At 72.7% G+C, this 55,828-nt stretch carries 54 protein-coding genes and 1 riboswitch (2 of these 55 running past the window's edge); of the genes, 26 read left to right on the forward strand and 28 right to left on the reverse strand.

The annotated features are described in order from the left end of the window. Positions 1-1,826: the 3' portion of an HAD-IC family P-type ATPase gene (locus tag ACH41F_RS18815; RefSeq protein WP_391234157.1), read on the forward strand. Its footprint begins 571 nt before the window's first position; the window shows 1,826 of its 2,397 coding nt (coding positions 572-2,397); the start codon falls outside the window, past its left edge; the stop codon is at positions 1,824-1,826. 120 nt (positions 1,827-1,946) lie between these two features. Here the strand turns inward: ACH41F_RS18815 and ACH41F_RS18820 are convergent, their stop codons facing one another. From ACH41F_RS18820 to ACH41F_RS18840, 5 genes are all read right to left on the reverse strand, one after another. Further along, a complete protein-coding gene (locus tag ACH41F_RS18820) occupies positions 1,947-2,750 on the reverse strand; it encodes a hypothetical protein (protein WP_398836630.1) in 804 nt (267 codons plus the stop codon). 195 nt (positions 2,751-2,945) lie between these two features. Beyond that, the gene (locus ACH41F_RS18825; protein ID WP_391234155.1) at positions 2,946-3,869 is read right to left on the reverse strand and encodes a hypothetical protein; all 924 of its coding nucleotides are present in this window, start codon (positions 3,867-3,869) and stop codon (positions 2,946-2,948) included. 83 nt (positions 3,870-3,952) lie between these two features. Next, positions 3,953-4,711: a calcium-binding protein gene (locus ACH41F_RS18830; RefSeq protein ID WP_391234154.1), complete on the reverse strand. Its 759-nt coding sequence runs from the start codon at positions 4,709-4,711 to the stop codon at positions 3,953-3,955. Between the two features lie 184 nt (positions 4,712-4,895). Continuing rightward, the gene (locus tag ACH41F_RS18835) at positions 4,896-8,003 is read right to left on the reverse strand and encodes a sacsin N-terminal ATP-binding-like domain-containing protein (protein WP_398836632.1); all 3,108 of its coding nucleotides are present in this window, start codon (positions 8,001-8,003) and stop codon (positions 4,896-4,898) included. Between the two features lie 213 nt (positions 8,004-8,216). Beyond that, positions 8,217-9,143: a DUF3027 domain-containing protein gene (locus ACH41F_RS18840; protein ID WP_391234152.1), complete on the reverse strand. Its 927-nt coding sequence runs from the start codon at positions 9,141-9,143 to the stop codon at positions 8,217-8,219. Positions 9,144-9,444: 301 nt separating this feature from the next. Between ACH41F_RS18840 and ACH41F_RS18845 the strand changes: the two genes are divergently transcribed. The 4 genes from ACH41F_RS18845 to ACH41F_RS18860 are packed head-to-tail and all read left to right on the forward strand — an operon-like array spanning position 9,445 to position 12,931. After that, the gene (locus ACH41F_RS18845) at positions 9,445-10,878 is read left to right on the forward strand and encodes an MFS transporter (RefSeq protein ID WP_391234151.1); all 1,434 of its coding nucleotides are present in this window, start codon (positions 9,445-9,447) and stop codon (positions 10,876-10,878) included. Between the two features lie 60 nt (positions 10,879-10,938). Next, positions 10,939-11,442, forward strand: a complete 504-nt coding sequence (locus ACH41F_RS18850) for a hypothetical protein (RefSeq protein WP_398836634.1) — start codon at positions 10,939-10,941, stop codon at positions 11,440-11,442. A 14-nt stretch (positions 11,443-11,456) separates the two neighbouring features. Then, entirely contained in the window at positions 11,457-12,095 is a 639-nt protein-coding gene (locus tag ACH41F_RS18855; protein ID WP_391234149.1) for a futalosine hydrolase, read from the forward strand. After that, entirely contained in the window at positions 12,092-12,931 is an 840-nt protein-coding gene (locus tag ACH41F_RS18860; protein ID WP_398836636.1) for a 1,4-dihydroxy-6-naphthoate synthase, read from the forward strand. Before ACH41F_RS18855 ends, ACH41F_RS18860 begins: the two co-directional genes overlap by 4 nt. Positions 12,932-12,957: 26 nt before the next feature. Here the strand turns inward: ACH41F_RS18860 and ACH41F_RS18865 are convergent, their stop codons facing one another. Then, positions 12,958-13,341, reverse strand: coding sequence for a cold-shock protein (locus ACH41F_RS18865; protein ID WP_361518438.1), 384 nt, complete (start codon positions 13,339-13,341; stop codon positions 12,958-12,960). Between the two features lie 164 nt (positions 13,342-13,505). Here ACH41F_RS18865 and ACH41F_RS18870 point away from each other — a divergent pair, with 164 nt between their 5' ends. After that, on the forward strand, positions 13,506-13,754 hold the full coding sequence (locus ACH41F_RS18870) for a hypothetical protein (protein ID WP_391234147.1): 249 nt from the start codon (positions 13,506-13,508) through the stop codon (positions 13,752-13,754). Here the strand turns inward: ACH41F_RS18870 and ACH41F_RS18875 are convergent. Both ACH41F_RS18875 and ACH41F_RS18880 read right to left on the reverse strand, forming a co-directional pair. Next, positions 13,733-14,368, reverse strand: a complete 636-nt coding sequence (locus tag ACH41F_RS18875; RefSeq protein WP_398836638.1) for an HAD family hydrolase — start codon at positions 14,366-14,368, stop codon at positions 13,733-13,735. The two genes, ACH41F_RS18870 and ACH41F_RS18875, sit on opposite strands and share 22 nt — an antisense overlap. Positions 14,369-14,400: 32 nt before the next feature. Further along, entirely contained in the window at positions 14,401-15,387 is a 987-nt protein-coding gene (locus tag ACH41F_RS18880; protein WP_398836640.1) for a hypothetical protein, read from the reverse strand. Between the two features lie 198 nt (positions 15,388-15,585). Between ACH41F_RS18880 and ACH41F_RS18885 the strand changes: the two genes are divergently transcribed. Continuing rightward, complete coding sequence (locus ACH41F_RS18885) at positions 15,586-18,123, forward strand: helicase-associated domain-containing protein (RefSeq protein ID WP_391234144.1); 2,538 nt, start codon at positions 15,586-15,588, stop codon at positions 18,121-18,123. A 6-nt stretch (positions 18,124-18,129) separates the two neighbouring features. Here the strand turns inward: ACH41F_RS18885 and ACH41F_RS18890 are convergent, their stop codons facing one another. After that, positions 18,130-18,687: a hypothetical protein gene (locus ACH41F_RS18890; protein ID WP_398836642.1), complete on the reverse strand. Its 558-nt coding sequence runs from the start codon at positions 18,685-18,687 to the stop codon at positions 18,130-18,132. 140 nt (positions 18,688-18,827) lie between these two features. Here ACH41F_RS18890 and ACH41F_RS18895 point away from each other — a divergent pair, with 140 nt between their 5' ends. Next, positions 18,828-20,471, forward strand: a complete 1,644-nt coding sequence (locus tag ACH41F_RS18895) for a DNA repair helicase XPB (protein ID WP_391234142.1) — start codon at positions 18,828-18,830, stop codon at positions 20,469-20,471. Between the two features lie 77 nt (positions 20,472-20,548). Here ACH41F_RS18895 and ACH41F_RS18900 read toward each other — a convergent pair whose 3' ends face one another. Then, positions 20,549-20,731, reverse strand: coding sequence for a hypothetical protein (locus ACH41F_RS18900; protein ID WP_398836644.1), 183 nt, complete (start codon positions 20,729-20,731; stop codon positions 20,549-20,551). A gap of 376 nt (positions 20,732-21,107) precedes the next feature. Between ACH41F_RS18900 and ACH41F_RS18905 the strand changes: the two genes are divergently transcribed. Then, complete coding sequence (locus ACH41F_RS18905; RefSeq protein ID WP_398836737.1) at positions 21,108-23,072, forward strand: HelD family protein; 1,965 nt, start codon at positions 21,108-21,110, stop codon at positions 23,070-23,072. A 178-nt stretch (positions 23,073-23,250) separates the two neighbouring features. On the opposite strand, the gene ACH41F_RS18910 is transcribed toward ACH41F_RS18905, so the two are convergent. After that, positions 23,251-23,943, reverse strand: coding sequence for a copper homeostasis protein CutC (locus tag ACH41F_RS18910; RefSeq protein ID WP_391234139.1), 693 nt, complete (start codon positions 23,941-23,943; stop codon positions 23,251-23,253). A gap of 118 nt (positions 23,944-24,061) precedes the next feature. Here ACH41F_RS18910 and ACH41F_RS18915 point away from each other — a divergent pair, with 118 nt between their 5' ends. Together ACH41F_RS18915 and ACH41F_RS18920 are read left to right on the forward strand one after the other, a co-directional pair. Further along, positions 24,062-24,703 (forward strand): hypothetical protein, encoded by a 642-nt coding sequence (locus ACH41F_RS18915; protein ID WP_391234138.1) that lies wholly within the window; start codon positions 24,062-24,064, stop codon positions 24,701-24,703. A 26-nt stretch (positions 24,704-24,729) separates the two neighbouring features. Beyond that, complete coding sequence (locus ACH41F_RS18920; protein WP_398836646.1) at positions 24,730-25,797, forward strand: GNAT family N-acetyltransferase; 1,068 nt, start codon at positions 24,730-24,732, stop codon at positions 25,795-25,797. On the opposite strand, the gene ACH41F_RS18925 is transcribed toward ACH41F_RS18920, so the two are convergent. Beyond that, positions 25,779-26,057 (reverse strand): DUF4031 domain-containing protein, encoded by a 279-nt coding sequence (locus ACH41F_RS18925; protein ID WP_391234136.1) that lies wholly within the window; start codon positions 26,055-26,057, stop codon positions 25,779-25,781. The two genes, ACH41F_RS18920 and ACH41F_RS18925, sit on opposite strands and share 19 nt — an antisense overlap. Beyond that, on the reverse strand, positions 26,054-26,449 hold the full coding sequence (locus ACH41F_RS18930) for a hypothetical protein (RefSeq protein ID WP_391234135.1): 396 nt from the start codon (positions 26,447-26,449) through the stop codon (positions 26,054-26,056). The genes ACH41F_RS18925 and ACH41F_RS18930 overlap by 4 nt, the downstream gene beginning before the upstream one ends. A 55-nt stretch (positions 26,450-26,504) precedes the next feature. Here ACH41F_RS18930 and ACH41F_RS18935 point away from each other — a divergent pair, with 55 nt between their 5' ends. The 3 genes from ACH41F_RS18935 to ACH41F_RS18945 all read left to right on the forward strand — a co-directional run bounded on the left by ACH41F_RS18935 (position 26,505) and on the right by ACH41F_RS18945 (position 29,905). Next, positions 26,505-27,440, forward strand: coding sequence for an SIS domain-containing protein (locus ACH41F_RS18935; RefSeq protein ID WP_391234134.1), 936 nt, complete (start codon positions 26,505-26,507; stop codon positions 27,438-27,440). Positions 27,441-27,590: 150 nt separating this feature from the next. Next, entirely contained in the window at positions 27,591-28,526 is a 936-nt protein-coding gene (murQ, locus tag ACH41F_RS18940) for an N-acetylmuramic acid 6-phosphate etherase (RefSeq protein WP_391234133.1), read from the forward strand. A gap of 17 nt (positions 28,527-28,543) precedes the next feature. Next, entirely contained in the window at positions 28,544-29,905 is a 1,362-nt protein-coding gene (locus ACH41F_RS18945; protein ID WP_398836648.1) for a PTS transporter subunit EIIC, read from the forward strand. A 12-nt stretch (positions 29,906-29,917) separates the two neighbouring features. Here the strand turns inward: ACH41F_RS18945 and ACH41F_RS18950 are convergent, their stop codons facing one another. Continuing rightward, positions 29,918-30,310, reverse strand: coding sequence for a hypothetical protein (locus tag ACH41F_RS18950; RefSeq protein WP_391234131.1), 393 nt, complete (start codon positions 30,308-30,310; stop codon positions 29,918-29,920). 116 nt (positions 30,311-30,426) lie between these two features. On the opposite strand from ACH41F_RS18950, the gene ACH41F_RS18955 reads away from it, so the two are divergent. The 4 genes from ACH41F_RS18955 to ACH41F_RS18970 all read left to right on the forward strand — a co-directional run bounded on the left by ACH41F_RS18955 (position 30,427) and on the right by ACH41F_RS18970 (position 33,080). Then, complete coding sequence (locus ACH41F_RS18955; RefSeq protein ID WP_398836650.1) at positions 30,427-31,266, forward strand: Scr1 family TA system antitoxin-like transcriptional regulator; 840 nt, start codon at positions 30,427-30,429, stop codon at positions 31,264-31,266. Further along, positions 31,250-31,438 (forward strand): DUF397 domain-containing protein, encoded by a 189-nt coding sequence (locus ACH41F_RS18960; protein WP_398836652.1) that lies wholly within the window; start codon positions 31,250-31,252, stop codon positions 31,436-31,438. Before ACH41F_RS18955 ends, ACH41F_RS18960 begins: the two co-directional genes overlap by 17 nt. Before the next feature lie 10 nt (positions 31,439-31,448). Then, a complete protein-coding gene (locus tag ACH41F_RS18965; RefSeq protein ID WP_391234128.1) occupies positions 31,449-32,420 on the forward strand; it encodes an ankyrin repeat domain-containing protein in 972 nt (323 codons plus the stop codon). A 93-nt stretch (positions 32,421-32,513) separates the two neighbouring features. After that, positions 32,514-33,080, forward strand: a complete 567-nt coding sequence (locus ACH41F_RS18970) for a hypothetical protein (RefSeq protein WP_391234127.1) — start codon at positions 32,514-32,516, stop codon at positions 33,078-33,080. Positions 33,081-33,134: 54 nt separating this feature from the next. On the opposite strand, the gene ACH41F_RS18975 is transcribed toward ACH41F_RS18970, so the two are convergent. The 7 genes from ACH41F_RS18975 to thrC all read right to left on the reverse strand — a co-directional run bounded on the left by ACH41F_RS18975 (position 33,135) and on the right by thrC (position 41,284). Further along, entirely contained in the window at positions 33,135-34,583 is a 1,449-nt protein-coding gene (locus ACH41F_RS18975; RefSeq protein WP_391234126.1) for an MFS transporter, read from the reverse strand. A gap of 112 nt (positions 34,584-34,695) precedes the next feature. Then, the gene (locus ACH41F_RS18980) at positions 34,696-35,559 is read right to left on the reverse strand and encodes a metallophosphoesterase (RefSeq protein WP_398836654.1); all 864 of its coding nucleotides are present in this window, start codon (positions 35,557-35,559) and stop codon (positions 34,696-34,698) included. A gap of 126 nt (positions 35,560-35,685) precedes the next feature. Continuing rightward, positions 35,686-36,867 carry an NADH:flavin oxidoreductase gene (locus ACH41F_RS18985; protein WP_391234124.1) on the reverse strand — a complete coding sequence of 394 codons (1,182 nt, stop codon included), beginning with the start codon at positions 36,865-36,867 and terminating at the stop codon, positions 35,686-35,688. 161 nt (positions 36,868-37,028) lie between these two features. Continuing rightward, the gene (gene groL / locus ACH41F_RS18990) at positions 37,029-38,651 is read right to left on the reverse strand and encodes a chaperonin GroEL (RefSeq protein WP_391234123.1); all 1,623 of its coding nucleotides are present in this window, start codon (positions 38,649-38,651) and stop codon (positions 37,029-37,031) included. 338 nt (positions 38,652-38,989) lie between these two features. Continuing rightward, positions 38,990-39,196, reverse strand: a complete 207-nt coding sequence (locus ACH41F_RS18995; protein WP_007493268.1) for a cold-shock protein — start codon at positions 39,194-39,196, stop codon at positions 38,990-38,992. 441 nt (positions 39,197-39,637) lie between these two features. Then, positions 39,638-39,913, reverse strand: a complete 276-nt coding sequence (locus ACH41F_RS19000) for a MoaD/ThiS family protein (RefSeq protein WP_391234122.1) — start codon at positions 39,911-39,913, stop codon at positions 39,638-39,640. Between the two features lie 87 nt (positions 39,914-40,000). After that, the gene (thrC, locus tag ACH41F_RS19005) at positions 40,001-41,284 is read right to left on the reverse strand and encodes a threonine synthase (protein ID WP_391234121.1); all 1,284 of its coding nucleotides are present in this window, start codon (positions 41,282-41,284) and stop codon (positions 40,001-40,003) included. Positions 41,285-41,301: 17 nt separating this feature from the next. Next, positions 41,302-41,457: riboswitch (SAM riboswitch) on the reverse strand. A 140-nt stretch (positions 41,458-41,597) separates the two neighbouring features. On the opposite strand from thrC, the gene ACH41F_RS19010 reads away from it, so the two are divergent. Next, positions 41,598-42,542 carry a glucosyl-3-phosphoglycerate synthase gene (locus ACH41F_RS19010; RefSeq protein ID WP_391234120.1) on the forward strand — a complete coding sequence of 315 codons (945 nt, stop codon included), beginning with the start codon at positions 41,598-41,600 and terminating at the stop codon, positions 42,540-42,542. A gap of 85 nt (positions 42,543-42,627) precedes the next feature. Beyond that, positions 42,628-44,037, forward strand: a complete 1,410-nt coding sequence (locus tag ACH41F_RS19015) for a trehalose-6-phosphate synthase (RefSeq protein WP_398836655.1) — start codon at positions 42,628-42,630, stop codon at positions 44,035-44,037. Here the strand turns inward: ACH41F_RS19015 and otsB are convergent. The 3 genes from otsB to ACH41F_RS19030 form a co-directional block, all read right to left on the reverse strand. Continuing rightward, positions 44,025-44,891 carry a trehalose-phosphatase gene (gene otsB / locus ACH41F_RS19020; RefSeq protein ID WP_391234118.1) on the reverse strand — a complete coding sequence of 289 codons (867 nt, stop codon included), beginning with the start codon at positions 44,889-44,891 and terminating at the stop codon, positions 44,025-44,027. The two genes, ACH41F_RS19015 and otsB, sit on opposite strands and share 13 nt — an antisense overlap. Before the next feature lie 99 nt (positions 44,892-44,990). After that, positions 44,991-45,227, reverse strand: a complete 237-nt coding sequence (locus ACH41F_RS19025; protein WP_391234117.1) for a DUF3263 domain-containing protein — start codon at positions 45,225-45,227, stop codon at positions 44,991-44,993. A gap of 46 nt (positions 45,228-45,273) precedes the next feature. Next, the gene (locus ACH41F_RS19030) at positions 45,274-46,500 is read right to left on the reverse strand and encodes an extracellular solute-binding protein (protein WP_398836739.1); all 1,227 of its coding nucleotides are present in this window, start codon (positions 46,498-46,500) and stop codon (positions 45,274-45,276) included. A gap of 152 nt (positions 46,501-46,652) precedes the next feature. Here ACH41F_RS19030 and ACH41F_RS19035 point away from each other — a divergent pair, with 152 nt between their 5' ends. The 3 genes from ACH41F_RS19035 (at position 46,653) to ACH41F_RS19045 (ending at position 49,819) form a co-directional block, all read left to right on the forward strand. Continuing rightward, positions 46,653-47,597 carry an ROK family protein gene (locus ACH41F_RS19035; RefSeq protein ID WP_398836657.1) on the forward strand — a complete coding sequence of 315 codons (945 nt, stop codon included), beginning with the start codon at positions 46,653-46,655 and terminating at the stop codon, positions 47,595-47,597. After that, positions 47,597-48,808: an N-acetylglucosamine-6-phosphate deacetylase gene (gene nagA, locus ACH41F_RS19040; protein WP_398836658.1), complete on the forward strand. Its 1,212-nt coding sequence runs from the start codon at positions 47,597-47,599 to the stop codon at positions 48,806-48,808. Before ACH41F_RS19035 ends, nagA begins: the two co-directional genes overlap by 1 nt. Positions 48,809-48,889: 81 nt before the next feature. Then, entirely contained in the window at positions 48,890-49,819 is a 930-nt protein-coding gene (locus ACH41F_RS19045; protein ID WP_398836659.1) for a 1-phosphofructokinase family hexose kinase, read from the forward strand. Here ACH41F_RS19045 and ACH41F_RS19050 read toward each other — a convergent pair whose 3' ends face one another. Beyond that, entirely contained in the window at positions 49,820-50,758 is a 939-nt protein-coding gene (locus ACH41F_RS19050; RefSeq protein WP_398836661.1) for a CBM35 domain-containing protein, read from the reverse strand. Positions 50,759-50,878: 120 nt separating this feature from the next. Then, on the reverse strand, positions 50,879-52,531 hold the full coding sequence (cdgB, locus tag ACH41F_RS19055; RefSeq protein ID WP_391234112.1) for a diguanylate cyclase CdgB: 1,653 nt from the start codon (positions 52,529-52,531) through the stop codon (positions 50,879-50,881). Positions 52,532-52,900: 369 nt separating this feature from the next. Between cdgB and ACH41F_RS19060 the strand changes: the two genes are divergently transcribed. Continuing rightward, positions 52,901-53,410 (forward strand): flavin reductase, encoded by a 510-nt coding sequence (locus ACH41F_RS19060; protein ID WP_391234415.1) that lies wholly within the window; start codon positions 52,901-52,903, stop codon positions 53,408-53,410. Between the two features lie 22 nt (positions 53,411-53,432). Further along, positions 53,433-53,891 (forward strand): GNAT family N-acetyltransferase, encoded by a 459-nt coding sequence (locus ACH41F_RS19065; RefSeq protein WP_391234111.1) that lies wholly within the window; start codon positions 53,433-53,435, stop codon positions 53,889-53,891. Positions 53,892-53,934: 43 nt separating this feature from the next. On the opposite strand, the gene ACH41F_RS19070 is transcribed toward ACH41F_RS19065, so the two are convergent. Both ACH41F_RS19070 and arfB read right to left on the reverse strand, forming a co-directional pair. Beyond that, complete coding sequence (locus tag ACH41F_RS19070; protein ID WP_391234110.1) at positions 53,935-54,774, reverse strand: sigma-70 family RNA polymerase sigma factor; 840 nt, start codon at positions 54,772-54,774, stop codon at positions 53,935-53,937. 102 nt (positions 54,775-54,876) lie between these two features. Further along, entirely contained in the window at positions 54,877-55,314 is a 438-nt protein-coding gene (arfB, locus tag ACH41F_RS19075; protein WP_391234109.1) for an alternative ribosome rescue aminoacyl-tRNA hydrolase ArfB, read from the reverse strand. A 189-nt stretch (positions 55,315-55,503) separates the two neighbouring features. On the opposite strand from arfB, the gene ACH41F_RS19080 reads away from it, so the two are divergent. Beyond that, positions 55,504-55,828, forward strand: partial view of a TerD family protein gene (locus ACH41F_RS19080; protein WP_391234108.1) — the 5' portion only. The gene runs 251 nt beyond the window's last position; 325 of the gene's 576 nt are visible here — the first part of the coding sequence; the start codon lies at positions 55,504-55,506; its stop codon lies beyond the right edge, outside the window.

Genomic DNA, 55,828 nt, shown 5'->3' on the forward strand with positions numbered 1-55,828 from the left:
GCGGCGGCGCGTTCCGGGCCACCAAGGTGGGGCGCGAGGCCTACGCCGCCCAGCTCGCCGAGGAGGCCTCCCGCTTCACCCTCGTCCACTCCGAGCTGCGCTCCGGCATCTCCACGATCCTCAAGTACGTGACCTGGATGATGGTCCCGGCCGCGATCGGCCTGGTGATCACCCAGCTCGTGGTCAAGAGCAACGACCTCAAGGAGTCCATCGCCCGCACGGTCGGCGGCATCGTCCCGATGGTCCCCGAGGGCCTGGTCCTCCTCACCTCCGTCGCCTTCGCGATAGGGGTCATCCGGCTTGGCCGAAAACAGTGCCTGGTCCAGGAGCTGCCCGCCATCGAGGGCCTCGCCCGCGTCGACACGGTCTGCCTCGACAAGACGGGCACCCTCACCGAGGGCGGCATGGACGTCACCGAGCTACGGCCACTGAACGGCGCCGACGAGACGTACGTCCGCACGGTGCTCGGCGCCCTCGGCGAGTCCGACCCGCGCCCCAACGCCTCCCTGAGGGCCGTCATCGACGCCTACCCGGACGCCGAGGACTGGCGCTGCACCGAGTCGCTGCCCTTTTCCTCCGCCCGCAAGTACAGCGGCGCCTCCTTCAGCGAGGGCAACGGCGAGTCCAGCACCTGGCTGCTGGGGGCGCCGGACGTGCTGCTCGCCGCGGACGACCCGGCGCTCGCCGAGACCGGGCGGCTGAACGAACAGGGCCTGCGGGTCCTGCTGCTGGCCCGGACCGCGCGGGACCTGGACGACCCCGAGGTGGCCGGCGCGGTCGATCCCACGGCCCTGGTGGTGCTGGAGCAGCGGCTGCGGCCCGACGCGGCCGACACCCTGCGGTACTTCGCCGAGCAGGACGTCCGCGCCAAGGTCATCTCCGGCGACAACGCGGTGTCGGTGGGCGCGGTGGCCGCCCAGCTCGGGCTCGACGGGGCGACGGTCGACGCGCGCACCCTGCCCGCCGAGCAGGAGGACATGGCGAAGGCCCTGGACGAGGGCACGGTGTTCGGGCGGGTCACCCCGCAGCAGAAGCGGGACATGGTCGGCGCCCTCCAGTCCCGCGGGCACACGGTCGCGATGACCGGCGACGGGGTGAACGACGTCCTCGCGCTCAAGGACGCCGACATCGGGGTGTCGATGGGCTCGGGGTCGGAGGCGACCCGGGCGGTGGCGCAGATCGTGCTGCTCGACAACAGCTTCGCGACCCTGCCCTCGGTGGTCGCCGAGGGGCGCCGGGTCATCGGGAACATCACGCGGGTGGCGACGCTGTTCCTGGTCAAGACCGTGTACTCGGTGCTGCTGGCGCTGCTGGTGGTGTGCTGGCAGGTGGAGTACCCGTTCCTGCCGAGGCATCTGACCCTGCTGTCCACCCTGACGATCGGCGTCCCGGCGTTCTTCCTCGCCCTCGCCCCCAACACCGAGCGGGCCCAGCCCCACTTCGTGCGCCGGGTCATGCGGTACGCCATCCCCGGCGGACTGCTGGCCGGGATCGCGACCTTCGTGACCTATCTGATCGCCCGTCACCACTACACCGGCGCGGGCGCGTTGGACGCCGAGACGAGCGTCGCCACGCTCACCCTGTTCCTGATCTCGATGTGGGTGCTCGCCATCATCGCCCGCCCGTACACCTGGTGGCGGGTGGCACTGGTGGCGTCGATGGGCGCGGGCTTCCTGCTGGTGCTGGTCGTGCCGTGGCTCCAGGACTTCTTCGCGCTGAAGCTGGTGGGCGTGACGATGCCGTGGATCGCGGTGGGCATCTCGGTGGTGGCGGCGGCCGCCCTGGAGTTGACCTGGAAGTGGGTCGACCGCCGCGTGCCCGCTTAGCGCGGGGCTTCAGCCGAAGAGGCTTGTGCCGGGTCTCGTCCGCGACTCCGTCGTGGCTGGTCGCGCCCGCGCGGCGGTAGCCGCACATGAATACAGCCCCGCGCCCCTTTGGGGGCGCTTTTACTGGACGTCTATGTAGTCGCCCGTCGCGCTCACCGCGGGGGTGGTCGTGGTGCCCGCGAAGCTGTAGCGGTAGTAGCCGTCCGCCGAGGCGGTGACCGTGGTGCTCAGGGTGCCCGTCGAGCTGGTCCTGACGGTCTTGACCGTGGTGTAGGTGGTCGTGCCCGCCTTGCGGAACTGGAGGTTGACGGGCTGGCTCGCGTAGCCCGCGTACTTGTTGGTCTCCCAGTTGGCGCGGGAGAGCTTGCCGGTGACCGTGAGGGTCTTGCCCTTCTTCACCGGCTCCGGCGAGGCGTTGACGGTGAGCGTGGCCTTGCGCTGGAGCTTGGTGGTGCCGAAGCCCGCCTGCCAGGTGAGCCCGCCGTCCTTGGCTGCGGCGAGGGCCCCCAGCTTCCAGCTGCCCGCCTGGGAGTTGACCAGGCCGTCGGCGGAGGAGTCCGGGCGGAACTGGATCTTCGCCGTGCACTTCAGGACCGTCGAGGAGGACGCCGTGCAGGTGCCGGGGTCGTCGCCGAGGATCATGTCGTCGGAGTCCAGACCGAGCGTGGTGCCGCGGTAGAGCACCGGCCCGCTCTCGAAGGAGCTCGCGGCCAGGCTCGCGGGCTTGGTCACGGTGTACGTCGCGGTGACGGTGACCTGGGTCGTGGTGCCGACCACGATGTTCTTGCCGCTGTTCACCTTGAGCGCGGAGAAGGTGACGGCGGGCCCGGCGGTGGCGGCCTCGGCGGCCGGCACGGCGAGGGCGGTGAGCGCCAGGGCGCCGGTCACGGCGGAGACGGCGGCCACGATGGTTCTGCTGCGCATGTGCGTTCCCCAGGGGGAGAAGTGAGCTAGGAGTCTGTTGACTCGTGGGATGAGATCACCGGACCCCGAGGAGAGTTGTACGGGTGGGACCGGATTTTGTCGTCACCTGCACAACGCTTTGCCAAGATCGACGCTTTGCCCAGCACGAGGGCCGGCCCCGGATGGATTCCGGAGCCGGCCCCTGGGAGGTGCTGCTTACTTCACGTCGACGAAGTCACCCGCGGCGCTGACCGCCGGGGTGGTCGAGGTACCCGCGAAGGAGTACCGGAAGTAGCCGTCGGCCGAGGCCTTGACGGTGGTGCTCAGGTTGCCGGTCGAGTTGGTCTTGATGGTCTTGACCGTGGTGTAGGTGCTGGCGCTCTTCTTGCGGAACTGGAGCTTGACCGGCTGGGCCGCGTAGCCCGCGTACTTGTCGGTGTCCCAGTTGGCGCGCGAGAGCTTGCCGGTGACCGTGATGGTCTTGCCCTTCTTCACCGGCTCCGGCGAGGCGTTGACCGTCAGCTTCGACAGGCGCTGGACCTTGGGGGCGGCGGCCTTGTCGGTCACGGCGACACCGACGTTGTCCAGGTTCGGGCTCTCCGGGTCCTCACCGTTGAACGCGACGGCGTAGCCGGCCGCCTTCCAGGAGCCGGCGTCCGAGTTGATGAGACCCCAGTCCTCGTTGCCCGGAGCCGGGTCGACGGCGATGGTGGCCGTGCAGGAGGCGACGGTCGCGGACGTGTCCGTGCAGGTCGCGTCGGAGCTGTCGTACCAGAAGTCGGTCGTGAAGAAGTCCGTGCCCTTGTACAGCTCGACACCGGCGTAGAAGTCCCCGGCGTGGATGTCGACGTCCGCGGCGTGGGTCAGCGTGAACGAGACCGGGACCTTCACCACGCTGGTGGTGCCGACGACGATGTTCTTGCCCTTGTTGACCTTGACGTTCGAGAAGGAGGCGTCGAGGGGGTAGGGGGTGGGCTCCTCGGCGGTGGCGAACGCGGCCTTGCCGGAGGCGGCCTGGGCGGCGGCGTGGACGTCGGAGGCGTCGAAGGTCCGCGAGGTGTCGGCCTGCGCGGCCGGGACGGCCAGGGCGGACAGGGCCAGGGCGCCGGAGACGGCGGCCACGGTGGCGCGAATACGCATGTGTTTCCTCAGGGAAGAAAGGGATGGGAGCACCGGGCCCCGGACGCGCCGGGCCCCGGTGGAGAGATGTCGACCGCTGTCGCTTACTGCACGTCGATGAGGTCACCGGTGGCGTTGACCGCCGCGGTGGTCGTCGTGCCCGCGAAGACATAGCGGTAGTAGCCGTCGACCGACGCGGTGACCGTGGTGCTCAGGTTGCCCGTCGAGTTCGACTTGATGGTCTTGACCGTGGTGTACGTGCTGGCGCTCTTCTTGCGGAACTGGAGCTTGACGGACTGGCCGGAGTAGCCCGCGTACGCCAGCGACTCCCAGTTGGCGCGGGAGAGCTTGCCGGTGACCGTGATGGTCTTGCCCTTCTTCACCGGCTCCGGCGAGGCGTTCGCCGTCAGCTTGGCGGCCCGCTGGAACTTGAAGGAGCCGGCCTTCTCCGTCCAGATGTAGTCGTCGTCCTTGGCGTCGATCCACGCGTCCACGTACCACGTGCCGGCGCTGGCGTTGCTGAGGTAGTCCGTCCTCGGGTCCACCTTCACCGACGCGGTGCAGGTGGAGGTGGTGGCGCTGGAGGCCGTGCAGGTCGGCTTGCCGGTGGTGAGGAAGCCGTAGCCCGGGCCCGTCAGGGAGAACTCCTGGGCGCCGGCGATCCCGGAGTCGTCCTTGGCCGTGACGCTGACCTTGATGGTCTTCGCGTCCGAGATGCCGACGGACGCCTTGTTGTCGCCGTCGACGACGACCTTGGTGATCGTGGTGTCGCCCAGGCTGCCGTCCGCCTGCGCGGCGGGTACGGCCAGAGCGGAAAGGGCCAGGGCGCCGATGGTGGCCGCCCCGATGGCTCGAATACGCATGCGATCCCCGTGTGGAGAAAGGGCCCCGACGGTCGTCGTCCCCCACGGCGAGCGCCCACACGCCGGGACCCAAGTGATCAAGGAGTCTGTTGACTCACGTGATCAGATTCATGACGCGAGTGAATGGTTGTACGGGTGGTGAGAAATTTGTGCGAGAAATTTCAAGATCCCGGAAGCCGTCCGGTCAGTCGAACCACCGGTCCCGCGCCAGCTCCTCCGTCCGCGACGGATCCTCCAGCAGCGCCGCCACCTCGAACCGCCGCGGCCACTGCCCCGCCGCCCAGGCCAGCCCCGCGGCCACGCCTTCGAGCGTCGAGGCGTGCAGCACGGCGTCGCTGGTCAGCCGCCAGTCCAACTCCACCCCGTCCACGAGGAGTTCCTCGTGCTCGACGTAGGTCGACGGCGTCCGCGGTCCGAGCAGCACCCGTACGGACTCCGGTACGTCGTGCTCGACGCCCTCGGAGTCCACCGACCCGGTGACCGACTCGCTCAGCCGCCGCACCTGGAACAGCTCCGCCAACTCGGCGGCCCGCGCGGGCCGTACGGGCAGCAGCGGCACCCCCGCGGTGAAGGGCAGCAGATCGGGCGAGTCGACGACCACGGCGTCGGCCGCGTCCACCACCTCCACCCGCCCGTCCACGACGGCCCGCACCTCGTCGGGCAGGGTGACCTGCTCAGGATCCAGCTCGGCCAACGCGCCGTACAGGGCGTGCAGTTGAGCCCCGGTCACCACCCGCGAGGGGTCGGCCAGGCGGTCCAGCAGCTCCGCCGCCCCACCCGGCTCGTCCAGCAGCGCCGCCACCGACGTGCGGACCCCGAGCGCCCGCAGGACCTGCTCGTCGTCGAAGCCGGTCGCGTCGGCCTCGTCGTACAGGCCCCGCAGCAGCGGGTCTCCCCCGGCGGCCAGCAGACCGGCCGGGCGGCGGCCGTCGAGCACCGGGTGCCCGCGCAACCACCAGGCCGTGTAGGGCCGTACGAGCTCATGCGTGCCGTCCGGCAGCAGGATCCGCACCTGCTGGGTGAGCGCGTCCCGCAGCGGCGGCCGGGCCAGCATCGCGAGCGCCTGCGGCCAGCACTCCTCGTCCACCAGGTCCAGATCGCGCACCGCGACCAGCTCGGTGGCGACCGGCGGCACCGGCGAGTCGGGGAAGCGGTCCAGGACGTCCTCGCTCCACACGTCCACGGCGTCCAGCAGCCCGGCGTCGTCGGGCTCGGCGAAGTCCCCGTCGCGCGGCTCCAGTTCGTCCGGGTCGAGGACCACGTCGGTGGCGCGGACGAGCGCGAAGTCGGCGAGCACACCGCAGGCCGCCAGCGGCTGCTCCCCCCAGCGCTCCGCCAGTTCGGCGTCCACGGCCGCCAGTTCACCCTCGCGGATCACCTGCGCGAACGGGCTGCCGGGAAGGACCAGTTCACCCGCGGGCGCCAACTCGCCGTCCTCGTCGGGCAACGCGAGCGCACCGAGCCAGGGCTCGTCACCGGGCTCCAGCCCCGCGTCCCGGACGAGCGCGAGGACGGTGTCGGCCAGCTCCTCCGCGTCCAGGGTGTCCTCGTCCCACGCCCCGCCGTCGTCGTCCAGCGACGCGGCGACCGCGGCTCGCACCTGCGGGGTGGTCAGCACCGCGCGCGGCGAGGCGGGCAGCGCGCCCAGCTTCTCCAGCAGCGGATGCGCGGCGTCCGGGTGGGCGACCTTCAGGCCGAGCCGGGCGAGCAGCTCCGGCTCGACGGCGGCGCCGTCGGCGGTGGGCAGCAGGACCTGCCGGGGCCCGATGGTCGTACGGCCGTCCGCCAGCGGCACGGGCAGCCCGGACAGCCGGTCCGGGTCGACCCCGGCGAGGCTGTCGTACAGCCGCTGCCACCAGCCCGGCTCCTTCTCCAGCCCGGCCAGCCGGTCGACGGCGTCGGTGAGCGGGATACGGGCGACGCCCAGGGTGCGCAGTTCCACCCGGCGCTCCAGACCGGCGGGCAGCAGGGTGGGCAGCACCTCGGCGAGGACGCGCACGGTGTCGGCGCCGGCGCCCTCCACCACCTCCGCCTCCCTCGGGCGCAGCGCCTCGGGCAGGTCGTCGTCCTCGCCTGGCGCCAGGGCCGGCGGCAGGAACGCGGTCCTCGGCAGCCGCTCCAGGATCGCCTGCCGCAGCGCCCCGTCCAGCTCGCCCTTGCCGAGCGGGCCGGGCACCAGGTCGATGGCGCCGGTGGTCACCGGCCGCCAAGCGCCCAGCAGTTCGGTGTAGGCGTCGGCGGCGCGCTGCACCAGGAAGTCGGTCAGCGGACCGGGCGCCGCGTGCCGGCGGGTGGGGTCCAGCGGGAAGGAGGCGATGAGCAGCGCGGGCACCCCGAGCGGCTCGTCGCTGGGCGTGGGGGCGTGCACGACCGGGCTGGTGCGGGGGCGCACGGGGGTGCCGTCGGCGTCGGCGGGCACGGCCCAGGTGACCGACCAGTGCGGCCGCTGCCGCTCCTCGACGGGACGGTCGGCGAGGAGGTCGGGCGTCAGCGGACCGTGCGAGGCGGCCACCCGCCACCGGGTCACACCCGCCCGGGAGTCCTCCACCACGGTGAAGGCGCCGTCGGTGCCCCGGCGCAGGGTCCGGGTGGTGTCGGTCTCGATCACCACCTCCTCCAGCCCGGGCAGGGCGAGGAGCAGGGCGTCGTCCACGGCGTCCAGGAGCCGCTCGGCGAGGTCCGCGGCGGCCGGGTCGCGCAGCGGCAGGATGACGGCGGTGTCGTACGGGTCGGGGGCGCTGCCCTCGGCGGCGAACGGCAGCCGCAGCAGCGGCACGTGACCGTCGCGGCGCCGGACCTCGTCCCCGAGCCCCGGGCTGTGCCGGGCGACGTCGGCGGCCAGCTCCCGGGCCTCGGCCAGGGACCAGCGCACGCCTCCGTGCCGGCCGACGACCGCCGGCTCGTCGGTGACGGCGAGCACGGCGGCGAACCCGACGCCGAAGCGGCCGATGGAGGGGGTGTCCCGCTTGGCGGAGGCGCGCAGCGTGGACAGCGACTCGACACCGGCCGCGTCCAGCGGGGCGCCGGTGTTGGCGGCGACGAGCACACCCTCGCGGAGGGTGAGCCGGAGCCGTCCGGGCACGTTCGCCCTGGCGGCGGCGTCGGCCGCGTTCTGGGCGAGCTCCACGACCAGCCGGTCCCGGTACCCGCCGAGGACGAGGTCCTCCTCGGCGTTGGCGTCCTCCCGGAACCGGGCGGGGCTGGTCGCCCAGGCGTCCAGCACACCCCGCCTCAGACGGGCGGTCCCGAACGGGTCGGCACCCTCGGCAGCGGGCCGCGCGAACTTGCTCACGTTCAACACTCTCCTCGTCGGCGTGGGGTCGAAGGTACCGCGAGGAAAGGGGGTCGCAGATCGGGGAAGCCCTGTCCGGCCCGGGCGACCGCGGACCCACGGCGGTGCCGCCGCCGCACGCGGTCTCGCCCCCGCCGCCCCTGCCCCACAGGGGGACCCCCGGCCCTGGACGGGCCTCGCCCTCAAGCGCCCGAACGGGCGGAGGAACAGGCCCTAGGAGTGGCCCAGCTCCGCCGACTCCTCGTCCGAGAGCGCCGGGACCGAGCCCGAGTCCGGGGCCGGGCGCAGCGGGAAGGGGTCCACCTTCGTCTCGTCGATCACCGGCGCCGCCGGACGCGGCGGCTTCGGCATCACCGCGGCCTCGGAGTGGCCGCCGCAGCCGTACGCCAGCGACACCACCCGGCCGTCCGCGGGAGCGAACTCGTTGGCGCAGACACCGAAGGCCTGGCCGAGGGAACCGCCGATCGGCTGGAGGAAGCCGCAGCTGACGCAGGTCGCGGGGGCCGCCTGGGCCATGGGCGTCTTGGCGCCGTAGGCCTCCTCCCAGCGGTCGGCGGCGATGTGCAGCCCGTAGCGGGACAGGACCCGGGCACGGCGCATGCCCAGCTCCTCCGCGACCGCGGCGATCGAACCCCGCGCGGGCACCACGGGCAGGTGCGCCGGGGAGCCCGCCGTGACCTCCGCGTCCTCGGCCTCCACCAGCTCGGCCATCTCCTCGGAGACGGCGGCGCTCGGCACCGGGTCGTCCCCACCGGAGTAACCGGGCTCCAGACGGAGGTCCTCGGCGTCGGTGGGCAGCAGATCCCCCGGCCCCATGTCCCCGGGGCGCAGCCGCTCGCTCCACGGCACCCACTCGGGGGCGAGCAGCGCGTCGGGGCCGGGCAGCAGCACGACCTCGTCGAGCGTCACGATCTTCGCCCGGGAGGCCCGCGCCACGGTGACCGCCCAGCGCCAGCCCCGGTAGCCGAGCTCCTTGCACTCGAAGAAGTGCGTGACGACCCGGTCGCCCTCGGACTCCAGGCCCGCGTGCTCACCGACGACGCCGGGCGCCGCCGCCTCCTCTGCTGCGGTGCGGGCGAGGTCGACGGCCTCGGCGCACAGGCGGTCGGGGGTGCGGCTTCGCGTGGTCGCTGCGCTCACAGGTATCGCTTCTCTCCTACGCCGTCACTGTGGTGCGTACGCCGGTGGCGAGGGGGCGGACGGAGCGGACCGGGGGACCGCGTCGACGTCCACGCCCGCTCGCGCTCGGGCGCACCTGTGCCACCCATTGTGCGGGATGGCTGAGATACGCACGCTACCTGTTCGCGTGCGCTCGGCCTACACCGACGGGACGTTTGCCACCCGCCCACCGGTCTCGGTATGGCCACGGCACGTCCGCGAACGCGCGGCCATACGCGCGGTAACGGCACTACAAACCCCTCAGTCGGGGCACTATGACGTCGTGGCAACCGCGAAGACACCCCAAGGAGCCACCGGGACCGGTGGGGCCAAAGGGCTCAAGGCAAGCAGCCGACGCACCGGCACGGGCCGGGCGCGCGGCTCCTTCCGCTCGGTCGGCCGCGCCCTGCACCTGCCGTTCACCGGCCCCGCCCGCGGCATCCGCAAGGCCACCCACGCGCACGGAGCCGGCGAGTCCGGCCTCGGCAAGCTGATCGAACTGCACGGTGTGAACGGCGCCGGCGATGTGATGATCACGGTCGCCCTCGCCTCCACGGTCTTCTTCTCCGTCCCCACCGACGAGGCACGCGGGCGTGTCGCGCTCTACCTCGCCATCACCATGGCCCCCTTCACCGTGCTCGCCCCGGTGATCGGCCCGCTCCTGGACCGCCTGCCGCACGGTCGCCGGGCCGCCATGGCGGGCGCCATGCTGGCCCGGGCGCTGCTCGCGCTGGTGCTGGCCGGGGCGGTGGCCACCGGCAGCATCGAGATGTACCCGGCGGCCCTGGGCGTCCTGGTCTCCTCCAAGGCGTACGGCGTGGTCAGAAGCGCGGTCGTGCCCCGCCTCCTGCCACCCCGCTTCTCCCTGGTGAAGGCCAATTCCCGGGTCACCCTCGGCGGACTCCTCGCCACCGCGATCGCCGCGCCGATCGCCGCGGGACTCCAGTCACTGGGACCGCGCTGGCCGCTGTACGGCGCCTTCGTCATCTTCCTGGTGGGGATGTTCCTGTCCTTCACGCTGCCGCCGAAGGTCGACTCCGCCAAGGGCGAGGACATCGCGCTGCTCGCCGCGGACAAGGACCACCTGCACGGCCCGCACCGCCACCCGGTCAAACGCCCCGGGCTGCGCACGGTCGGCATCGCCGTCACCCACGCCCTCGGCGCGAACGCCTCCCTGCGCTTCCTGTCCGGGTTCCTGACCTTCTTCCTGGCGTTCCTGCTGCGCGAGCACCCGCTGTCCGGGCAGAGCGCCGCGGTGTCGCTGGGCCTGGTGGTCGTCTCGGCCGGCGTCGGCAACGCCCTGGGCACCGCGGTCGGCGCATGGCTGCGGCAACGCGCGCCCGAGCTGCTCATCGTGACCGTCGTCGCGTTCGTCCTCGGTGTCGCGATCACCGCGGCGATCTTCTTCGGGGCGTTCCTGGTGGCCGTCCTCGCCGCCGTCGCCGGGTTCGCGCAGGCGCTGTCCAAGCTGTCCCTGGACGCGCTGATCCAGCGGGACGTGCCCGAGCAGGTCCGCACGTCGGCGTTCGCCCGCTCCGAGACGCTGCTCCAGGTGTCCTGGGTGTTCGGCGGCGCGGTCGGGATCGTGATGCCGCTGAACGGCTCGCTGGGCCTGTCGGTGGCCGCCGTGGCCGTCGCCGCGGGCTGGCTGACGACGGCCAGGGGACTGCTGAGCTCCGCCCGGCACGGCGGCGGCACCCGCACGCGCGTGGCGTAACGCACGGCACGCCGCACCCCACATGGCGATGCCGGTGAAGGCGCCCGATAGCCTTCGGCCATGACCATGATGCGATCCGTTGTGCGACGCCGCCGCGCCGTCGCCGCCGCCGGCGCCGTTTCCGTCGGACTGCTCGTCCTGTCGGCCTGCGACAAGCCGACCCCACGAGCCACCGTCACGGTCGGCAAGAGCTCGGTGAGCGCCGAGGCCGAGTGCTACGACGGCGGCGACAACCTGGGCCAGGAGAAGGCCAAGAAGTGCGCCCTGAAGAAGGGGTCCGACTCGATCGACGTCCCGCAGAGCGAGACCCTGCGCATCGGCGTCGACCCGGAGATCGCGGACACCGGCTGGGCGCTGTGGATCAACGGTGAGCGAGTCACTCCCGTCTACAAGACGACGTACCGCGCCTTCGACGGGGTCGACCTCTTCGCCGAACAGCAGGGCCAGGCCGCGCCGAAGGAGCTGGAGATCAGCATCGTCGAGCAGGACAAGCCCGGAAGCACGGGCGAGAGCAAGGCGTTCAACGGCGTCTGGAACTTCAAGCTCGTCAACGACGCCGAGTAAGCGTTACGACGTCGATGCGCATCCTCGTGGCCACCGCGGTCCCCGTAGAACGGGATGCGGTGGCCCGCGCTTGTGACGGGACGGCGGTCGACGTCATCGCCGCCGGGGTGGGTCCCGCGCTCGCCGCCGCCGCGACGGCCACCGCCCTGGCCGGCACCCGCTACGGCCTGGTGGTCTCCGCCGGGATCGGCGGCGGCTTCCAGCCCGAGGCCCCCGTCGGCTGCCTCGTGGTCGCCGACGAGATCACCGCGGCCGACCTCGGCGCCGAGACCGCCGAGGGGTTCCTGCCCGTGACCGAGCTGGGCTTCGGGACCGTCACCCACCGTCCGCCCGACACCCTCGTACGGGACGCCGTGGCCGCCACCGGCGCCCGGAGCGGTGCCGTGCTCACCGTCTCCACCGTCACCGGCACCGCCGCCCGCGCCGCCGCGCTCCGCGCCCGCCACCCCACCGCGCTGGCCGAGGCCATGGAGGGCTTCGGGGTCGCCGAGGCCGCCGCGCTGCACGGGGTGCCCGTGCTGGAGGTGCGGGCCGTGTCCAATCCCGTCGGTCCCCGCGACCGTGCCGCCTGGCGCATCCCGGACGCCCTGGCCGCCCTGACCGAGGGCTTCGGGAAGCTCGCGCCCGTACTGGAGAGTTGGAACCAGGCATGAGCCTTCAGATCGCGTACTCCCCCTGCCCGAACGACACCTTCGTCTTCGACGCCCTCGCCCACGGCCGCCTCCCCGACGCGCCCGACCTGGACGTGACGTTCGCGGACATCGACCTCACCAACGGCATGGCCGAACGCGGCGAGCTGGACGTCCTGAAAGTGTCGTACGCCGTGCTGCCCTACGTCCTCGACGAGTACGCCCTGCTGCCCTGCGGGGGCGCGCTGGGCCGGGGCTGCGGGCCGCTGGTGCTGACGCGGGAGGCCGGGGCGGACCTGACGGGCCGTACGGTCGCGGTGCCCTCCGAGCGGTCGACGGCGTATCTGCTGTTCCGGCTCTGGGCGGCCGACACCCTGCCCGGCGGGGTCGGGGAGATCGTCGTCATGCCGTTCCACGAGATCATGCCCGCCGTGCGCGACGGGAAGGTCGACGCCGGACTGGTCATCCACGAGGCCCGCTTCACCTACCACGGCTACGGGCTGCACAAGCTCGCCGACATGGGCGAGCACTGGGAGGCGACGACCGGGCTGCCGATCCCGCTGGGCGCGATCATCGCGAAGCGCTCCCTCGGCGCGCGGACGCTGACGGACCTGGCGGACGCCATCCGCCGCTCGGTGCGCGCCGCCTGGGACGACCCCGAGGTCTCCCGCCCCTACGTCATGGCACACGCCCAGGAGATGGACCCGGCCGTCGCCGACCAGCACATCGGACTGTACGTCAACGAGTTCACCCACGATCTCGGCGTGGACGGCTATGCCGCGGTCCGCGGACTCCTCACCCGTGCGGCGGCCGAGGGGCTGGTGCCGCCCCTCGGCCCGGACGCGCTGGAATTCCCTTAGAAATCAAGGGTTTTTGGACACCGGCTCTAAACGTCGAGCTGGTCGGCGACCGCCCGCAGCAGACCCGCGATCTTCTTTCCGGCGGCCTTGTCGGGGTAACGCCCGCGCTCCAGCATCGGCGTGATGTTCTCGAGAAGGGTCGTCAGATCCTGCACGATCGAGGCCAGCTCGTCCGGCTTCTTGCGGGTGGCGGCCGCCACCGACGGTGTGGGATCGAGGACGACGACCGAAAGCGCCTGGTCACCGCGTTGCCCGGCGACGACGCCGAACTCCACCCGCTGGCCCGGCTTCAGGCTCTCGACTCCGGCGGGGAGGACCGAGGAATGGACGAAGACGTCACCGCCGTCGTCGCGGGAGAGAAAGCCGAAGCCCTTCTCACTGTTGAACCACTTGACCTTGCCGGTAGGCACGTCTGTTCCTCGTCCTCGTACTCGTCGGAAAACTGCTTCTGAAACGGCTCTTGATAGCACTGGGGCGGGTCGTCGGGACCCGCCGGTACCAAGGCTAATGGTCTTGTGGCCGGTGACAAGACGTCGCCCGGTTGTTCCTCCGGGCAGGGAACTACCCTGGTCCGGTGCGTGACAAAACCCAAACGAATTCCGCCGCGGCCGGTGACCGACTGATCCGCGCCGGTGCTGTCGTGTTCTTCGTCGGCGCGGTGGCCACACTGGTCACCGTGGCCCCGCTGCTCCTCGGGACGACGCCCTTTCCGACGTACATGTTCGGGCTGAGCATGCTGATGGGCGTCGGCTTTCTGATGGCCGGCGCGGGCGTGCTGCGGTCGATCGCGGCGGGGCGGCGTCAGGCGCGGGCCGGGCGGTAGCAGCCGGCGAACCAGGCCGGGAACTCGGTCAGGTCGGCGAGGACCACGTCCGCCCCGGCCTCGGCCAGTTCCTGCGCGCTGCACGGGCCGGTGGCCACGGCGACCGAGAGCGCCCCGGCGGTCCGGGCGCCCCGTACGTCGCCGAGGTGGTCGCCGACGTACACGCTCGCCCCGTGCTCGCGCAGCGCCTCGGCCTTCTGCTCGGCCCACAGGTCGCCTATCACCGCGTCCGGGTCGAGCCCGAGGTGCTCCACGTGGAGCTTGGCGTTGGGCGTGTACTTCGCGGTCACGACGATCGCCCGGCCACCGGCGGCCCGCACGGCGGCGACGGCCTCGCGGGCGCCCGCCATCGCGGTCGTCGCCTCGATCGCGATCGACGGGTACAGCGACCGGTAGAGGTCGGCCATGGCGGGGACCTGTTCCGCGGGGAACCAGTTGCCCAACTCGTCGGCCAGCGGCGGTCCGAGCCGGGTCACGGCGAGGTCGGCGTCGACGTACACGCCCGTCCGCGCGGACAGTTCCAGGAAGCAGGCGCGGATACCGGGGCGGGAGTCGACGAGGGTCATGTCGAGGTCGAACCCGACGGTCGGGGCGCAGACGTGTGCAGAGGCCATATGGGCCATTGTGCCCAGTGGGTACGACCGTCCTACCGGCGCCTCTGCGAACGCCACACGAGGAACAGCGCCGAGGCGACGGCCGCGCCCCGGAGCACCCACGGCCAGGTCTCGGCGACCGCGTCGTTCATCTGCCCCTCGGCGATGGGCGCGCCCCAGCGGCCCTCGCCGCGGCCCCACAGCCACACCAGCCCGGCGGTGAGCGCGAGTCCGGGCAGGAACATCACCGCCCACTTGGTCTCCGCGTCGGTCAGCCGCCGCGAGGCGTAGGCGATGAGCCAGCCCAGGAGGAGGGCGACGAGGTTGCCGAGGACCGCCCCGGCGACGAGGAGGCCCGCGGCGATCAGCAGCAGCGGGTTGCTCCACCTCCCCCGGGGCAGGGACAGCCACCGGCGGCGCGCGGCGGGGGCCTCCTCGACCACCGCGGGTTCGAGCACGGCGGCCTTCTCCAGGACCGGCCCGGGCTCCTCCTCCTTCGGCGGCGGGGGCTTGAGCAGCTCCGGGATCTCCACGCCGCCCACGAACCCCGCCGGTACGGCTTCCCCGATCCCGAACGGGGTGGGGTCCGTGCGCCACCAGTCCGGCTGGCGCGAGCGGTCCCCGATCTCCGCCTCTCCGGCGAGGTGCGGGGGCACGGAGGCCTCGTGCACGGGCTCGGCGGGGCGCGGCCTGGGCACGATCCGGCGCAGCCCCTTGGCCCGGCTCTCCCGGCTCTCCCGGCCCTCCCGGTCCGGTTGCGCGGGTACGGCGGTGGGGGGCGGGGCGGGGGCCGGGGTCCGGGGTGCGGCGCCGGTGCCGCCCGCCGCGGTGACGACGTCGTCCGGGCTGCCGAGCCGGGCGATGATCCGGCGCACGGCCGCGGGGCTGTCCACGGGCGTCCTGGCCCGCCGCCGGTCGATCTCGTCGCGCAGCTCGGACACGAGCCGCATCCGGGTGCCGGACGGCAGCTGCCGCTGCTGGGCCACGTCACCGACGCGGCTCAGATACTCGTAGACGACCTGGTCGCTCTCGATACCCACGAAGTCCCTCCGGGGGGCGGCGCGTTGGTTCCCCGGGAACGACCGTATCGCGCGGGGGCCGGCCGACGTAGCCGCACGGGGCGCGTGCCGCGCGACGCGGGGGGCACCCGCTGCGGCCGTGCGCGGGCGGGGCGCCAGGGGTGCGCCGGGCCGTGGACGCGGATCTCGCTGTCGTGCCCACCCGCTACCGTGGGTCGGATGAGCACCCCGGCCACACCGCCCCGCTCCCTCGCAGAGGCTCTGCGCGCAAGGGACGACGCCTCCCTCGGCGCGCTCCTGCGGGCCCGCCCCGATCTCATCACCCCCGTTCCCACCGACCTCACGCAGTTGGCGACCCGGGCGGGGACCCGGGCCTCGGTGGTCAGGGCGCTGGAGCGGCTGGACCGGTTCGCGTTGCAGACCGCGGAGGCGCTGGCGGTGGCCGGGGACCCGGCGTCGTACGGGGAACTGCTCGCGCTGCTGGCGGGGGACGCCGGTGACCCGGTGGTCGCCGGGGCGCTGCCCCGTGCTCTCGGGACCCTGCGGGAGCAGGCGCTGGTGTGGGGCGAGGACGACCGGCTGCGGCTGGTGCGGACCGCGCGGGAGTTGCTGTCGCCCTCGCCGCAGCACCCGTCGCCGACCGGGCTCGGGCCGACGGTGCGGGAGGCCACGGCCGGGATGTCGCCGGGCCGGATCCAGGAGATCGTGACGGCCGCCGGGCTGCCGTCGACGCACGACTCGGTCTCCGCGGTGACGGCGCTCACGGCCCTGTTCACCGACCGCGCGCGGATGGCGGCCCTGCTCGACGGCCTGCCCGAGGACTCCCTGGAGGTGTTGCGGCGACTGGTGTGGGGCCCGCCGTACGGGCAGGTCACCGCCGATCCGGCGGCGCGGCTGCGGCGCCTGCTGGACCTGGGGCTGCTGCTGCCGACGGCGCCGGGGACGGTCGTGCTGCCGCGGGAGGTGGCACTGCACCTGCGGGGCGGTCTGGCGCACCGCGTCACCGAGCCGCTGCCGCCGGCCGTCGAGGCGGCGGCCGCCCACCGGCCGCAGGTGGTGGACGCGACGGCGGCCGGCCAGGCGTACACGGCCCTGGCGACGGTCGAGGAGCTGCTGAAGGACTGGGACGAGGGCGGGCCCGCGGTCCTGCGCGCCGGCGGTCTGAGCGTGCGCGATCTCAAGCGCACCGCGGTCGCCCTCGACGTCTCCGAGCCGATCGCGGCGTTCTGGGTCGAACTCGCCTACGCGGCGGGCCTGATCGCCTCCGACGGCGAGGCCGACGAACGTTACGCGGCGACCCCCGCCTACGACGAATGGCTGGAACGCCCGGCGGCCGAGCGCTGGGCGCACCTGGCCGGGACCTGGCTGACGGCGACCCGGACGGCGGGCCTGATCGGCGGCCGGGACGCGAAGGACCGCACCCTGTCCGCGCTGGGCCCCGGCCTCGACCGCAGCGCGGCTCCGGAGGTGCGCCACCGGGTGCTGACCCTGCTGGCCTCGCTGCCGGAGGGCGCCGCGCCGGCACCGGAGTCGGTGCTGGACCGGTTGCACTGGGAGCGTCCGCTGCGCGGGCAGCAGCGCGACGACGACCTGCGCTCACGGCTCGCGCGGTGGACGCTGAGCGAGGCGGAGCTGCTGGGCGTGACGGGCCGGGGCGCGCTGTCGGGGCAGGGCCGGGCCCTGCTGGGGGCGCCGCCCGCGCAGGCCACGCGGGAGCAGCCGTCCGGGCCCGGCGACAAGCTCCCGGTCCACCACCTCACGCCGCCCGCCCCGGAACCCCTGGCGGGCCCCGAGCAGGCGGTGGCCTGCGCCGCGGCCGCCCGTCTGCTGGCCCCGCTCCTGCCCGAGCCGCTGGACCACGTGCTGCTCCAGGCGGACCTGACCGCCGTGGCGCCGGGTCCGCTGCGCCGCCCCCTGGCGGAGGTGCTGGGGGTGCTGGCGGACGTGGAGTCCAAGGGCGGGGCGACGGTGTACCGCTTCACGCCCGGTTCGGTCCGCCGGGCCCTGGACGCCGGCCGGTCCGCCTCCGACCTGCACGCCTTCCTCGCCGCGCACTCCCGTACGCCGGTGCCGCAGCCGCTGAGCTACCTGATCGACGACGTGGCCCGCAGGCACGGCCACCTGCGGGTGGGAGCGGCTTCCGCGTACGTCCGCTGCGACGACGACTCCCAGCTCAACGAGATCCTCGCCGACAAGCGGGCCGCCGGTCTGGGCCTGCGCCGGCTGGCGCCCACGGTCCTGGCCGCGCAGGCGGACCCGGCCACGCTCCTGGAGGGGCTGCGCCAGATGGGCTTCGCGCCGGCCGCCGAGTCGGCCGAGGGCGACGTCCTTATCGCCCGGGCCCACGCCCACCGCACCCCGCCCCGCACGGCCCCCGCGCCGGTCCCGGACGGCCCCCCGGTCCCGGACACCACCCTGCTGACGGCCGCGGTCCGCGCCATCCGGGCGGGCGACCTGGCCGCCACGGCCCCCCGCAAGGAGAGCCCCGACACCACCGCCCCCGGCGAACTCCCCCGCACCAGCTCCGCCGAGACCCTCGCCACCATGCAGGCCGCCGTCCTCACCGGCGAGGCCCTGTGGATCGGTTACGTCAACGCCGAGGGCACCGCCAGTCAGCGGGTCGTCGCCCCGATCCGGGTGGAGGGCGGCTTCGTGACGGCGTACGACCACACGGCGGACGAGGTGAGGACGTACCCCTTGCACCGCATCACGGGAGTGGCGGAATTGGCGGACCCGGGGGAACCGGCTGACGGCTAGCCCCGGTCAGCACTCCCCGACCGGGGCGTCCGCCGGCAGGCCGAAGTGGGTGCGGGCGGCCGCCTCCAGGGGCCCGGAGGAGAGCGGGGTGTCGGCCTCGGACTCCGCGAGGAACCCGAAGTGCGCCTGCGTCCAGTCCCCGTACCCGGCGCCGTCCGGCGGCTCCTCCCGGGAGTCGACGCGAAAGCCGCCGTCGGCCTCCCGGGTCAGCCGCACCACCTGCGGGTACGAGCCCCCGCCGCACTCCACGAGGGCGTCGTCGTGGACCCCGTACTCCATGCACAGGGTGTTGACGCCTGCCCGTATCCGTCCCTCGCGCTCGTCCAGCTCCAGCGGCTCCGCGCGGCAGAACCAGCGCGCGTGGATCTCCGGCACCGCCTCGCCGTACCCGCTCCCCCGGGAGTCCGCCGCGAGCCGTGCCTCGATCACCGGCCGCACCTCGCCCCACAGCCGGCCGTCCACCCCGGCCGGTCCCATCACCCAGGCGCCCGTCACCACCAGCACGCCCACCGCGCCCCCGCCGGTCACCCAGCCGCGCACCGACAGCCCCGCCACAGCGCCCACCGCCCTCCCCGCGTCGCGCCCGTACGGCGCTCGCCAGGTCAGACGGCCGAGGGGGGACCAGGGTTGCCCACGACGGGGCCACCGCTTCGGCGCGCGGTACGGCACACTGGAGGTTTGGCCGTAGAAAGGGTGTGCCGCGCGTGAACGGACCGCTGATCGTCCAGTCGGACAAGACTCTGCTCCTGGAGGTCGACCACGAGCAGGCCGACGAGTGCCGTCGGGCCATCGCGCCGTTCGCGGAGCTGGAGCGGGCGCCGGAGCACATCCACACCTACCGGGTGACCCCGCTGGGGCTGTGGAACGCCCGCGCGGCCGGGCATGACGCCGAGCAGGTGGTCGACGCGCTGGTGCAGTACAGCCGGTACCCGGTGCCGCACGCGCTGCTCGTGGACGTCGCCGAGACGATGGACCGGTACGGGCGGCTGACGCTGAGCAAGCACCCCGCGCACGGGCTGGTGCTCACCACCACCGACCGGCCGGTGCTGGAGGAGATCCTGCGCTCGAAGCGGATCATCCCGCTGGTCGGCGCCCGCCTCGACCCCGACACCGTGGTCGTGCACCCCTCCGAGCGGGGGCAGATCAAGCAGACCCTGCTGAAGCTGGGCTGGCCGGCCGAGGACCTCGCGGGGTACGTCGACGGCGAGGCGCACCCGATCGAGCTGGCCGAGGACGGGTGGGCGCTCAGGCCGTACCAGAAGCAGGCGGTGGAGAACTTCTGGCACGGCGGCAGCGGGGTCGTCGTGCTGCCCTGCGGTGCCGGCAAGACCCTCGTCGGCGCCGGTTCCATGGCGCAGGCCAAGGCGACCACCCTGATCCTCGTCACCAACACCGTCTCGGCCCGGCAGTGGAAGCACGAGCTGGTGAAGCGGACCTCGCTGACCGAGGAGGAGATCGGCGAGTACAGCGGGACCCGCAAGGAGATCCGGCCCGTCACCATCGCCACCTACCAGGTGCTCACCACCCGGCGGAAGGGCGTCTATCCGCATCTGGAGCTCTTCGACTCCCGGGACTGGGGCCTGATCGTCTACGACGAGGTGCATCTGCTCCCGGCCCCCGTGTTCAAGTTCACGGCCGACCTCCAGGCCCGGCGGCGCCTCGGCCTCACGGCCACGTTGGTGCGCGAGGACGGGCGGGAGTCCGACGTCTTCTCCCTCATCGGACCGAAGCGGTTCGACGCGCCCTGGAAGGAGATCGAGGCGCAGGGGTACATCGCGCCCGCCGACTGTGTCGAGGTCCGCGTCAACCTCACGGACTCCGAGCGGCTCGCCTACGCCACGGCCGAGCAGGAGGAGAAGTACCGCTTCTGTGCGACGACCGCGACCAAGCGGAAGGTCACGGAGGCGCTGGTCAAGCGGTTCGCGGGGCAGCAGATCCTGGTGATCGGGCAGTACATCGACCAGCTCGACGAGCTCGGTGAGCATCTGAACGCGCCCGTGATCAAGGGCGAGACGTCCAACGCGCAGCGCGAGAAGCTCTTCGGCGCCTTCCGGGAGGGCGAGATCAGCGTGCTGGTGGTGTCGAAGGTGGCGAACTTCTCCATCGACCTGCCCGAGGCGACGGTCGCCATCCAGGTCTCGGGCACCTTCGGATCGCGCCAGGAGGAGGCGCAACGGCTCGGCCGGGTCCTGCGCCCGAAGGCGGACGGCCACCAGGCGCACTTCTACTCGGTGGTGGCCCGAGACACCCTCGACCAGGACTTCGCCGCGCATCGCCAGCGGTTCCTGGCCGAACAGGGGTACGCGTACCGGATCGTGGACGCGGACGAGTTGCTGTCGGAGGGGTGAGGGGCGGGGGCCGCCGGGGGGGTGTGGGCCGGGGGCCCGGGGGGGGGTGGGCCAGGGGCCCGCAGGGTGTGGGCCGGTTACTTGCGGTGGACGCCCGCTTCCTCGCCGTACTCGCCGAGTATGACGACGCCGAAGGCGGCGCTCGCGAAGACGCGGATCGCTCGGAAGGCGTTGCCGAGGCGGTGGGTGGCGTGGTCGCCGGACAGGGGGGTCGCTCCGGACGGGCGACCGGGGGCTGGGGTGAAGGTCGCTGCACTCATGTCTCCATGGTGGCGCGCGAGGCAGGACGAGGGCATCGGCCGCAGGTCCCCTTCCGCCCTGCTACCTGGGTACACCCGGAGGGTCGCGCCTCCCCCACCCGGCGCAGGGGTGACCCCCTAGGGGATCCGGCGGGCGGCGCCTGCCGGTCCGTGGGAAATGCGTTGGCCCCGGCCCCTCCGGCTCGCCTAGAATCCCCGCTCTTGCCCGCCTCCTCCTCGGAGCGCCGCCGGCCGGACGGAAACCGGTCGGCATCTCGCAGCAGCAGCCGCTCACGCCCGCAGCACCTTCGGAGGCACCCCCTTGTCCACGCCCGTCGACGACCCGCTCGGCCGCGAACGCTCCCACCTCGCCGCGTCCCGCGCCGCCCTGCGTGCCATGCGTGAGGACGTCGAGTCCCTGGACATCAGCGACGTGACCGCGAACTGGGTCAACGCCGAGGTCCTCGCCCGCCAGATCGACGAGCGCATCAAGGCGCTCGCCGACCTCAGCGACACCCCGCTCTTCTTCGGCCGCCTCGACTACCTGCACGCCCCCGGCGCGGACCGGGCCGAGGGCGCCGAGGGCGAGCGCTTCTACATCGGACGCCGGCACGTCCACGACCACGACGGCGACCCGATGGTCATCGACTGGCGCGCGCCGGTCTCGCAGCCGTTCTACCGGGCGTCCAAGAAGGACCCGATGGACGTCGCCCTCAGACGCCGCTTCGGCTACACCGGGGGTGAGCTGACCGCGTACGAGGACGAGCACCTCTCCGACCCCGACGAGGTCGCCACCACCAGCAAGCTCCTCCAGCAGGAGATCGAGCGGCCGCGCGTCGGCCCGATGCGGGACATCGTCGCGACCATCCAGCCCGAGCAGGACGAGATCGTACGGTCCGGGCTCGGCGGGACGGTCTGTGTGCAGGGCGGTCCGGGGACCGGGAAGACCGCGGTCGGCCTGCACCGGGTCGCCTATCTCCTCTACGCCCACCGGGAGCGGCTCGCCCGCACGGGGACCCTCGTCATCGGTCCGAACCGGTCCTTCCTGCACTACATCGAGCAAGTCCTCCCGGCGCTGGGCGAGTTGGCGGTCAAGCAGGCCACCGTGGACGACCTGGTCGCCGGTGGCGCGGAGGTGCGGGGCGCCGACGACGCGGCGGCGGCGGTCATCAAGGGCGACGCCCGGATGGCGGAGGTGGTCCGGCGGGCCGTCTACGCGCACGTGAGCATGCCGACCGAGCCGGTCGTGGTCGTGCGCGGCTCGCGGCGCTGGCGGGTCCCGGCGTACGAACTGGAGGCCATCGTCGGTGAGTTGCTCGACCGTGACATCCGCTACGGGGCCGCCCGCGAGGCCCTCCCGCAGCGCATCGCGCACGCCGTGCTGGTGCAGATGGAGCGCTCGGGGGAGGCTCCGGACGACCGGGTGCAGGACGCGGTGGCCCGCAACAGCGCGGTGAAGGCGGCCGTGAAGGCGATCTGGCCGCCGGTCGACCCGGCCAGGCTGGTGCTGAGGCTGCTGACGGACGCGGACTTCCTCGCCGTGCACGCGGACGGGGTCCTCGACGAGGACGAGCAGCGGACGATCCTGCGGGCGAAGCCCGTCCGGAGCGTGAAGTCGGCCAAGTGGTCAACGGCGGACGCGGTGTTGATCGACGAGGCGAGGGACGTGATCGAGCGCACGCACTCCCTGGGCCATGTGGTGCTCGACGAGGCGCAGGATCTGTCCCCCATGCAGTACCGCGCGGTGGGGCGCCGCTGCACGACCGGTTCGGCGACCGTCCTCGGCGACCTCGCGCAGGGCACCACACCGTGGGCGACGCGGAGTTGGGCCGAGGCGCTGGCCCACCTCGGCAAGTCGGACGGCGTGATCGAGGAGCTGACGGCCGGTTTCCGCGTCCCCACGGACGTCATCGCCTACGCCTCCCGGCTGCTGCCGCACATCGCGCCGGGGCTCACCCCGGTCGCCTCGGTCCGGGAGAACCCGGGGTTCTTCGACCTCCGCGAGATCGGCGACACGGCCGAAGTGATCGCCGCGTGCGAGGAGTTGCTGGGCAACGAGGGGTCGACCGGGCTGATCGCGGCGGACGCGCGGGTGCCGGAGCTGGCCGCGGCGCTGACGTCGGCGGGGATCGGGTATCTGGCACCTGGCGAGGAGACCACCGCCGAGACGCGGCTGACGCTGGTACCGGCGTCGCTGGCCAAGGGCCTGGAGTACGACTACGTGGTGCTGGACGAGCCGTCGGCGGTGGTGGCCGGCGAACCGGACGAACGGACGGGCTTGCGACGCCTGTACGTGGCCCTGACCCGAGCGGTGTCGGGCCTGATCGTCACCCACACGGCACCCCTGCCAACGCAACTCTGACCGCACCCGGGCCCGGGACCGACCCCGGGTCCGGGGCCGGGGCCATACCCGGGTCCGGGGCCACACACGGGACCGGCCCCCCGGAGAACCCCGACCACACGACAACGCGCCCCGCACCCGCAGGGACCCCGCCTCCCGGCACCCGGACAACCCCGCCCCCGCCCATGGCGACCCCCGCTCACCCCGCGTCAAGAGCGCGGCGCCACTGCTCCACCGCGCGCGCCGACACCGGGGACTCCCAGCCTCCCGGTCGTGCCGCGCCGCCGATGTGGAAGGCGTCGATGCCCGCGGCCCGCAGCCGCGGTACGTGGTCCAGGCGCAGGCCGCCGCCCACCAGGATCTGCTGCTCGTACCCGGGCTCCCCGGTCCTCGCCGCCTCCGCGAGGAGGGTCGGCAGGCCCGCGTCCACGCCCGTCGGCGATCCGGCCGTCAGGTAGGTGTCCAGGCCGGGCAGGCCGTCGAGCTGCTTGCGCAGGGCGTCCCGGTCGGCGGCGTGGTCGACCGCGCGGTGAAAGGTCCACCGGCAGCTGTCCAGCGCGGCCACGACCCGCTCCACCGCGCGCACGTCCACGCCGCCCTGCGCGTCGAGGAAGCCGAGCACGAACTCCTGCGCCCCGGCCCGGCGCAGCTCGCGCGCGACCCGGACCACCCGTGAGACGTCCCCCGCGTCGAACCCGTCCGCCGGCCGGAGCATCACCCGCAGCGAGATGTCCACGGCGGCGCGGATCCCGGCGAAGGTCTCCACGGGCGGGGTCAGGCCGTCGGCCGCCATGTCGGTGACCAGCTCCAGCCGGTCCGCGCCGCCGCTCTGGGCCGCGAGCGCGTCCTCGACGTCGAGGGCGATCACCTCCAGGACTGCACGCTTGCTCATGGGACCCCATTCGTCGGCGAGGGACGGCTCGGACAACGACCACTACAGGTCTAGTCCAATCCAAGACTACGCCCACCTCCGCCCGCGATCACCGCGCAGGGCGCGGGACAATCGGGGCATGGCTGATCTCGACGCCCTGCGCGCCCGCTTCCGCCGGACCCTGGAAGGAGCCCGGGGACCCGAAGGACCCGACCCCGACCCCTATGCCGACAACCTGCTCGGCCGCTGGCAGGAGCCGCAGCGCCGCTACCACACGCTCACGCACCTGACCGCGGTCCTCGACCACGTCGACGCGCTGGAGGAGCACGCGGACGACCCGGACGTGGTCCGGCTGGCGGCCTGGTTCCACGACGCGGTGTACCTGCCCGACCGGTCGGAGAACGAGGAACGCTCCGCCCGTCTCGCCGAGCGCGCCCTCCCCGAGGCCGGCCTGTCGGCGGCCAGGACCGCCGAGGTGGCCCGGCTGGTGCGCCTCACCGTCACCCACGACCCCGCCGACGACGACCGCGACGGCCAGGTGCTGTGCGACGCCGACCTCGCGATCCTCGCCGCGCCGCCCGCCGCGTACGCCGCGTACACCGCCGCCGTCCGCGAGGAGTACGGCTTCGTGCCCAGCGAGGCCTTCCGGGAGGGCCGGGCGGCGGTGCTGCGCGGGTTGCTGGAGCTGCCGCGGCTGTTCAGGACGCCGTACGGGCGGGCGGAGTGGGAGGCCACGGCCCGTTACAACCTCGCCGGGGAGCTGGAAATGCTGTCGCCCTGAGAGGGCGGGCGGCCTAGCCTGCCCGCATGGCAGACATAGGTGCGGAACGGGTGACAGAGGCCGTCGCGAGCGCGGTGGCGCTCCTGCGGACGGCGGTGGACCGGGACTGGGAGGCGGTGCGGGCCGGCCGGCTGGAGTGGAGCTGCCGGCAGACGGCGACGCACATCGCGGAGGATCTCATCGCGTACGCGGGGCAGTTGGCGGGCCGGGCGCAGGACGCGTACGTGCCCTTCGAGATCACCCTGGAGGAGGGCACCGACAACGCCGGGATCATCCAGGTCGTCGAGACCACCGGCGTGCTGCTCTCGACCACCGTCCGCGCCACCCCGCGCGCTGTCCGCGCCTTCCACCCCTACCCCTTCCGCAGCGCCGGCCGCGAGGGCTTCGCCGCGATGGGCGTCGCCGAGGTGCTGCTGCACGCGCACGACATCGCCGAGGGTCTGGGCCTGCCGTACGAGCCACCCGCGCACCTCGCCGAGTACGTGCTGACCGGGATCTTCCCGCACGTCCAGCCGGGCCCCGACCACTGGCGCACCCTGCTGTGGGCCACCGGCCGCGGGGAGCTGCCCGGCCGTACCCCGCTCACCGGGTGGCGCTGGAACAACAACCTGGTCCTGGACACCGAGCGGCTCACCCTGGAGGGCGTCTCGCCCGCGGCCGCCGCCGACCTGGCCGCGGGCGGCTCGGGCGGTTTCGACTGGGTGGTGGGCGGGCCGTACCAGGGCACGCGGGACGCGTCCGGGATGGTGCTGAAGGCGTACGAGGCGGGCGTGCACCGGCCGGAGTTCGGCCTGTTCGTCCTCGTCCGCCGGGAGGACGACCTCGCGGTCGGCGGCGTGGGCTTCCACGGCGCGCCCGACGAGGAGGGCCGGGTGGAGATTGGCTACGACCTCGTGGAGGGCGTGCGCGGCCGGGGTTACGCCACCGAGGCGCTGCGCGGGCTGGCGGACTGGGCGCTGGAGCGGGACGACGTGCGCACCCTGTTCGCGACGATCGACCGGGCGAACATCCCCTCCCAAGGGGTGGTCTCCCGGGCCGGGTTCACCCGGGCGAGCGAGGACGCGGAGGTGCTCGCCTACGAACTCGGGCGCTGAGTCCGCCCCTTGGGCACCCGCAGTCCCGACTCCGTCAGCAGCCGCACCACGTCGCGGCTGCTGACCTCCACCGCGCCGGCGGCCACCACGTCGGCGTACCGGTGCGAGGGGATGTCGTAGTGGTCCCGCTCGAAGGCGCGCCGGGGCACGCCCAACCGCTCGGCGAACGCGTGCAGTTCGTCGTAGGAGAGGTCGCTGACGAGGTGGGACCACATGCGACCGTGGCCCGGCCAGGCGGGCGGGTCTATGTAGACGGTCACGAGGAGGCCGTCCCGCCGATCGCGGGGCCCAGCGCCCCGACGGCGGCGACCTTCACCCCGGCCTTGTGGCACACCCAGTGCGGGTCCGGCCCGAGCTCCGGCTCGACCTCCAGGGCGTGCGGATCACCCGCCCCGCACACCGGGCACAGCGGCCAGCGCCCGTACCGCTCCAGGAGCGCGTCCTGCACGTCCTGGGCGACCAGCCCGGCCACGAACTCCGTGCCGTCCGGCCACTGCTCCACCCACCAGCGGCGCTGGACGACGGCGTCCTCGACGAGGGAGACCACGTCCGCCTCGGCGACCTGGCCCGCGACGAGGTCGGCGAGCACGAGGGCGCGTGCCGCGTGCAACGCCTGCTCCAGGGGGCTGATGGGGAGGCCGGAGGGATCCATGCACCCATTGTGCGCACTCTTGACCACAGGACCGAGCCGAAAATATCTTTCATGGGTGACCCAGGAAGTGAAGGAAATTTTCGGCAGCCGCTCGCACGGCGCGGGAGGGGGCGCCCCGCCGGCGCCCGCCGCCCTCGCGGCCAAGGTGCGCACCCTGGCACCCTCGATGACCCGCTCCATGCAGCGCGTCGCCGAGGCCGTCGCCGCTGACCCGGCGGGCTGCGCGGCCCTCACGGTCACCGGCCTCGCCGAACTCACCGGCACCAGCGAGGCCACGGTCGTGCGCACCGCCCGCCTCCTCGGCTACCCCGGCTACCGCGACCTGCGCCTCGCCCTCGCCGGCCTCGCCGCACAGCAGCAGTCCGGGCGGGCGCCCGCGATCACGACCGACATCGCGGTCGACGACCCGATAGCGGACGTGGTCGCGAAACTCGCCTACGACGAGCAGCAGACCCTCGCCGACACCGCGGCCGGACTGGACACCGTGCAGTTGGCCGCGGCGGTGACGGCGGCGGCGACCGCCCGCCGGATCGACGTCTACGGCGTCGGCGCCTCGGGCCTGGTGGCCCAGGACCTCACCCAGAAGCTGCTGCGCATAGGCCTGATAGCGCACGCCCATCACGACCCCCACCTCGCCGTGACCAACGCGGTGCAGCTGCGCGCGGGCGACGTGGCCATCGCGATCACGCACTCGGGCGCCACGGGCGACGTCATCGAGCCGCTGCGGGCGGCCTTCGAGCACGGGGCGACGACGGTGGCGATCACCGGCCGCCCCGACAGCCCGGTCACGCAGTACGCCGACCACGTCCTGACGACGTCCACGGCCCGGGAGAGCGAACTGCGGCCCGCGGCCATGTCGTCGCGCACGAGCCAGCTGCTGGTGGTGGACTGTCTGTTCGTGGGGGTGGCGCAACGCACCTACGAGACCGCGGCCCCCGCGCTCGCCGCGTCCTACGAGGCGTTGGCACACCGGCACCGCGGCCGCACCTGAGCCGCGCCCGCGCCCTCGGTCCGCCACTGAAGGAGCCCCCTGGAATAGCCCCCTCGAAGAGCCCCCTCCAAGAGCCCCCTCGAAGAGCGACCTTGAAGAGCCACCGCAGAGTGCCACCTCACAAAGAGCCGCCTGAAAGAGCCACCCCCCATGACTTCCACCTCCGAGCCCCGGGATCTGCGCGCCGAGCTGGCGACCCTGACCACCGAGGCCTTCCGTCCCGAGCTGGCCGAGATCGACCGGCTGCCCGTGCTCGACATCGCGCGGCTGATGAACGCGGAGGACGCGACCGTCGCCGCAGCCGTCGCCGCCGGGCTGCCCGCGATCGCCGCCGCCATCGAGGACATCGCCGACCGGATGAGCCGCGGCGGACGTCTGGTCTACGCCGGTGCCGGTACCGCGGGGCGCCTCGGCGTGCTGGACGCCTCCGAGTGCCCGCCGACCTTCAACACCGACCCCGCGCAGGTCGTCGGCCTGATCGCGGGCGGCCCCGCCGCCATGGTCACCTCGGTGGAGGGCGCCGAGGACTCCCGGGAGCTGGCCGAGGCGGACCTGGACGCGCTCGGTCTGCGGGCGTCCGACACGGTGGTCGGCGTCTCCGCCTCCGGCCGCACCCCGTACGCGATCGGCGCCGTCGAACACGCCCGCGCCCGGGGCGCGCTGACGGTCGGGCTGTCCTGCAACGCGCACAGCGCGCTCGCGGCGGCCGCCGACCACGGCATCGAGATCGTCGTGGGCCCGGAGCTGCTCACCGGCTCCACGCGTCTGAAGGCGGGCACGGCCCAGAAGCTGGTCCTCAACATGCTGTCGACGATCACGATGATCCGCCTGGGCAAGACGTACGGGAACCTGATGGTCGACGTCCGCGCCTCCAACGAGAAGCTGCGCGCCCGCTCCCACCGGATCGTCGCGCTCGCCACCGGCGCGGCCGACGAGGAGATCGAGCGGGCCCTGGCCGCCACCGACGGGGAGGTGAAGAACGCCATCCTGGTGCTCCTCGCCGACGTGGACGGCCCGACCGCCACCCGCCTTCTGGAGGACTCCGGCGGCCATCTGCGCGCCGCGCTGGCGGCGGCGGGCGGCTGACCCGCACGCTCGGGGGCGTGCCTACCTCGACCGATCTCGCCGCCGCCCTCCTCCCCCTCGTCGGCGGCCCCGCGAACGTCACCTCCGTCGCCCACTGCATGACCCGGCTGCGCCTCGGCCTGGTGGACCGCTCGCTGGTGGACGGGGAGGCGCTGCGGGCGCTGCCGGGGGTGCTGGGCGTGGTCGAGGACGACACGTACCAGATCGTGCTCGGCCCGGGCGCGGTGGCGCGGGTGACGGCCGACTTCGAGGCGCGCCTGCGCAAGGAGGCGCAGGGGGCCCGCAACGCGACCCCGGTGAAGCTGGCGCTGCGCCGCGTGGCGAACGTCTTCGTGCCGCTGATCCCCGCCCTGATCGGCTGCGGCATCCTGGCCGGTCTCAACGGCCTGCTCCTGAACCTGGGCCTGCTCCCCTCGCTGACCCCCGCCCTGGGCGCGATCGCCACCGCCTTCATGGCCCTGATCGCGGTCTTCGTCGGCCACAACACGGCGAAGGAGTTCGGCGGCACCCCGGTGCTCGGCGGCGCGGTCGCGGCCATCGTGGTCCACCCCGGCGTGGCGAAGGTGACGGCGTTCGGGGTGACGCTGGCGCCGGGGCAGGGCGGGGTGCTGGGCGCGCTGGCGGCGGCGCTGCTGGGGACGTACGTGGAGAGGTGGTGCCGCAAGCGGCTGCCGGGGACGCTGGACGTGCTGCTCACCCCGACCCTGACCCTCCTCGTCTCCGGTCTGGCGACGCTCTACGTCCTCATGGCCACGGCCGGCGCGGTCTCCTCCGCGATCGGCACGGCGGCGGACTGGCTGCTGACGACCACCGGCGCCCTCGCGGGCCTGGTCCTGGGCGGCCTGTTCCTGCCCCTGGTGATGCTGGGACTGCACCAGGCCCTGATCCCCGTCCACACCACCCTCATCGAACAGCAGGGCTCCACGGTCCTCCTGCCCCTGCTGGCCATGGCGGGCGCGGGCCAGGTCGGCGCCTGCCTCGCGGTCTACGTCCGGCTGCGCCACGACGAGCCGTTGCGCACGACGATCAGGTCGGCCCTCCCGGCAGGGCTGCTGGGCGTGGGCGAGCCGCTGATCTACGGGGTCTCGCTCCCGCTGGGACGGCCGTTCCTGACCGCCTGCGTGGGCGGCGCGGCCGGGGGCGCCTTCGTCGGGCTGTTCGCGATGCTCGGGCAGCGGGTGGGGGCCACGGCGATCGGACCGTCGGGGTGGGCGCTGTTCCCGCTGCTGGCGGGGGACGGCGGGCTGGGCGCGGCGGTGGCGGTCTACGGGGGCGGGCTGCTGACGGGGTACGCGGTCGGGTTCGGGGCGACGTACGCGTTCGGGCTGCCCCGAGGCTCAGCGGCCTCGCAGCCGCCGCGCCCCGGACGCCCCACCTGACCCACAGCGGCCTCAACAGGGCATCCGGCCCTCCCTGTTGAGCCCCCGCACCCGCGCCCGCAGCACCTCCTCGTCCGACGCGGCCCCCACCGCCCCGGGCGGACAGTCCCACTCCCGGCCGCCCCCGACGGGCCGCAACTGCACCGCGCCGCCGACATGCCCCATGACCTCGCCGACCCGCCCGTCCCGCTCGTCGAGCGCGTACGTCCCGACCGCCGGCTCCTCGCCCCGCAGCACCGAGGCCAGCCGCTCGGCCGTACGGACGTTGCAGCGGCCGAGGTCGACGAGTGCGAAGGGTTCACCGGTGGCGGCGGACACGGCGTCCACGCGGAGCGAGGGAAGGACGACTCCGGCACCCACGAGCGCCTCCCGCAGGGACGCCACGACTTCTTCGGTCGACCGCACACTTGCCTCCGTATGCACGCAGAGTTCACCGTTCGCGACACAGAGTGGCGAACCCGGCCCTAACCTGGCCATACAGGGATTCCCAACAACTACTGGTGCTGGGCCGGGGGTTGCACATGGCAGGACCGAAGGACCTCGATCCGTCGTCGTCACCGAGGGCGTTGCTGGGAGCGGAGCTACGGCACGCGCGGGAGAAGGCGGGACTGAGCCAGGACGAGCTGGGGCGGCGGCTGTTCGTGAGCGGGACGTTCATCGGGCAGCTGGAGGCGGGGACGCGCAGAATGCAGCCGGACTGCGCGCGGATGCTGGACGAGGTACTGGGCACCGAGGGGTTCTTCCAGCGGAACTGCGTCGCGGCGGCGAAGTCCAAGTACCCGGAGCACTTCGCGGAGGCAGCGGAGGCGGAGGCACAGGCCACGGTGATCCGCGAGTACGCGCCGCTCCTGATCCCCGGGCTGCTCCAGACACCCGCGTACGCACGGGCGGTGAACCAGGCCTACGACCCCACAGCGCCGCAGGAGACCATCGACGAGTGGGTGGACGGCCGACTGGAGCGGATCAGGCTGCTCGACCACCCAACAAAGCCGTTGTTGTGGACGGTGCTTGACGAGGCTGCGTTACGTCGGCAGACCGGCGGCCCCGCGGTGATGGCAGAGGCCCTGCGCCACATCGCTGACCTCACCCGCCGGAACCGGGTCCTCGTGCAGGTCCTGCCGTTCGACGCGGGAGCGCACTCGGCGATGCAAGGGGCCCTGAAACTGATGGAGTTCGAGGATGCCCCTCCGCTCGTCTACCGCGAAGGGGTGCGCATTGGTCGGGTCGAGGACGACCCGGCGACGGTCGCCCAACTGAGGTTCACGTTCGATCTCCTTGTCGCCTCCGCCCGCCCACGTCAGGAGTCCCTGGCCCTGCTGGAGACGATGGCGCAGGATTACCTCCATGAGGAACATCCCTGAGATCTGGCGCAAGTCGAGCTACAGCGGCGGCGGTGGCGACAACTGCCTCGAAGTCGCCGACGGCCACCCCACCACCGTCCCCGTCCGGGACTCCAAGAACCCCCGCGGCCCGAAGCTCGTGTTTGGGGCGGCGAGTTGGGCCGCCTTCGTCGAGGCGGTGAAGACCCCGTAGGGGGCGCGTGATGGCGGGTCGGGGCGAGGGCTGGGCCGGCATGGACTACCGGGGCTGGCAGGACCACGAGGACGTGCGGCGGCGGCTCGACGCGGGTGCCGATCCCGAGGCGTGGGGCGCGGGCGGCTCGCGGCCGCTGCACCGGGCGGCGGTGTTCGGCTCCCCGGAGGTCGTCGCGGAACTGGCCCGGCGGGTGGCGGACGTCGACGCCCTGGAGAACGGCACGACGGCGCTGTGGGAGGCGCTCACCTACGGCCGCGCGGAGAACGCGCGCGCGTTGGCCGAGGCGGGGGCCGACCCCTGGCGGCCCGGGTTCGGCGGTTGGTCGGCGGGCCGCCTGAGCCTGGCCGGCCCCACCCCGGACCTGTTCCGCCCGCTGCCCGAGGGGGTGCCGGACCTGACCGAGGCGGAGCGGGCGGTCGCGCGGGAGGGCCGGCGGCTGCGCGCGGCGGTGGGCGCGCCGGACCACGACGGCTTCGGGCTGGCCTGCGTGGCCGGGATCGACGCCGCGGAGGCGATCCGCCGCCTGGAGGCGACACCGGCGGACGGCGAGGTGATCGCCGAGCTGCTGGAGGAGCCGTACGCCCTCGACACGGAAGAGACCCTGCGGCTCGTCGGCGTGACGACGGTGCCGGGCGGCTGCGTCGTCAGCCAGCCGTGGGGGTACGCCCCGAACCAGCCGGGTATCCAGAAGCCCCTGTCGGTGGGCACCGTCTGCTACGGCCTGTACGCCAACCCCAAGAGCGGCAACCAGGGCAGCATCTACCGCGACGGCACCGGAGAGGCCTGGGACCTGCATCCGGGCGGCGGTCCCGACGAGGGCCAGAGCCCGCGAGAGGTCCTGTTCTCCTACGTCCACCATGGCAACGCGGTCACCCATGCCCTGGCCTTCGCCGGTCTGCGCCCCACGGACGCCAGAGGGGTCACCGGCGTGCCGGACACCTGGGTGGAGTTGCCGGAACGCGACTACTGGGCGCCGTGACGGCGTGGGCCGTTGTCGGTGCCCAAGCGTCAGCGCCCGGGCGAGCGCCGGGCCGGTTACCGAAAACCCCGAGGACTGCGCAGACTGATAGCCATGAACCACGCCCAGCTCACCGCCCTGGGCCGCGCCCTCCGCCTCCTCGGCGAGCACGGCGAGGCCCTCACCTCCGACACCCCGGACGCCAAGCTGCACGAGGTCAAGGCCGACATCAGGCGTGCCCTGGAGCTGCTGGACGACAGTGTCACCGCCGCCGCCCCCAGCACCCGGTGCGCCGAGCACCCGAACGGTCCGGTCGACGAGAACGCCCCCGACCTGTGCCTGCTGTGCGAGACCCGGCGCCGCGCCGCCCGCCGCGCCGAGATCAACGGCCCGGCGGCGCAGGCCGGTTCCGTCACCGCCCCCTCCCGGTACGGGGTCCGCGAGGACCGGCCCCGGCCGCAGCAGCGGTGGCTCCCGGAGATGTGGAACGGGCAGGAGTGGCAGCTGTGCGGCACGCCGAGGCGGGACCGGCGGGAGGCCGAGATCTACCTCGCCGCCCAGCGCCGCGGCCCGCGCGCCGCGATGGCGTACCGGCTGGTGCACGAGTTCACCGACTACGAGGTGCTGCGGGTGTGGGGCACGCCGGTGAAGGTGGACATCGAGCCGCTGGGCAACCTGTAGCGCGAGGGCCCGCCGCGATCGCCGCACCGGGCCCGACCGACCGCGATGCGGGTGCTACGGCTTCGCCGCGAGTTCTTCGGCCGCCTCCACCGGTGCCGCCTCCCCCGCGACCGGCTGCCGCGGGATGAACGAGGCCACCGCGAAGGCCAGCAGCGCCGCGCCGGCGCCCACCGCGAGGACCGCCTTGAAGCCGTTCTCCGAGGGCAGCGCGTAGCCGCCGAGGTCGGTCGTCATCTGGGCGAGGACCACCCCGGCGACGGCGCTCGCGGACGACGTGCCGATGGACCGCATCAGGGTGTTGAGGCTGTTCGCCGCGGCCGTCTCGCTCGCCGGGACCGCGCCCATGATGAGGGCGGGCATCGAACCGTAGGTGAAGCCGATCCCGGCGCCGATGACGCAGGCGGTGAGGACGAAGTGCCACACCTCGGTCATCAGGACGATGTTGAGGCCGTAGCCCGCCGCGACGATCAGCGCGCCGATCATCAGGGTCGTCCTGGGGCCGCGCGCCTTCGACACGGCCGCCGAGATCGGCGCCGTCACCATCATCACCAGGCCGGACGGGGCCATGACCAGACCCGCGACGAGCATCGACCTCCCCAGGCCGTAGCCGGTCTGCGCGGGGAGCTGGAGGAGCTGCGGCAGGACCAGGGACATGGCGAACATCGCGAAGCCGACGGCGATCGAGGCGAGGTTGGTGACCAGGACCTGTCGGCGGGCGGTGGTGCGCAGGTCCACCAGCGGCTGCTCGGTGCGCAGCTCGAACCAGCCCCAGGCAAGCAGGACCACGACCGCCGCGACGAACAGGCCGAGCGTCGTGCCGCTGGTCCAGCCCCAGTCGGCGCCCTTGGAGATGCCGAGCAGCAGGCAGATCAGTCCGGCCGCCATGCCGACGCCGCCGACCAGGTCGAAGCGGCCACCGGTACGGACCCGGGACTCCGGGACGAACAGGGCCACCAGCGCGACGGCGACCACGCCCAGCGCCGCCGAGGTCCAGAACAGGACGTGCCAGCTGAAGTTGTCGGCGATGAGGGCGGCGGCCGGCAGACCCAGGGCGCCGCCGATGCCGAGGGAGGCGCTCATCAGGGCGGTGGACCCGGCGAGGCGTTCCGCGGGCAGTTCGTCCCGCATGATGCTGATGCCGAGCGGGATCACACCGGAGGCCAGCCCCTGGAGCACCCGGCCGATGATCATCGGCGCGAGCGAGTCGCTGAGCGCGCACACCACCGAGCCCGCGACCAGCATCACGCCGCTGACCAGCAGCATCCGGCGTTTGCCGAACATGTCGCCGAGCCGGCCCGTCACCGGTGTCGCCACGGCGGCGGCGAGCAGCGTGGCGGTCACCGCCCAGGCGGTGTCGGAGGCGGGCGCGTCCAGCAGCCTCGGCAGCTCCGGGACGATCGGGATCACCAGGGTCTGCATCAGCGAGACCACGATTCCGGCGAAGGCCAGCACCGCGACCACGGCGTTCGGTCGTGGTGGTGCGACGGCGGGGACGGCGGACATGAGGGGGCCTCCATCGGCGTAGTGATTGACCGAGGCAACAGTAAATCAGTTGCTTGACTTACTCAAGAGTTCTGGGTCGGCCGCCGGCCCCGCGCCGGACGGAAGAAGGCCGTCAGTCGCCGTACCGCTCGACGAGGGAGCGCACCGTGTCCTCGTCCAGCTCGTAGACCGTCTCGTGGGCCCGGGGGTCACGGGCGTGGAAGGTGTGGAACAGCGGACTGACCGGGCCGCCGAGGACGACCAGGGACGCCGAGGCCCCGCGCACCGCGCGTTCCGTCCCGGGGGCCGTGGTCAGGTCGATGCGGTTGACCACGCCGGGTGTCACCCACACCGGGACCGACTCCAGCAGGCCGCAGAGCTGGAGGTGGAAGTGGCCGGTGAGCACGACCCGGACGTCGGTGCCGCGGATCACGGCGGCCAGGTCGACGGGGTCGCGCAGCCCGAAGAGCTGCTGGAGGGGGTTGTCCAGCGCGAAGGGCGGGTGGTGGAAGGCGAGGACGGTGCCGTGCGGCGCCGGGGTCGCCAGGACCTCGCGGAGCCAGTCCAGCTGGACGGCGCTCAGCTGCCCGTGCACCTGCCCCGGCACGAGCGAGTCCAACGTGACGAACCGCCACCCCGCCACGGTGCTCACCGCGGCCCGCTCCCCCGCCGCCGACTCCAGCACCCGGCCGGGCGCCGGATGCCCGCTGCCCAGCACCTCGGCGAACGCCGCACGCTCGTCGTGGTTGCCGGTCGTGTAGAAGACGGGCACGTCCCCCTTGCCCCGGGCGAACTCCCCGACCAGCTCCCGTACGGCCCGGTACGCCTCCACGGTCCCGTCGTCGGCGAGGTCCCCGGTGACGACGACGGCGTCGACGCCTTGCACATGCCGGAGTTCGGCGAGCATGAGGCGCAGCGAGTCGTGGGCGTTGACGCCGTGCCGGTTGGGGGCGTCGGCGCGTGCGAGGTGGGTGTCGGAGAGATGAAGGATTCTCATCTTGCGCAAGCTAGCGCGAGTTGCCGTGCGTTCTCAGGTGTTTTCAGCCTGTCCGGCGGGTGCGGACGAGGTGCTGCGGGCCGGCGGGGGCCCGGGGGCGCGCGCCCCCGCCGGCCCGCGGCGGGGTCAGCTCAGCGAGCGCAGCGCCGCCGCGTCGTACGGCTTCAGCTCGTCCGTCCGGCCCGCCAGCACCTTCGCCGCCCACTGCGGATCCTGGAGCAGCGCGCGGCCGATGGCGACCATGTCGTACTCCTCGCGCTCCAGGCGGTCCAGGAGGTCGTCGATGCCGCGCACCGGGGAGCCCTCGCCCATGAAGCCCTTGATGAAGTCGCCGTCGAGACCGACCGAGCCGACGGTGATGACCTGCTTGCCGGTGAGCTTCTTGGTCCAGCCGGCGAGGTTGAGGTCGGCGCCGTCGAACTCGGGCAGCCAGTAGCGGCGGGTGGAGGCGTGGAAGGCGTCGACGCCCGCGGCGGCCAGCGGCGCGAGGATGGCCTCCAGCTCCTGCGGGGTCTCCGCGAGCCGGGCGTCGTAGGCCTCCTGCTTCCACTGCGAGTAGCGGAAGATGATCGGGAACCCCGGCGAGACGGTCTCGCGCACGGCGGCCACGAGCTCGGCGGCGAACCTCGTCCGGGCGACCGCGTCACCGCCGTAGGCGTCGGTGCGCCGGTTGGTGCCCGCCCACAGGAACTGGTCGACCAGGTAGCCGTGGGCGCCGTGGATCTCGACACCGTCGAAGCCGATGCGCTCGGCGGCGGCCGCGGCCTCGGCGAAGGCGCCGATGACGTCGTCCAGGTCGCGCTGGGTCATCGCCCGGCCGGTGGGCTCGTCGGCGCCGGGGCGCAGACCGGAGGGGCCCATGGAGGGGGCGTCCGGGACGGGGCCCTTGCCCGGGGTGCGGGTCATGCCGATGTGCCACAGCTGCGGGACGATCGTGCCGCCGGCCGCGTGCACGTCCGCGGCGACCTTCGCCCAGCCCGCGAGCTGCTCCTCGCCGTGGAAGCGCGGGACGCGGTTGCTCTCGCCCGCCGAGTCGTGACCGACGTAGGTGCCCTCGGTGACGATCAGGCCGACCCCGGCCGCCGCCCGGCGCGCGTAGTACGAGGCCACGTCAGCGCCGGGCACGCCGCCCGGGGAGAACATGCGCGTCATGGGCGCCATGGCGATGCGGTTCGGGATGTCGAGGCCGTTGATCGAGATCGGCCGCGAGAGGACCTCGGCGGCGCGGGTGGGGGCGGGGGCGGTCACGTGGGGGCTCCTCGGGGACGGACGGGCCGGGGCGATACCGGCTGGTATGTGCACGCGCATGAACACTACGCACGCTTCAACCGCCGCAGCCACCGCGCTCGTCCCGAAGACCCTGTGATCCCGCACACGCCGGACAGCGGGCGGACGGGGAACGCCCGAGGGCGGCACCCCTTGGGGTGCCGCCCTCGGAACGAAGGACAGGCGATCAACCGTCAGGTCGATCAGAAGTCCATGTCACCGCCCGGCATGCCGCCACCGGCAGGCGCGGCGGCCTTCTCCGGCTTGTCGGCGATGACGGCCTCGGTGGTGAGGAAGAGCGCGGCGATGGAGGCGGCGTTCTGAAGAGCGGAACGCGTCACCTTCGCCGGGTCGATGATGCCGGAGGCGATCATGTCGACGTACTCACCGGTCGCGGCGTTCAGGCCGTGGCCGACGGGCAGGTTGCGCACCTTCTCGACGATGACACCACCCTCGAGACCACCGTTGACGGCGATCTGCTTGAGCGGGGCCTCCAGCGCCAGCTTGACGGCGTTGGCGCCGGTCAGCTCGTCGCCCTCCAGGTCCAGCTTCTCGAAGACCGAGGAGGCCTGGAGCAGGGCCACGCCACCACCGGCGACGATGCCCTCCTCGACGGCCGCCTTGGCGTTGCGCACGGCGTCCTCGATGCGGTGCTTGCGCTCCTTGAGCTCGACCTCGGTCGCGGCACCGGCCTTGATGACGGCGACGCCACCGGCGAGCTTGGCCAGGCGCTCCTGGAGCTTCTCGCGGTCGTAGTCCGAGTCGCTGTTCTCGATCTCGGCGCGGATCTGGTTGACCCGGCCCTGGACCTGGTCGGCGGAGCCGGCACCGTCGACGATGGTGGTCTCGTCCTTGGTGATGACGACCTTGCGGGCGCGACCCAGGAGGTCCAGGGTCGCGTTCTCCAGCTTGAGGCCGACCTCCTCGGAGATGACCTCGCCGCCCGTGAGGATGGCGATGTCGCCGAGCATGGCCTTGCGGCGGTCACCGAAGCCCGGGGCCTTGACGGCGACGGACTTGAAGGTGCCGCGGATCTTGTTGACGACCAGGGTCGACAGGGCCTCGCCCTCGACGTCCTCGGCGATGATCAGCAGCGGCTTGCCCGACTGCATGACCTTCTCCAGGAGCGGGAGCAGGTCCTTGACGGAGCCGATCTTGGAGTTGGCGATCAGGATGTACGGGTCGTCGAGCGACGCCTCCATCCGCTCCATGTCGGTGGCGAAGTACGCCGAGATGTAGCCCTTGTCGAAGCGCATACCCTCGGTGAGCTCAAGCTCCAGACCGAAGGTCTGGGACTCCTCGACGGTGATGACGCCTTCCTTGCCGACCTTGTCCATCGCCTCGGCGATGAGCTCGCCGATCTGGGTGTCGGCGGCGGAGATGGAGGCCGTGGAAGCGATCTGCTCCTTGGTCTCGACATCCTTCGCCTGCTCGAGCAGGGCACCGGAGACGGCCTCGACGGCCTTCTCGATACCGCGCTTGAGAGCCATCGGGTTGGCACCGGCGGCCACGTTGCGCAGACCCTCGCGCACCAGGGCCTGGGCCAGGACGGTCGCGGTCGTCGTGCCGTCACCGGCTACGTCGTCGGTCTTCTTCGCGACTTCCTTGACCAGCTCGGCGCCGATCTTCTCGTACGGGTCCTCGAGCTCGATCTCCTTGGCGATGGACACACCATCGTTGGTGATCGTGGGGGCGCCCCACTTCTTCTCGAGGACGACGTTGCGGCCCTTGGGGCCGAGCGTCACCTTCACGGCGTCCGCGAGCTGGTTCATGCCGCGCTCGAGGCCGCGCCGCGCCTCCTCGTCGAACGCGATGATCTTGGCCATGTGAAGTGGTCCCTCCAGGACTGGGGGTGATTCCTTCGGACCGCGCCCGCGCCCGCGACGGACGGCTCGCACACCTCGTGGTTCCTTGCCCCACCTGGCTTGCGGGCCTCACCGACCCGGTCCTCGTTGTCACTCTCACCTTCAGAGTGCTAACGCCAATGATTAGCACTCGACCCCGTCGAGTGCAAGCGCCTCTCCGGGATCGTCCAGGCCCCGCACGGGCTCCGGGCAGGCGCGGAAGGGTCTGCGGGCACGCCGAAGGGCCCGCACCCATGACTCCCCATGAGGTGCGGGCCCTTCGAAGAAGAACGTCGCTGCTAGTTCAGTCGGCGCGTGCTTCAGCCGGTCGCCAGTCGGACCATGTCCGCCTGCGGCCCCTTCTGGCCCTGCGAGATCTCGAAATCGACCCGCTGACCCTCTTCCAGGGTGCGGTAGCCGTCCATCTGAATCGCGCTGTAGTGGACGAATACATCCGCACCACCGTCGACCGCGATGAAGCCGTACCCCTTCTCCGCGTTGAACCACTTGACGGTGCCCTGAGCCATGCCTAACTCCCCTATTACTGGCCCTTGCACAGATCCACACTTCGCGGATCCGGGTCAGACCTCACCCCCCACGGATTGGGGGCGTGCGCCGGAACGCGTCGACCGCGGCTGAATGTATCTGTCCAACTGCCGTCTGCAACAGGTCAATCGGACGAGAATTCTGGACGCGAAGGGTCCGGAATGTAGTGAGAATTCGCCCGAACTCGGGGCAAGTCGGGCTCCACAAATGGCGCAAAATTCGCAGAAGAACCGCACACTTTGGCTGCTTCTCATCGCCTGCGAAGCAGGAACTCATATGCGGCTGGCATGAGGAGTGGAGCGGGTTCCCCAACTGTACCGCGCTCAACCATAGAGAATTGCCCCCTCCGCTTCTCTCACGGAGGGGGCAATTCGATGAACACTCGGTAATCGGCGTTACCCAGGGTAACGAAAGGAGGCCGGTCAGCCTCCCGCGACCGCCGGGATGATCGAGACGCCGGCCCCGTCCGGAGTGGCCGTCTCCAGGCCCTGCTCGAAGCGGACGTCGTCGTCGTTGACGTACACGTTGACGAACCGGCGCAGCTTGCCCTGGTCGTCGAGCACGCGTGCGGCGATACCCGTGTGGTTCTTCTCCAGGTCGGCGATGACCTCGGCGAGGGTCGCGCCCTCGGCGGTCACTTCGGCCCGGCCACCCGTGTAGGTGCGCAGGATGGTGGGGATGCGGACGTTGACGCTCACGTGGAAACCTCCGGTCGGGATGACGCACCCAGGGGCGCGGGGAACTGCGCGGCCGGCCCCGCGGGCCCGCAGACGAACAACTACCTGTCAGGCGAGCCCAGCCTCGCGGAAGGAGTCGAGGCTGGGGCGGATGGTCGCGGTCAGACCCGTACCCGCCACCGCGTCCAGCGTCTTCAGTCCGTCGCCGGTGTTCAGGACGACGGTCGTCAGCGCCGGGTCCAGCAGCCCGCTGTCGATCAGCTTCTTCGTGACACCCACCGTCACGCCACCCGCCGTCTCGGCGAAGATGCCCTCGGTCCGCGCCAGCAGCTTGATCGCGTCGACGACCTGCTCGTCGGTGACGTCCTCCACCGCGCCGCCGGTCCGGCGCGCGATGTCGAGCACGTAGGGGCCGTCGGCGGGGTTGCCGATGGCGAGGGACTTGGCGATGGTGTTCGGCTTCTGGGGACGGACGACGTCGTGGCCCGCCTTGTAGGCGACCGACACCGGCGAGCACCCCTCGGCCTGGGCACCGAAGATCTTGTACGGCCGGTCCTCGACGAGCCCGAGCCTGATCAGCTCCTGGAGCCCCTTGTCGATCTTCGTGAGCTGCGAGCCGGAGGCGATGGGCACCACCAGCTGGTCGGGCAGCCGCCAGCCGAGCTGCTCGCAGATCTCGTACGCCAGGGTCTTGGACCCCTCCGCGTAGTAGGGCCGCAGGTTGACGTTGACGAATCCCCAGCCCTCGCCGGCCGGGTCGCCGATCAGCTCGGAGCAGAAGCGGTTCACGTCGTCGTAGTTGCCCTCGATGCCGACGAGCTCGCCGCCGTAGACCGCGGCCATGACGACCTTGCCCTGCTCCAGGTCGTGCGGGATGAACACGCAGGACCGGAAGCCGGCGCGGGCGGCGGCGGCGCCGACGGCACCGGCGAGGTTGCCGGTGGAGGAGCAGGACAGGGTGGTGAAGCCGAAGGCGCGGGCGGCCTCCAGGGCCTGGGCGACGACACGGTCCTTGAAGGAGTGCGTCGGGTTGCCGGAGTCGTCCTTCACGTACAGGCCGCCGGTGACGCCGAGCTCGCGGGCCAGGTTGTCGGCCTTGACGAGCTGGGTCCAGCCGGGGTTGATGTTGGGCTTGTCGGCCACGTCCGCGGGGACGGGCAGCAGGGGCGCGTAACGCCAGATGTTCGCGGGTCCCGCTTCGATCCGCTTGCGGAGGTCCTCGGTGTCGTAGGCCGAGAAGTCATAGGCGATCTCGAGCGGGCCGAAACACTCCTCGCACGCGAAGACCGGGCCGAGGGGCACGCGGTGACCGCACTCGCGGCAGCTGAGAGCCGCGGCGGGGCCGAGGTCTACGGTGGTTTCGGTGGTGCTTGCAACAGTCTGCGCAGCCATGGAGGCGAGGCCCTTTCTCCTCATCTTCCTCACGACGCATCTCGCCGTGAGACGGATTTGGCACCTTCCCTAGTCGGGAGCCTCGCTGAGCGATCAACAGTGATCTACGAGAACCGACTGGAGGGTTGCCGGGGCTTCATCGGGCCGTATCCCTCTGCCCCTCTGGATGAGCGGTATGAAGTTGTGTGAACGGCGGGCCACCCTGGACATGCGATGGTCATCCGCGTTGTTCAAGACTGTAACCGACGACCAGGACAGTTGAGAGAGTCGTCCGAACCGCGAGATGGATCACACACGTTAGGAGCCGCGCACTGTGCTGAACGAAGTCGAGCGCTGGCTGACCACCCGGTCCTGGTCCCTGACCGATCGCCCGCTCCACCAGATCCTGGCGGCCAAGCAGCGCACGGGCCAGTCGGTCAGTGTGGTGCTGCCCGCGCTCAACGAGGAGGAGACGGTCGGTGACATCGTCTCCGTGATCCGCCACGACCTCGTGCTCCAGGTCCCCCTGGTCGACGAGATAGTCGTCGTCGACTCGGGCTCCACCGACCGTACGGCCGAGGTCGCCGCGGCGGCCGGCGCGACCGTGGTGCACCGCGACGAGATCCTGCCCCGGATCCCGGCCGTGCCCGGCAAGGGCGAGGTGCTGTGGCGGTCGCTGCTGGTGACCCGCGGCGACATCGTCTGCTTCATCGACGCCGACCTGAGGGAGTTCTCCTCCGACTTCGTCTCCGGGATCGTGGGCCCGCTGCTCACCGACCCGGGCGTCCACCTCGTCAAGGGCATGTACGACCGTCCGCTCGGCGGCGCGGCGGGCCAGGGCGGCCGGGTCACCGAACTCATGGCCCGCCCGCTGCTGAACATGCACTGGCCGCAGCTGGCCGGGTTCGTGCAGCCGCTCGGCGGCGAGTACGCGGCCCGCCGCTCCCTGCTGGAACGGCTGCCGTTCCCGGTCGGCTACGGCGTGGAGCTCGGCATGCTCGTGGACGCGCTGCACCTGGTGGGCCTGGACGCGCTGGCCCAGGTGGACGTGGGTGTCCGCAAGCACCGCCACCAGGACGGCCAGGCCCTCGGCCGGATGTCCGCCGCGATCTACCGCACGGCCCAGCTGCGCCTGGCCCGCGGCCACCTCATCCGCCCGGCCCTGACCCAGTTCGAGCGCGGCCAGGACGGCTTCGAGCCCCGCACGCACTCTGTGGACACCGAGGAGCGGCCGCCGATGGCGGAGATCGCGGAGTACGCCTCCCGGAAGGTGGCCTGACCTCGGGCGGGTCACGGCGGGCACGGTTCCGTATACGGCGAACCCGTACGTTTGAGCGTTTACGGGTCGGGCTAGGTTGAGGCGTATGGCTTCCACGCAGTCTGACCAGGGTGCCCGAGTGCTCGTCGCGTCCAACCGCGGCCCGATCTCCTACGAGGTGCGGCAGGACGGCACGCTGTCCGCCAAACGCGGCGGCGGCGGGCTGGTCTCCGGACTCTCCGCGATCGGGTCGGACGCGGACTCCCTGTGGGTGTGCTCGGCGCTCTCCGACGGGGACCGCGAGGCGGTCCGGCGCGGCGCGGGCGAGGCAGGGGTCCGCATGCTCGACATCCCCGCCGACGTGCACGCCGACGCGTACAACGGCATCGCGAACTCGGTGCTCTGGTTCGTCCACCACATGCTGTACCAGACCCCGCTGGAGCCGGTCTTCGACGCGGAGTTCCGGCGCCAGTGGGCGTCCTACGAGACGTACAACCGCGCCTTCGCCGAGGCGCTCGCCCAGGAGGCCCGCCAGGGCGCCGCGGTCGTGGTGCAGGACTACCACCTGACGCTGGTGCCCGGGATGCTCCGCGAGCTGCGCCCGGACCTGCGGATCGGCCACTTCTCGCACACCCCCTGGGCGCCCCCGGAGTACTTCCGGATGCTCCCCGACGACGTGGCCGAGCAGGTGCTGCGGGGCATGCTGGGCGCGGACCGGCTGGGCTTCCTGACCCGGCGCTGGGCGTCGGCGTTCGAGGCCTGCGCGACGGAGTTCGGCGGGGGCCTCGGGGACACCCGGGTCGGGGTGCACGGGCTCGGCGCGGACGCGGACTTCCTGCGCGAGCGGGCGCACGAGGCGGACGTCGACGAGCGGATGGCGTCGCTGCGGGCGGAGATCGGCGGTGACGGTGACAGGAAGACGATCGTCCGGGTCGACCGCACCGAGCTGTCGAAGAACATCGTGCGCGGGCTGCTGGCGTACCGGCAGCTGCTCGACGACCACCCCGAGTGGCGCGAGCGGGTGGTGCACGTGGCGTTCGCCTACCCCTCACGGCAGGACCTCGCGGTGTACCGGGAGTACACCGCGGAGGTGCAGCGGCAGGCGGAGGAGATCAACGCGGCCTACGGGACGGCGACCTGGAAGCCGGTCGTGCTGCACGTCAAGGACGACTTCGCGCGCTCCCTCGCGGCGTACCGGCTGGCCGACGTGGCCCTGGTCAACCCGATCCGGGACGGCATGAACCTCGTCGCGAAGGAGGTGCCGGTGGTCTCCGACGAGGGGTGCGCGCTGGTGCTGTCGCGGGAGGCGGGGGCGTACGAGGAGCTGGGCGAGGACGCGATCGTGGTGAACCCCTACGACGTGACCGGCACGGCCCGCGCCCTGCACGAGGCGTTGAGCATGCCGGCGGCGGAGCGGGCCGAGCGGACCAAGCGCCTGGCCGCGGCGGCCACGGCGCTGCCGCCGGCCCAGTGGTTCCTGGACCAGCTGCACGCCCTGGAGGATCAGCCCAGCTGAGCGGCGAGTCCCCGCAGCAGCCCCACGACCCCGCGCGGCCCGTCGACGACGAGGTCCGCGCGGTCGGCCAGTTCGGTGACCTCCTCGCTGCCGCTGCACACCAGCAGGCCGGGGACGCCGTCGGAGCGGAGTTTGTCGACGGCGCCGAAGGCGGGCAGGTCGCCGAGGTCGTCGCCGACGTAGAGGACGGACTCGGCGCCCAGCTCGCGGACGTGGTCGAGCAGGGCCACGCCCTTGTCGATGCCGGGCGGCCGCAGCTCCAGCACCAGGCGGCCGGGTTCGACGATCAGGCCGTGCCGGCCGGCGAGGTCGGTGAGGGGCGCGCGCAGCGTCTCGAAGGCGGCCTGGGGGTCGGTGGCCCGGCGGGTGTGGACGGCGAGGGCGCGGCCCTTCTCCTCGATCCAGGTGCCCTGCCAGGCGCCGATCCGGTCGAGGAACCCGGGCAGTTCGGCGCGGGCGCCGGCGACCCCGGGGTGCGGGGCGGGGGCGGACAGGTCGCCGGTGGCGGCGTCCCAGCGCTCGGCGCCGTAGTGGCCGAGGACGACGAGGTGGTCCAGGCCCGCGACCCCGGCGAACCCGCCGAGCCGTACGGCGAGCCCGGGCGGGCGCCCGGTGATCACCGCGACGGAGGCGACCCTGGGGGCCAGCGCGGCGAGCGCGGGCACCGCGTCGGGGTGGGCGCCGGCCTGCTCGGGGTCGGGCACGATCGGCGCGAGCGTGCCGTCGAAGTCGAAGGCGAGCACCGCCTTGTCGGGCCTGTCGAGGATGGCTCGCAGTCCGTCCCGGCCGGCCTGGGTGAGAGGGGTCGGCAGGGAGTCGTCCGTGTCGTGGGTGTCGTAGGTGTGGCTGCCCATACGGGGACCCTATCCAGCGGGGCGCTCTTTAGGCCGGGTCTTTCGCGCCCGTCCGGTGTGCGAGGAGCCGGCACGGTCGGGCCCGGCGCGATGCCCGCCTCAGCGCTCCGAGCGGCGGGACTCCCGCACCCTGCGCAGCCGGTTCACCGTCACCGGGTCGTACGCCAGCGCCCGCGGGTCGTCCAGCAGGGCGTTCAGGAGCTGGTAGTAGCGCACCGGCGCCAGTCCCAGCTCCTCCCGTATCGCCCGCTCCTTCGCGCCCGGTCCGGCGAAACCACGCCGCTCCAGCACGAGGATCGCCCGCTCCCGGGCCCCGAGCCCCTCCTGGTCGTCCATACCCCGCACGGTAGCCGCCGCCACTGACAGCGGGCCGGGCGCGCGGCTACTCGTTCTCCTCGCCCTCCACGCGCAGGGCGGTCGCCTGGAGCCGGCCGAGGACCGCCTCGGGGCTGCCGTTGGCCGTCACCGCCTGGCCTATCTGCTGCTTGACCGCCGCGCTCACCGTGGCCCAGGAGGTCCGCCCGACCGGGTACAGCTCGGAGCCGGGCAGCTCCTGGAGGAAGGGCCGCAGGTGCTCGTCCTGCGACGAGGTGCTCATGGCCTTGGACGCGGACGTGGTGACCGGCAGCAGGTCGTACTCGCGGGAGAAGTCGAGGACGTTCTTCTCCTCGTAGACGAAGTCGAGGAAGTCACCGACCTGCTCGGCGTGGCCGTTCTTCCTGAAGGCCATCATCCAGTCGGCGACGCCCATGGAGTACTTGGTCGGGCCGTCGACGCCGGGCATCGGCACCATGCCGAACTTCACGCCCTTCTTCGCGGCCTGCTTCATCAGCGTGGGATGCCCGTTGAGCATCCCCACCTTCCCGTCGGCGAACGCGGCGAACGCGTCGGCCCGGTTCAGCTTGCCCGGCGCGACCGGCCCGGTCAGGCCCTTGCCGACGAGGTCGTCCTTGAGCCAGGTCAGGGTCGCGACGTTCTCGGCGGAGTCGAAGCCGTAGGACGCGCCGAGGTTCTCGGTGTAGCCGCCTCCGCCGCTCAGCAGCCACTGCATGGTCTCGGCCTGCGCCTCCTCCGAGCCGAGCGGGAGCGCGTAGGGGTACTTCACGCCCTCCTGCTTGAGGGCGGCGGCGTCGGCGGCGAGCTCGTCCCAGGTCTTCGGCGCGCTGAGGCCGGCCTTGGCGAAGAGGGACTTGTTGTAGAAGAGCAGCCGGGTGGAGGCGGCGAACGGCATCCCGTACTGCGTGGCCTGCACCTCGCCGGCGGAGGAGAGCTGCGAGACGAAGTCGGCCTGGGTGGAGATGGAGAGCAGTTCGTCGGCCGAGTACAGCAGGCCCTCTGCGGCGTAGTCGGCGTAGGCGCCGATCTGCGCCATGTCGGGCGCGTCCCCGGCGTCGACCATCTCCTTGACCTCGCGGTCCACGTCGTTCCAGGAGTAGACGGTGACGTCCACCGTCACGCCCGGGTGCTCGGACTCGTACTCCTCGACGAGCTTGTCCCAGTACTTCTCGGAGCTGTTGGCCTCGCTGTCGCCGTAGTCGGCGGCGACCAGCCTCAGCGTCACCTCGTCGGAGTCCGCTCCGAGGCCGCAGCCGCCCAGTACCGCCGTCATGCCCAGTGCGGACACCACCGCGATCGTTCCCGTCCTACGCCGCTGCACTGCCAGGCCCCATTCTCGCCGAAAGTTTCGAAAGGTCAGACATAAGGTCTACACCACGTAAGTGGACTAGACCTCTCATGGGTCGGCGGGCCACACTACTCCCCGTGAGACATGTCATCGCCCTCGATGTGGGCGGCACCGGGATGAAGGCGGCCCTCGTCGGCCCCTCCGGCGAGCTGCTGCACCAGGCCCGCCGCGCGACCGGTCGTGAGCGCGGCCCCGACGCGGTCGTCGAGGGCATCCTCGGCTTCGCCGCCGACCTGCGCGCCCACGGCACCGAGCGGTTCGGGCAGAGCGCGTCCGCCGTCGGCGTCGCCGTTCCCGGCATCGTCGACACCGAGCGCGGCGTCGCCGCCTACGCCGCCAACCTCGGCTGGCGCGACGTGCCGCTGCGCGCGCTGCTCACCGAACGGCTCGGCGGCGTCCCGGTCGCCCTCGGCCACGACGTCCGCACCGGCGGCCTCGCCGAGGGCCGCGTCGGCGCCGGCCGGGGCGCCGACCGCTTCCTCTTCGTCCCCCTCGGCACCGGCATCGCCGGCGCGATCGGCATCGCCGGCCGGGTCGAGGCCGGCGCGCACGGCTTCGCCGGCGAGATCGGCCACATCGTCGTACGGCCCGGCGGGACCCCGTGCCCGTGCGGCCAGCGCGGCTGTCTGGAGCGGTACGCCTCCGCCTCCGCCGTCAGCGAGGCCTGGGCGGCGCAGACGGGCGACCCGGACGCGGACGCGGCCGACTGCGCGAAGGCCGTCGAGTCCGGGGACCCGCGGGCGCGGGCGGTCTGGCAGTTGGCCGTGGACGCCCTCGCCGACGGCCTGGTCACCGCCCTCACCCTCCTGGACCCGCGCACCCTGATCATCGGTGGCGGTCTGGCGGAGGCGGGGGAAACCTTGTTCACACCACTGCGGGACGCGGTCCGGCAGCGGATCACCTTCCAGAAGCTGCCGACGATCGTCCCCGCGGCACTCGGGGACACGGCGGGATGCCGGGGTGCCGGCCTACTGGCCTGGGACCTCCTCACCACACCCGAGCGCACGGAGGAATCAGCCTGATGGCAACGCCGCTAGGGGCGCGGGGAACTGCGCGCCCAGCCACAGCGCACGCGCACCCCGCGACGGGCCCGTCCCCCCTCGTCCTGTCCGGCGCGACCGTGGTCCTCCCCACCGGAACCGTCCAGGACGGCCGAGTGATCGTGGACGGCACCCGGATCGCCGGCAGCGCCCCCGAGAACGCCCGGGTCGTCGACGTCACCGGCCACACGCTCGTGCCCGGCTTCGTCGACCTCCACAACCACGGCGGCGGCGGAGCCTCCTTCACCTCGGGCACGGTCGACGACGTGCTGAAGGGCATTCACACCCACCGCCTCCACGGCACCACCACCCTCGTCGCCTCCACCGTCACCGGCGACATGGACTTCCTCGCCCAGCGGGCCGGCCTGCTGTCCGAACTCGCCGAGCAGGGCGACGTCGCCGGCATCCACTTCGAAGGCCCCTTCATCTCCCCGTGCCGCAAGGGCGCGCACTCCGAGGAACTGCTGCGCGACCCCGACCCGGCGGAGGTCCGCAAGCTGCTCGACGCGGCCCGCGGCCAGGCGCGGATGGTCACCCTGGCCACCGAACTGCCCGGCGGCCTCGACTCCGTGCGGCTGCTCGCCGAGCACGGCGTCATCGCGGCGATCGGCCACACCGACGCCACCTACGAGCAGACGGTGGAGGCCATCGACGCGGGGGCGACCGTGGCGACCCACCTGTTCAACGCGATGCCCGCCCTCGGCCACCGCGCCCCCGGCCCGATCACCGCCCTGCTGGAGGACGAGCGGATCACGGTCGAGCTGATCAACGACGGCACGCATCTGCACCCCGCCGCCCTCCAGCTGGCGTTCCACCACGCGGGCGCGGACCGGGTCGCGTTCATCACGGACGCGATGGACGCGGCCGGCTTCGGGGACGGCCGTTACCTGCTCGGCCCGCTGGAGGTGGAGGTGAGCCAGGGCGTGGCCCGCCTGGTGGAGGGCGGCTCCATCGCGGGCTCCACCCTCACCCTGGACCGCGCCTTCCAGCGGGCGGTGACGCTGGACGGGCTGTCCGTCGAGGACACGGTCGCCGCCCTGTCCGCCAACCCGGCCCGGCTGCTGGGGATGTACGACTCGATCGGCTCGCTGGAGCCGGGCAAGTACGCCGATCTCGTCCTGCTGGACCGGCATTTCGCCCTCAAGGGCGTCATGCGCCGGGGCGCGTGGGTGGTCGATCCGCACCTGGGGTGAGGTGTCCGGCTGTCGAGAGCGGGGCCGGTCCTGGGAGACTGGGTGGGTTGTCCATCGAGTCTTCGGGGGAGGCCGGTCCGGGTGATCCTCACGGTCACGCTGAACACCGCTCTCGACATCACCCATCGCGTGCGGTCCCTCACCCCGCACGCCTCCCACCGCGTCCTTGCGGTGACCGAACGCCCGGGCGGCAAGGGCCTGAACGTGGCCCGGGTGCTCGCGGCCCTCGGCCACGAGGTGACGGTCACCGGCTTCACGGGCGGCGCGACGGGACGGGTCGTCCAGGAGCTGCTCACGGCCACCCCGGAGGTGCTCGACGCGCTCGTCCCGGTCGCCGGACCGACCCGGCGCACGATCGCGGTCGTGGACGAACGGACCGGCGACACCACGCAGTTGAACGAACCCGGCCCGTTCGTCGAGCCCGCCGAATGGTCCGCCTTCCAGGAGGCCTACGAGCACCTGCTCCGCTCGGCGTCCGCGGTGGCCCTGTGCGGCAGCCTCCCGCCGGGCGTGCCGGTGGGGGCGTACGCGGGGCTGGTGCGGACCGCCCGCGCGGCCGGGGTCCCGGTCCTGCTCGACACCGGCGGGGAGCCGCTGCGGCGCGGGGTCGCCGCGCGCCCGGACATCATCAAGCCGAACGCCGACGAGCTGGCCGAACTGACGGGCTCCCACGAGCCGTTGCGCGCCACCCAGGACGCCCGTCGCCGGGGCGCCCGCGCGGTCGTGGCCTCACTCGGTGCCGGAGGCCTGCTGGCCGCCACCCCCGAGGGCCGCTGGCGCGCCGCCCCGCCGGCTCGTCTGCACGGCAACCCCACGGGCGCCGGCGACTCGGCGGTCGCGGGCCTGCTGTCGGGCCTGGTGGGGCAACTGCCCTGGCCGGACCGCCTGACCGAGGCGGTCGCGCTGTCGGCGGCGACGGTCCTGGCGCCGGTGGCGGGCGAGTTCGAACGGGAGGCCTACGAGGAGCTGCGGGCGCGGGTGGCGGTCACGGCCGAGGCCACCGCCGCCTGACTACTCGACCCAGCCCTTGACCAGCCACAGCTGGTCGAGGAGGGCGTCGCACTGGTTGCCCTGCTCGCAGGAGATCTTGATGGTGTTGGAACCCTTGTTGAGCTGCACGTAGTTGTAGGTCTGCGTCCAGCCCTTGGCGTAGTCGCCCTCGGCGGCGTGCGCGTAGTTGTCCATGCCGACCGGCGTGGTGGAGGCCGTGCCGTTGACCGAGAGGGTGGCGGTGGCGTCCTTGCCGGGGACGCTGTAGCCGGTGTACAGCGTGTACTTGCCGGTCTCCGGGATGTTGTTGACGTTCCAGGTGATCGAGGCGCCGACGGTGTTGAAGCCGTTGATGTAGGCGCCGCCGTCCGCCTTGGCGCCCGGGACGTCCGTCGCCGTGGTCAGCCCGGGGCTGAGGGACACCGCCTTGGCGTCGGCCTTCGGCAGCTCGTCCTCCTCGGCGGCGTCACCGGTGCTCTGCGACGGGCTCGGCTCGTCGCTCTGCGCCACCGACGGGGTGCTCGAGGCGTCGTTGCCGCTCGCCTCGTCGTCGCCGCCCAGCATCGCCACGCCGATGCCGATCACGACCGCCGCGACCACCGCGATGGCGCCGATCAGCAGGCCCCTGGTGTTGGGGCCCCGGCCGCGACCGCCGCCGCCGTAGCCCGGCTGGGGGCTGTGCGTGGTGGTGGGGCCGCCCGGGAGGGTCTCGGGGGCCGCGTAGTGCGCGTTGGGCCGGCCGGGGGCGCCCTGCTGCTGCGGCACCTGTCCGTACGGCGCGGTCGGCTGCTGCTGGCCGTACTGGCGCTGGCCGACGGGGCGTACCCGGTTGACGGTGTTCGGGTAGCCGTAGCCGCCGGACGGCGGCTGGGCTCCGTTGGCCTGCCCGTCGGCGTAGAGGTAGCCGAACGGGTCGTCGTCCTCGGGCGGCGTGCTCGCGCCGTTGGTGCCGGACGTCATCCAGGTACTCCTCAGCGGGTGCGGGGCGGATGCGATACGAGGGGTTGAGAAGGGCGAGCCTACCCGCTCCTGCTGACCCAAACGGGTGACCCGGATCGCATCAGCCCGCTGACCTGGGGATCAGCCCGCGCGCCTGTGCTGTTTGGGACGAGATCGTTTCTCTACGTACATCCGCTCGTCGGCGGACTTCAGCACTTCGTCCGCCGTCATCCCGCAGTGCGCCCAGCCGATGCCGAAGCTGGCGCCCACGCGGACGGCCCGGCCCTCGGCGCGGATGGGCTGGATGATCTCGTTGCGCAGCCGGGCGGCGAGGTCGGCGGCGTCCGCGCGGCCGAGACCGTCGGCGAGGATCACGAACTCGTCGCCGCCGAGCCGGGCCACGGTGTCACCGTCGCGGACCTGCCGGGTCAGCCGGCGGGCGACCTCGATGAGAACCGCGTCACCGGCGTTGTGCCCGAACCGGTCGTTGATCGACTTGAAGCCGTCGAGGTCGCAGAAGAGCACCGCGAGCCCCTTGGTGCCGTCGTCGTGGTCGTTCTCGGGGGCGACGGTGTGGACGTGGTGGTCGTAGCCGACGTCGAGCACCTCGGCGTCGGGCCGGAAGTCGAAACCGTGGCCGTTGGCGTCGTGGGCGGCGTGACCGTAGGCCGCGTCGATGGACTCCAGGGCGGCGTGCGTGGGTCGCTTGCACAGGCGGGCGGCGAGCCGGGCGCGCAGTTCGGCCGAGTTCGGCAGGCCGGTCAGGGAGTCGTGGGAGGCACGGTGGGCGAGCTGGAGCTCGCGGCGCTTGCGCTCCTCTATGTCCTCGACATGGGTGAGGAGGAAGCGGGGGCCGTCGGCGGCGTCGGCGACGACGGAGTTGCGCAGCGACACCCATATGTAGGTGCCGTCACGGCGCCCGAGGCGCAGCTCCGCCCGGCCCCCCTCCGCCGAGGTCCGCAGCAGGGTTCCTATGTCCTCGGGGTGGACCAGGTCGGAGAAGGCGTAGCGGCGCATCGCGGAGGCGGGGCGGCCGAGGAGGCGGCACAGGGCGTCGTTGGTGCGCAGGATGCGGCCGTGCTGGTCGCCGCCCATCTCGGCGATGGCCATGCCGGAGGGGGCGTACTCGAAGGCCTGCCGGAAGCTTTCCTCGCTGGCGCGCAGCGCCTGCTGGTCCCGTTCGAGCCGGACCAGGGCGCGCTGCATGTTGGCGCGCAGCCGGGCGTTGCTGATCGCGATGGCGGCCTGGAACGCGTACATCTGGAGCGCCTCGCGCCCCCACGCGCCGGGGCGGCGGCCGTTGCGCGGCCGGTCCACCGAGAGCACGCCGATCAGTTCGCCGCAGGAGGCGCCCTGCACGCCGGGCGTGAACATGGGCGCGAAGAGCCGGTCCGAGGGGTGCCACTCGTCCTCGAAGCGGGGCGCGGGGCCGTCGGTGTACCACTGGGGCACGTCGTCGTCGTCGAGGACCCAGCCCTCGGTGTGCGGGATGAAGACCAGGTCGCCCCAGTTCTCGCCCATGCTCAGGCGGCGCTCCCAGGAGTCCCGGGAGCCGACCCGGCCGGTGATGAGCGCCTCGGCGGCGGGATTGCCGGCGAAGGCGGCGACGACCAGGTCGCCGTCGGGGCGCACGAGGTTGACGCAGGCAAGCTCGTAGCCGAGGCCGTTGACGACGCCGTCGGCGACTGTCTGCAAGGTGTCCGCGAGAGACCGGGCGGTGTTCATGTCCGCCATCACCTGATGCAGTTGTCGCAGAGTCGCAAGACGGACGTAGGGCTCCGACTCGGTCTCCATGCTCGCCCTCCCCCCGAGACCTCGCAGCGAATCAAGGGTTCTCATCGGCGTATCGTTCTGGCAGTTTCCCAGCCACTGAATCACAGCGCGCTGCCCACTCGGTACACAGGGTCAACAATTAATGCCCCTTGTGACTCAAGTCACAGCGAAAGATGAACAATTGAGTGGGGTTTCTGCGTTTTCCCTGTGCGTTTACTGAACGCAAACTTTGGGTGTTTGTGGAGGCCCTGGTCACAGGTACTCCGGGGGTCCTAGGTCCGGGCTCGGGCGGAGGTCCGATGCGCACCGGACCGGGCGGACACTAGCGTTCCCGACGTGCCAAACACTTCCCCGATCACCGCCCCGCCCACCGACGGGCATCCTGTGGGGGTGAGCAACGACGAGTTCCGCGCCGCCATGTCCCGGCTGGCCGCGGGTGTGGTCCTGGTGACCGCCTACGAGGCCCCGCTCGGCCCCGACGGCCCCAAGGGCGAGGACGTCGGCATGACCGCCACCGCGTTCGTGTCGGTGTCCCTCGACCCGCCGTTGGTGCTGGTCAGCCTGCGCGACGGCTCCCGCATGGACGACCTCCTCGACGAACAGCCCCTGTGGGCCGTCTCGGTCCTCTCCGAGAGCCAGCGCCACATCGCCGGCCGCTTCGCCATGAAGGGCCGCATCAGCGACCGCCTGCTGTTCGAGGACATCCCCTGCGTCCGCGGCGACGCCACCGGCGCCCTCCTGGTCGGCGGCGCCCTCGCCACCCTGGAGTGCCGCACGGAACAGCGGGTGCGGGCGGGCGACCACACCCTGGTCATCGGCCGGGTCCTGACGGCGGCCGTACCGAGCGCGGACGGCGGCCCGCTGGCCTACTTCCGGGGCAGGTACCGGCAGTTGGGGTGACGGCAGGGCTTAGGGTGCGCGCATGACGATCCGTCTTGAGGAGATCACCTCCCGCAATCTCGAAGCGGCCCTGGGAATACGGGTGCGCCCCGAGCAGGAATTCGCAGTCGCACCCGTGGTGAAATCCCTCGCCGAGGCCTACGCGCATCCCGGCACCGCCTGGCCCCGCCTGATCGTCGACGACGACCGCGCGGTCGGGTTCCTGATGGCCTTCTTCGACATCGACTGGCGCGAGGACGGCACCCTGTTCCGCTCCGGGCTGTGGCGGCTGAACATCGCCGCCGACGAACAGGGCCGCGGATACGGCCGCTTCGCGGTCGACGCGGTCGCCGCCGAGATCCGCCGCCGGGGCGGCACGGAGCTGTACGTCAGCTGGCACCCCGGCGAACACGGCCCCCAGGACTTCTACCTCGGCCTCGGCTTCCGCCCCAACGGCGAGGTCGAGGAGGGCGAGGTCGTGGCCGTCCTCGACCTCACGTAGTCGCGACGGCCACGGCGCCCACGGTCTGGTGCGGAAAGTGGCCCTAGAGCAGCTCGACGTCGAGCCCCGCCACGCGCGCGGGGTCGGTCACGACGTCGATGACGGCGATCCGCTCCCGCACGAACGTGAACGTCAGCGCCCGCTCCACCCGCCCCTCGGACAGCACCACCAGCCCGGTGGCCCCGTCGACCAGCGCGGGCCGCGCGACGAGCGCGAGGTGCGCGAAGCTCGTCGCACCCTTCGCCACCGCGAGCGCGCCCGCGGTGACCCCGGCCTCGCCGCGCGCCACGACGTCCGGATCGAGCACGTCCACCAGCGCCTCGAAGTCGCCCCCGCGCGCGGCGGCCAGGAAGGCGTCCACGACCTCGCGCTGCCGGGCCAGGTCCGCCTCGGGTTCCGGGGCACCCCGCACCCGGCGCCGGGCCCGGCTCGCGAGCTGCCGCGCCGCGGCCGGCGTGCGGCCCACGATGTCGGCGATGTCCTCGAAGGGCACCGCGAACAGGTCGTGCAGCACGAACGCCAGCCGCTCGGCGGGCGTCAGCGTCTCCAGGACCACGAGCAGCGCGACACCGACCGAGTCGGCGAGCAGCGCGTCCTGCTCCGGACCGGGCACCACGCCCGGCACCGGCACATCCGGCTCCAGCGGCTGCTCGGCCCGCGAGGCGCGGGAGCGCAGCATGTCGAGACACACCCGCCCCACGACCGTCGTCAGCCATCCCCCGAGGTTCGCCACCTGCTCCGGATCGGAACGGCTCAGCCGGACCCACGCCTCCTGCACCGCGTCGTCCGCCTCCGCGGCCGACCCGAGCATCCGGTGGGCGACCGCGGTCAGGTGCCGCCGGTGCTCCTCGAACCGCTCGGCAAGAAAGTCGTTCTCGCTCATCCGTGCGTCACAGCCTCTCGTCATGGGGTCGGTGACATGACGGACCGGACGACGCGAATGTGACAGGGCCCGCGCCGGGAGCCCCCCGGCTCCCGGCGCCGGTCAGCCCCAGTCGCGGCCCGAGCGGCCCCGCTTGGTGTCGGCGCGCTGCTTCTTCTCGCGCAGCCGGCGTTCGTTGATGCCGCGCGGGATGCGCGTGGGCTTGCGGGGCTTGGGCGGCGGGGCGGTGGCCTCGGCGAGCAGGGCGGCCAGGCGTACCGCGGCGGTCTCCCGGTTGCGCCACTGGGAACGGTGTTCCGAGGCGCGGACCGTCAGGACGCCGTCGACGAGGCGGCCGGCCAGGCGCTCCAGGGCGCGCTGCTTCCACACCTCGGGCAGGGCCTGGGTACCGGCCAGGTCGAACCGGAGCTCCACCTGCGAGTCGCTGGTGTTGACGTGCTGCCCGCCGGGCCCCGAGGAGCGCGAGAAACGCCACATGAGCTCGGCCTCCGGGAGGGAGACGGAGCCGCGGATGACGTGGGGACCGGACATGCCCCCCATGGTCGCGCGACCGACCCGCACACGTCACGCGAATATCCCGGCCAACGGCTCGGTGAAGAAAGTGCTCGGTAAAGAAAGTAAAGACACCTGGAACCTTCGGTACCCCTCACGGCGTTCATGGGGGTAGATGTAGCTTCGAGCCCGTACCGCCTGTGCGTGCACTGCATAACGAGGGAAGGAATCCCAACCATGGCTGTAAGCCTGTCCAAGGGTGGCAACGTCTCGCTGACCAAGGAGGCCCCGGGCCTGACCGCCGTCACCGTGGGCCTGGGCTGGGACGTCCGCACCACCACCGGCACGGACTTCGACCTCGACGCCTCGGCGATCGCGGTCAACCCGGAGGGCAAGGTCTACTCCGACGGCCACTTCGTGTTCTTCAACAACAAGCAGACCCCGGACCAGACCATCGTCCACACCGGTGACAACCGCACCGGCGAGGGCGCCGGCGACGACGAGGCGATCAACGTCAACCTGGCCGGCCTCCCCGCCGACATCGACAAGATCGTCTTCCCGG

The sequence above is a fragment of the Streptomyces sp. NPDC020489 genome (assembly GCF_044386545.1).
Lineage (GTDB): Bacteria > Actinomycetota > Actinomycetes > Streptomycetales > Streptomycetaceae > Streptomyces.

Excerpts from the sequence above, each read along its gene's own strand:
- ACH41F_RS18820 (WP_398836630.1), bottom strand. The coding sequence starts at position 2,750 with ATGCGCAGCAGAACCATCGTGGCCGCCGTCTCCGCCGTGACCGGCGCC.
- ACH41F_RS18825 (WP_391234155.1), bottom strand. The coding sequence starts at position 3,869 with ATGCGTATTCGCGCCACCGTGGCCGCCGTCTCCGGCGCCCTGGCCCTG.
- ACH41F_RS18830 (WP_391234154.1), bottom strand. The coding sequence starts at position 4,711 with ATGCGTATTCGAGCCATCGGGGCGGCCACCATCGGCGCCCTGGCCCTT.
- ACH41F_RS18850 (WP_398836634.1), top strand. The coding sequence starts at position 10,939 with ATGACCATGATGCGATCCGTTGTGCGACGCCGCCGCGCCGTCGCCGCC.
- ACH41F_RS18855 (WP_391234149.1), top strand. The coding sequence starts at position 11,457 with ATGCGCATCCTCGTGGCCACCGCGGTCCCCGTAGAACGGGATGCGGTG.
- ACH41F_RS18860 (WP_398836636.1), top strand. The coding sequence starts at position 12,092 with ATGAGCCTTCAGATCGCGTACTCCCCCTGCCCGAACGACACCTTCGTC.
- ACH41F_RS18875 (WP_398836638.1), bottom strand. The coding sequence starts at position 14,368 with ATGGCCTCTGCACACGTCTGCGCCCCGACCGTCGGGTTCGACCTCGAC.
- ACH41F_RS18885 (WP_391234144.1), top strand. The coding sequence starts at position 15,586 with ATGAGCACCCCGGCCACACCGCCCCGCTCCCTCGCAGAGGCTCTGCGC.
- ACH41F_RS18900 (WP_398836644.1), bottom strand. The coding sequence starts at position 20,731 with ATGAGTGCAGCGACCTTCACCCCAGCCCCCGGTCGCCCGTCCGGAGCG.
- ACH41F_RS18905 (WP_398836737.1), top strand. The coding sequence starts at position 21,108 with ATGCGTGAGGACGTCGAGTCCCTGGACATCAGCGACGTGACCGCGAAC.
- ACH41F_RS18910 (WP_391234139.1), bottom strand. The coding sequence starts at position 23,943 with ATGAGCAAGCGTGCAGTCCTGGAGGTGATCGCCCTCGACGTCGAGGAC.
- ACH41F_RS18915 (WP_391234138.1), top strand. The coding sequence starts at position 24,062 with ATGGCTGATCTCGACGCCCTGCGCGCCCGCTTCCGCCGGACCCTGGAA.
- ACH41F_RS18920 (WP_398836646.1), top strand. The coding sequence starts at position 24,730 with ATGGCAGACATAGGTGCGGAACGGGTGACAGAGGCCGTCGCGAGCGCG.
- ACH41F_RS18930 (WP_391234135.1), bottom strand. The coding sequence starts at position 26,449 with ATGGATCCCTCCGGCCTCCCCATCAGCCCCCTGGAGCAGGCGTTGCAC.
- murQ (WP_391234133.1), top strand. The coding sequence starts at position 27,591 with ATGACTTCCACCTCCGAGCCCCGGGATCTGCGCGCCGAGCTGGCGACC.
- ACH41F_RS18955 (WP_398836650.1), top strand. The coding sequence starts at position 30,427 with ATGGCAGGACCGAAGGACCTCGATCCGTCGTCGTCACCGAGGGCGTTG.
- ACH41F_RS18960 (WP_398836652.1), top strand. The coding sequence starts at position 31,250 with ATGAGGAACATCCCTGAGATCTGGCGCAAGTCGAGCTACAGCGGCGGC.
- ACH41F_RS18965 (WP_391234128.1), top strand. The coding sequence starts at position 31,449 with ATGGCGGGTCGGGGCGAGGGCTGGGCCGGCATGGACTACCGGGGCTGG.
- ACH41F_RS18970 (WP_391234127.1), top strand. The coding sequence starts at position 32,514 with ATGAACCACGCCCAGCTCACCGCCCTGGGCCGCGCCCTCCGCCTCCTC.
- ACH41F_RS18975 (WP_391234126.1), bottom strand. The coding sequence starts at position 34,583 with ATGTCCGCCGTCCCCGCCGTCGCACCACCACGACCGAACGCCGTGGTC.
- ACH41F_RS18980 (WP_398836654.1), bottom strand. The coding sequence starts at position 35,559 with ATGAGAATCCTTCATCTCTCCGACACCCACCTCGCACGCGCCGACGCC.
- ACH41F_RS18985 (WP_391234124.1), bottom strand. The coding sequence starts at position 36,867 with ATGCGCGTGCACATACCAGCCGGTATCGCCCCGGCCCGTCCGTCCCCG.
- groL (WP_391234123.1), bottom strand. The coding sequence starts at position 38,651 with ATGGCCAAGATCATCGCGTTCGACGAGGAGGCGCGGCGCGGCCTCGAG.
- ACH41F_RS18995 (WP_007493268.1), bottom strand. The coding sequence starts at position 39,196 with ATGGCTCAGGGCACCGTCAAGTGGTTCAACGCGGAGAAGGGGTACGGC.
- thrC (WP_391234121.1), bottom strand. The coding sequence starts at position 41,284 with ATGGCTGCGCAGACTGTTGCAAGCACCACCGAAACCACCGTAGACCTC.
- ACH41F_RS19015 (WP_398836655.1), top strand. The coding sequence starts at position 42,628 with ATGGCTTCCACGCAGTCTGACCAGGGTGCCCGAGTGCTCGTCGCGTCC.
- otsB (WP_391234118.1), bottom strand. The coding sequence starts at position 44,891 with ATGGGCAGCCACACCTACGACACCCACGACACGGACGACTCCCTGCCG.
- ACH41F_RS19025 (WP_391234117.1), bottom strand. The coding sequence starts at position 45,227 with ATGGACGACCAGGAGGGGCTCGGGGCCCGGGAGCGGGCGATCCTCGTG.
- ACH41F_RS19030 (WP_398836739.1), bottom strand. The coding sequence starts at position 46,500 with ATGACGGCGGTACTGGGCGGCTGCGGCCTCGGAGCGGACTCCGACGAG.
- nagA (WP_398836658.1), top strand. The coding sequence starts at position 47,597 with ATGGCAACGCCGCTAGGGGCGCGGGGAACTGCGCGCCCAGCCACAGCG.
- ACH41F_RS19050 (WP_398836661.1), bottom strand. The coding sequence starts at position 50,758 with ATGACGTCCGGCACCAACGGCGCGAGCACGCCGCCCGAGGACGACGAC.
- cdgB (WP_391234112.1), bottom strand. The coding sequence starts at position 52,531 with ATGGAGACCGAGTCGGAGCCCTACGTCCGTCTTGCGACTCTGCGACAA.
- ACH41F_RS19065 (WP_391234111.1), top strand. The coding sequence starts at position 53,433 with ATGACGATCCGTCTTGAGGAGATCACCTCCCGCAATCTCGAAGCGGCC.
- ACH41F_RS19070 (WP_391234110.1), bottom strand. The coding sequence starts at position 54,774 with ATGAGCGAGAACGACTTTCTTGCCGAGCGGTTCGAGGAGCACCGGCGG.
- arfB (WP_391234109.1), bottom strand. The coding sequence starts at position 55,314 with ATGGGGGGCATGTCCGGTCCCCACGTCATCCGCGGCTCCGTCTCCCTC.